Here is a 57,671-nt window from a genome sequence, read left to right on the forward strand (position 1 = left end):
GAGAGTTTTACAGCCAAGTAAGGCGTGGCAAGCCAACGTTAAGCTGTTGAGTCGTTTTAAGTGTAATTCGGGGCAGAATTGGTAAAGAGAGTCGTGTAAAATATCGAGTTCGCACATTTTGTTGTCTGATTATTGATTTTTGGCGAAACCATTTGATCATATGACAAGATGTGTATCTACCTTAACTTAATGATTTTGATAAAAATCATTAGGGGATTCATCAGTACGTCAGCCCAATTTTAATTTCAGAATATGCAACTATTTTATTTGAAGGGCAACCTTATTATGTTCTATCTACCAATAATAATATTTTAATATTATCAAAATCTCTTGAAAGAGATAATAAGCAATTTTTTGTCTTTCCTTGCCAACTAAGCCCTAACCGACTTTGTTCATTAAATATGATTGATACTGAAAAAGCAGGTGTCACCCTTTGTAATAAATAGCCAATGAAAATTGGCTATTTACATTATTAGATCTACACCCACATCAATCAGTACAAAAATAGCAGCATCTCCGCCCCATTCTTTAGTAGCATAATGCAATGCGATGACTTTCGGATGCTGTACCAACCAGCGAGGTATTTGATTTTTTAAAGTATAATTACCATACCCTGTCATAATACAAGCGCAAGGTAAATGTTCTCTTTCACAAGCTAATATTAATGAAGCCAGCTCTTGTTTCGCTTGTTCTTTGGTTAATCCGTGTAAATCTAGAAAAAGATCCGGAATAAAATCACCCCGACGTAAGCGTTTTAAAACATAACTATCTTCACCCTCTCGCAAATAGCGCATTGTTTGCGTATCCAGGAGCGGCTCATACTCATCAGAAAAATAAAATAGCGCATCCTCTTTTTCGCGAATATCTTTAATTTGTTGCTGCTGTTGTTGCATCTGTTTACGACGTGGCGCAAAAGTCACCGTATTCTGTTTTAATGGTTTGATGCCTTTCACAAACTCGCGAAACAACGTTTTGTCTTCACTATCCATAACGACCTCCTTTAGACGGGGCGGCTATTCTAACACACATACACTTTAGCGTGAAAATGTGGTATAAATGCACCATCTTTTTTCAAGCAATACAATGGCTTTTTATGACTGAACAACCTCTTTTTAATCAAGATATTATTGAAGAAATTCAACTTTATTCACCTTTATCCAGTTTGCATACCATTCAGGATTTTTTGCGTTGGACGTATAGTTATTTTAATGCTTCCGATATTTTTTACGGTCACGGTTTTGATAATGCGTGGGATGAAGCATTACAACTTGTGCTTTCTACGCTTCACTTGCCGTTGGATGTGCCGGCGGAACTGTATCAATCACGTTTAACGGATATTGAAAAACAGAAATTATTGTCGCTTGTTATTGAGCGCATCGAAACCAGAAAACCGGTGGCTTATCTCACTCACAGTGCTTGGTTTTGCGGTTTGCAATTTTATGTGGATGAGCGTGTGATTATTCCTCGTTCACCAATCGGTGAATTAATTCAAGACGGTTTTACCGGTGTATTGCGCAGTGAACCGAAACGTATATTAGATATGTGCACCGGCAGCGGTTGTATCGCTATCGCTTGTGCCGATAAATTCCCGAATGCCGAAATTGATGCGGTTGATATTTCATTGGATGCGTTGAATGTTACTGAAATGAACATCGCTAATCATCATCTTGAGCATCAAGTGTTCCCATTACAATCCGATTTATTCAATAATTTGCCGAAAGAGGGCTATGATCTGATTGTCAGCAATCCGCCTTATGTTGATGCTGAAGATCTTGCCGATATGCCGGAAGAGTTTTCACACGAACCGATACTAGCTCTTGAAGCCGGCAATGATGGTTTAATTTTAGCGAAAAGAATTATTGCTGCCGCACCGGAATATTTAAATGATAACGGTGTGTTGGTTTGTGAGGTGGGCAACAGTATGGTGCATTTAATTGAGCAATTTCCAACCGTACCGTTTGAGTGGATTAAATTCAAACACGGTGGTGACGGCGTATTTATGCTGACGAAACAACAGCTACTCAACATCCAAGATCAATTCAAACAGTATCTCTGATCTCTTAATTTCAGTGGGGCATTTGCCCCACTTTTTCGATTAACGATAATCCACTTTTTCTGTGGTTGCTAAGTGAATGTAACTTTGTGCCGGTTGGGTTTCCGCAATGATATTGCCGGCGCGAATAGAATAACGCACCGGAACTTGACGGCGAACGGCATCGAAGCCATTTTCTGCCGGTAAAATCACTAAATTTGCGCTGTTACCTTCACTGATGCCGTAATCCTGAATTGCTAATGTTTTGGCACTATTTTCCGTAATCAGTTTAATACCGTCATTGATTTGATCGTAACCCATTAACTGACAAACGTGTAATCCCATATGCAATACTTGCAGTGTGCTGGCAGTTCCTAATGGATACCAAGGATCAAAGACATCATCGTGCCCAAAACAGACATTAATATTGTTTTCTAACATCTCTTTGACACGTGTAATGCCTCGCCGTTTTGGATAGGTATCAAAGCGGCCTTGAAGATGAATATTCACCAATGGATTTGCAACAAAATTAATGCCTGATAATTTCAATAATCGGAATAGACGTGAAGTATATGCGCCATTGTAGGAGTGCATCGCGGTGGTATGGCTTGCGGTTACTTGATCACCCATTTCATATTTTAATGCCAATGCCGCCACAGTTTCGACAAAACGGGACTGCTCATCATCAATTTCATCGCAATGAATATCTATCTGTTTCCCATAACGTCTGGCGATTTCAAATGCAATATGCATAGATTCCACACCATATTCACGTGTAAATTCAAAATGAGGGATACCGCCAACAACATCAGCCCCCATTTCCATTGCCTGTTCTAACAGCTTTACCCCATTCGGATAAGATAAAATGCCTTCCTGAGGAAAGGCAACAATTTGCAAATCAACCCACGGAGCAACTTCTTGTTTGACTTCCAACATTGCTTTTAATGCGGTTAAAGTCGGATCGGAAACATCTACGTGGGTACGCACAAATTGTACGCCATTAGCAATTTGCCATTTTAGCGTTTTCCAAGCACGCTGTTTAACATCATCGTGGCTTAATAGCGATTTACGCTCTGCCCAACGCTCAATGCCTTCAAAAAGCGTTCCGGATCGATTCCAATTCGGCTGCCCTGCAGTTTGTGTTGCATCCAAATGAATATGTGGTTCAATAAACGGCGGATAAACAATGCCTTGTTCCGCATCTAACATTTTTTTATCGGTTTTAATTTCAACATCATTGGGTAAAATTTTCGCAATTTTGCCGTTCTCGATTAATAGTTGCCACAACCCTTCTCTTTGCGCTAAATGCGTATTTTTAATTAACATTTCGGTTCTCCTTTATGCAAATTTCTTTCGTAATAACGGATTTAAAATTAAGTAGGCGATCGCACCACTAATCACAGCATTGACCGGAATAATACCCGGCAAAAATTTACCGCAAGCGACGCCAATACCAACGGAAACAACAGCTGCCCAGTTGATATTGACAAAATGTGCCTGATCAAAATTTTGGTAAGCGTGGCGACGTGTCAAATAATCAGCAATAATGATACCGCCAATCGGAGGAATAGCTGCGGAAAGGAAGGTTAACCAACCAACAAAATTGTTATATAACCACAATGCACATAATGTACCGACAATACCGTTTATCACTGACAAAATGCGACTGCTGACGCCGGTAATATTAGCAAAGCCTAACCCTGAAGCATAAAGTGCATTATCATTGGTTGTCCAAATATTCAAGCCAAGCACGATAATGGCAGGTAATAATAAGCCTTGTGCTACCATAACGTCAGAAATATCCGCCATTCCTTTTACTGCAGCACCGGCAGCACCGAAAATAAACATTAATGAATTACCTAAGAAAAATGCGATCATCGTAACGAAAACAGTATATTTGGCGTGCTTACCGAAACGTACAAAATCAGCAGTTAATGTCCCGGCACTGATGAATGAACCGACAACAAGTGTGATGGCAACAGAAAGCGATAATGGTTCTTTTGGCATTAATGCTCTTAAAGTATCCAACCCGCCAACATCATTAATTGCCAAGTAAACGGAGTAACCACCTAACAGTGCGATTGACGGCACGGCGATCACAGAAAGTGCGGTTAAGGCAGAAATTCCGAAAAATACGGTAACAGTCATTAATGCTCCGGAAGCCAAAATCAAAATATTAACATCGATACCGGTAAATTTATTAACCGGTATTGCGAACATTGCCACACCGACACCAAACCACCCTACTTGTGTGCCACCTAACAAAGCTGAAGGTAGCCAAGAACCTTTTATCCCAAAAGAGTAACGAGCAAGAATGTGCGTTGTTAATCCGGTTTTTGCCCCAATGTATCCTAAAAAGGAGGTATAAACTCCAAGCATTAAATTACCAATCAATACAGCAAGAAAAAAATCGTCATAAGTCAACGATGTTCCCAATGTACCGCCTGTCCACATACTGGCGGAGAAAAAAGTAAGCCCCAACATTACAAATGTTAGGGCTATTATGCCTTTTCGCTCTGAAACGGGTACAGGTTTTAAGCTAAAATTATCAGCCGACATAGTTACTCCTAAATAAAAAAGAAAACCAAAACAAGCAAACGAAAACGTTTGCGTTGGTTATTATAAGAGTTACTCGATCAGAATCAATGCAATTTATTTATTCAAAAAACAATGGCGGAATTTTAATTCCGCCATACCGCTAAAACTTATCTTTTGCTTCACGTAATGCAATAAATTCTTCGACATTTTTACAACGTAAAAAAGGATTTAATGCTTTTTCTAAAGCTAATGTTGTCGGTAGTGTCGGCTTTTGTTCTCTGCGTAATTTCTCTATCTGTTGTGCATAATCTTGAAGAGCATCGCTATTTTCTACCGTTTGCGCGAAGCGTAAATTACTCAACGTGTATTCGTGGGCGGCACAAATTATCGTATCATCCGGCAGCTGTTTAATTTTCTGTAAGGAAGCAAACATTTGCTGATAATCCCTTGTAAAAACCCTGCCACAACCCAAAGAAAATAAGGTATCACCACAAAAGAGATGATTATCCACCAGATAACTTAAATGACCTGCTGTATGTCCTCCGGTTTCCAAAATACGAATGGAATAATAAGGCGTATGTTGCATACCGGCACTGACGATATGCGTGGCTAAATGACCGACTTCCGCCGGCGCATAAATCGGGACAAACGGATAATATTTGCGCAACTCTGCCACACCGCCGATATGATCACTATGATTATGGGTAATCAAAATGGCTTCGATTTTAAGTTGATGTTGCTGCAAAAAATCCTCAACCACCTCCGCTTCCGACGGATCAACAATTAATGCGTGCTGATTATCTCTGCTGTAACACCAAATATAGTTATCACTCAATGCCGGAATTGCCTTTAATAACATCCTCTGACTCCTTTTCCTTAAAAATCTGTTTGATTTGTTGTGCCAAGCCGCTGTAACGCTGGGTTTGTGTTCGCACTGCCGCTTTCCAAATCGCTTCCCGACTAAATACCGTAAACGTCTGTTTTGCTCGGGTAATGGCGGTATAGATAAGCTCTTTGCTCAACAGTGGATTATACTCCGCCGGCAATACCAGCACGGTGCGGGTAAATTCAGAACCTTGCGATTTATGCACAGTCATCACATAAGCCGGTTCAACACTCGGCACACGGCTTGATAACACTTCACGAAAACCTTGTTCCGCCTCAAACCAAACTTTTAAATCACCGTTTTTATCAGGTAATACTAAACCTATATCACCATTAAACAAGCGGCTGTTGTTATCATTTTGCAAAATAATCACCGGCTTGCCGAGATACCATTCGTGTACGTGTTGAAAACGGATATATTTCTTACGCCGTAACTGTTCTGCAATACGTTGATTTAACTGCTCTACACCGAATTGTCCGTTACGCAATGCGCTTAACAAACGCGCTTGTTTAAATAACATAAACGCTTTTGCAATCGCCGCCGGCTGCCAATTTTTTTCACTTTGTACAAATTTAAAATAATCGGAATAAAGTTCAACCGCAAAATCCACTACCTGTTGATTGTTTGCTTCACCTGGTCGAAATAACGGCAACACACGAATATCGTCATATTCAGCAAAAAGTTGCCAGCTCTCTTCAGCTTGACGTTGATTAACCGCTTTTGCCAACTGCCCAATTCCGGTATTTTGATTAAAACGATAACTGTGTTGCAGATGACAAAGGCTATCACGAATAAAGTTCAGTTCATTACTAAAAGCAACCTGCTGTTCACAAACTGTTGCTAAAAAAGTCGCTTGTTGCCGGCTGTAATCAAACGATAAAAATTGCCCCAATTCCGCCATAATTGCGCCACTTTCCACCGAAGCCAACTGATCTTTATCACCTAAAAAGATCAATTTCGTACTCGGTTTTATGCCACGCAACAGTGTTGCCATCAACGCTAAATTAATCATTGAGGCTTCATCAATCACCAACACATCAATATTGAGCGGCTGTTGCTGATGATAACGTGGTGGGCTGTTGGGACGCATCCCCAATAAACGGTGAATGGTCGCGGCTTCCTGTGGCAACGTTGATGATAAATCAAGCGGTAAATGAATGTTTTGAATGGCTTGATGCAATGACTCCGTCAATCGTGTCGCTGCTTTTCCGGTCGGTGCAGCTAATCGAATATTGAGCAAAGACTGGTTACGTATTTTCTGCAACCATTGCAAGCCAAGCAATAATTTAGCAACCGTTGTCGTTTTCCCTGTACCCGGCCCACCGGAAATAAAGCTGATTGTCGATGAAAATGCTGTCGCTACCGCAATTTTCTGCCAATCCGGTAAGTGCTGAGAATGTGGGAATAATGCCTGTAAAATTCGTTTCAAATCCGTCAGTTCATTCTGCTGATAATGAATTGGGCGACTTTCGCTTAGGCGCGCCGCAATATAATGTTCATCTTGCCAAATTCGATGAAAATAGAGTGCATCAATTTCACCAATTTTTTTGCATACAATCGGTGTATTTTGCTGATCATTCACCGAAAAAGCCGGATGTTGTACTAAATTTGCTAACAATGCTTTCACATCATAAGGCGCAAGCACATTCTCAATTTGTTGCAATAATGCCTGCTGTTCCGGCTGATATTTCAACTCGAACGGATTTTCTAATACGTTTTTTGTCAAAAACAGGCAGCTATGCCCTTGCTGATTGGCAAAACTCAATAATGCGGCAAACAATGCTGCCAGATCGTTAATCGCTTCTGTTTGCGACTGCCCTTGCCGTGCGATGTAATCGGCAAAATAGTAATCAATATTTTCAATCAATTTTTGATCACGTAATTGTTGTAATAATGCCAACATCATTCACCCCACAATTGATCCAATTTTTCAATCAATTCAACAGACGGCTTCGTAAAATAAACCCCTGTTTGCGCATTATTCTGCACCGCCATTCCACGTAAAAACAGATAAAACACGCCACCGAAATGTGTTTCATAGCGATAATTCGGATCACGCCATTTCAGATAACGATGTAATGCCAAACTGTAAATCAAATATTGCAAATCGTAACGTTGCGATGAGATCGCTTTTGCCAATTTATCCGGCTGATAATATTCGATACCATCTCCTAAAAAATTACTTTTATAATCAATTAGATAATATTTTCCATTCTGTCTAACAACCAGATCAACAAACCCTCGAATAACACCTTGAATCTCTTCAATCTGCACCGGATGTTGTTGATCATACAAAGGATGGTATTGTCTTAATATTTGGTTGAACTGTTGTTGATTAAATAAATTACCCAATTTGAGATAGAACTGCATTTCCATTAATTTATCTGTCGAAGCAACATTTGCCAAACAGCCCATTTCCGGCAATGGCTGTTGCAAAATATTGCTAAACCAAAGGTGTAATGGCTCAAGCCACTGTTCATCCAAACCAAGATACTGGCATAAGATTTGCAATGATTGCGTTTTTAGCGGCTGAATAAAATCCAATTTTTCTAAAAAGGTGTGCAGCACTGAACCAACACCTGCTCCTTTCGGGAGATCAAACGGGGTAAAATGTTGAGGATAAATGGAAAGCGGCTTTGCTGAAGGCACTGTTTCTTCATCATCTACTTCAATTGCATTATCGGTATAATCTTGCGCATTATCGCTTAAATGTTCACCATACAATGCTTGCAATTTCGCCTGCAAAGCAGAAAAACTGGTTACTCGCCAATTTTTTTCAATGTTTTGATGAAATTGCCGTGCCGATAACTCTCTTGGTGCTGACGACTGCATTGGGCTGTTGATCTCATCCGTTTCTGTTATCTCTTGCATTTCATAATTATCTGCCAATGCTTGTGTCAATAATGTGGCATAACTCACCTCTTTTTGCTCAACGTTCTGTTGTCCGCCCAACAACAGATAATCCAACGCAGTTAACTTTTTGCTATCCCATTTGCTAAATTTATTATTGATTGCATTAAAGGTTGCTGGTACGCCCACAATTAATTGATATTTCGCCCGTGTCAACGCCACATAAAGCAAACGCATCTCTTCCGCTTTAACTTCTCTTTCCGCTTTTTCCGGTTGCTGATTGTGTAGATCCCAAATTAATTGTTTCTGCTCATCGTGATAAAAACCAAACGCCTCTTTGCGGTTTGAAGCCGGATTTAAAATAAATGGCAAACAAACGAGTGGATATTCCAAGCCTTTCGATTTATGAATAGTAATGATGCTAACAACATTTTGCTCCCGTTCCAAACGCAAGCGATTTTCTTCGCTATCACTATTTCCGCTCAATTGTAATTCAAACCAATTAAGCAATGCCTCTTCATTCTGTTGTTGGTTCATCGCTTGTTGTAATAATTCGCTTAAGTGCAATAAGTCAACCAAATAACGCTCACTGAAATCAAATTGTTGCAATCGTAGCGGAATTTGTTCCGATTGGAAAAGTTGATACAGCATTGGTAACACACCTTGTGCTTGCCACACCGTTTGATAATGCAGTAAACGTTCAATCAACGCTGCCCACTCTGTTTCATTTTGTTTCAACTGATAAATTTGATCTGCTGTCAGCCCCCATAAGGTACAGCCTACAGCTGCCAACACCGCCCCTTCGTTAAACGGCGTTAAACAAGCACGTAAAATACGATAAAGATCTTTTGCCGCCATACTGGTAAACACATTGGAACGCTCCGATAAATAAACCGAAGCAATACCTTTTTGTGTCAAAGCGCGTCTGATAATGTCGCTCTCTTTACCATTACGCACCAAAATCGCAATATCCTTTGCAGTAATTGCCTGTTTCTCTTGTCCATCAGCACCAAAATAGGCGTTTCCTTGTTGTGAAATCGTCAATAACTGTTGCAAATGGGAAGCAAAAGCCTGTGCCATTATCTCCATTGTGAGACCGTTGTTTTCATCCTGTGTTAATTGCAATAGTTGCCACGCTTTTTGCACCTGCCCCTGAACATAAAAAGCACTCGTTTGTTGTGCTGCTTCAACAGGAATAAATTCAATTTCATCCAAATAAAACGGATTTTTTGCATTTAAAAACAAATTGTTAATGCTTTCAATCAATTTAGCACTTGAGCGATAATTACGTTGTAACGTATAAATATTCTCAATAGCTTGGTGTTGATCATTGCTATCTTTTATCGATAAATAGGTGAAAATATCCGCACCTCGAAAGCGATAAATCGCCTGTTTAGGATCGCCGATTACGGTAAATCCGGTGGTGGTTTCATTTGTTACAGCTTGTAGATAAATTTTTGAAAAAATGGCTAACTGCACCGGGTCGGTATCCTGAAACTCATCAATCATCGCAAACGGATATTGTTGACGAATCAAGGCGATTAATTGGTGGGCGGATAGTTTTTGCAGCACATCACGCAACATCCGCAGCAAATCATCAAATTGCTTTTCATTATGGCTATCTTGATAGTCAAAAATGCGTTGCCGTAATTCTGCCACATAAAGATAGTGCATTTTTTGGCAAAAATCATTTTGCGAAAACTGTTGCAAAAAATTTTTAAACTCAATCACAAAAGCTGGCAGTTCAACTTCTTTATTTTTCTTAAAATAGATCGGCAACAATTTTTCCGCTAAGGAAATTCTCTGCTCAATCGTTGTTGTTGCCGAAAGTACTGCATCGAAATAATCAGTAAATTTTTTGGATTTTGAACGTTGCTGATTCAAGTTTTCTTCATACTGTTTGAACCAATCGATAAACTCTGCTAAATATTGTTGTTCAAGCCGTTGAAACTGTTGTAGTTGGTGCTGATAATAATCCAATCCGGCACTGATATCGGTAAACGGCAACGTTTGATTGATTTTAGGCAGTTCCCCCGTTAACAGACGTTCATTCTGTTGAAACAATTTATCCGGAGTAACAAAAACCTGACGCACAATTTGAGCCTGTTCTGCCGAAATGGAATAAAATTTGTCTCGCCACAGCTGATAATTAACTTGCCGTAATTGCTCTCGATTCTGTTCTAACAACTCAAATTTAAAACCTAAACCTGAATCAAAAGCATATTGACGCAAAATACGTTGGCAAAAACCGTGAATCGTAAAAATTGCTGCTTTATCAATATATTCACAAGCAAAAGATAAACGTTGGATTGCAAGTGGTAATTGTGCTTCGATATAAGGTAACAATGCTAGTAGCTCATTATCCTTAATTTCACTTTTATCACGATTTTGTTGATAACTCTCCAATAATTTTAACCACAATTGGGTTCTTTCACGAATGCGTTGACGCAATTCCCGTGTCGCATCCCGAGTGAACGTTACCACTAAAATCTGCTCAATATCCAGCGGCGTAGGGAAATTATTCTCTCCCGCCTGTAACAATAAACGCAAATAGAGCGTAACCATCGTATAAGTTTTGCCCGTACCGGCAGAAGCCTCAATAATATTATTCTGTGCTAAAGGTAATGTAATCACATTCAGTGGCGTATTCATTCTGTTCAAATTTACTTTAATAGAAATTAAAAGATTGGCTTGTTTAAATGAGAAGGTTGCCGAGCAACTGCTACGACAACCTTAATAATATTAGAAAGTTAATACTTTATCCGCCCATAAAGTCCATTCGGCAACATCTGCTAATGTGCCTAATGACACCCCTTCAATCAGCGGCTGTTTAGAGATCGCTCGTGCATTTGTGCAAGTGGTACATAATTTTACCTCTACCCCTAAACCGGTCAAAATGGCTAATACTTCCTGAACATTTGCACCCTCTTTCGGATTTTGTCCTTTTAAACCGGACAATACGGCATCAGAAAAACAGAAAATTTTCATTTCTACATCTTGGTTGTGTTCTTCTTTTAATGCCAATGCAAAACGCAACGCATTGAAAGTTTTTTCACCACCATAAGGTGACTCATTTAAAATATAAAGTAGCTTTTGCATAGTAATCCCTTAATTTACAAAAATAATTTTAAGTAAAAATAATACGGCAATTAACCAGACCGGAATAGAAACCTCTTTGGCTTTTCCGGTAAAGAATTTCATCACACAGTAACTGATAAAACCAAGTGCAATCCCTTCGGTAATTGAGTAGGTAAATGGCATCATCGCCGCAGTAATAAACGCTGGTGTTGCCTCGGTTAAATCATCCCAACGCACTTTGATTAAACTGGAAGACATCAAAATACCAACATAGATCAATGCTCCAGCAGTTGCATATGGCGGCACAATAGATGCCAATGGCGAAATAAACATCACTATTAAGAACAAAATACCGACAACTACTGCAGTTAAACCGGTACGTCCTCCGACTGACACGCCGGCACTGCTTTCAATATAAGCAGTAACAGAAGAAGTCCCCAGATAAGCGCCTGTTACAGAACTAATACTATCGACATAAAGTGCCTGTTTCATTTTCGGGAAAGTCCCTTGCGCATTGCTGATACCAGCTTTATCAGTTACACCTAACAACGTGCCTGAAGAATCAAACAGATTCACCAACATAAAAGAGAAGATAATTCCTAATAAATCTCCTTGTAATGCACCCATAACATCTACTTGCCCAACAACCGAAGTAATACTTGGTGGCATAGAGAAAATACCGTTAAATTCAGTTTTACCCAAAAGCAATGAAAGCACGGTAGTAACAATAATTGAAACCAACACAGAAGCGTGAATATTCTTAGACGAGAGAATAACAATAATGAAAAAACCCAAAATGCCAAGTAAAACAGTCGATGAATGAAGATCACCCAAAGACATTAACGTCGCTTCATTCGGCACGATAATGCCGGCGTTATGAAAGCCCATTAAAGCAATGAATAAGCCGATTCCGGCAGTAATTCCGACACGCAAGCTGAGTGGAATTGAAGCGATGAGCCAATAACGGATTTGAAACAAGGTTAAAGTCAATAACCCAACTGCACCCCAAAAGATCGTTCCCATTCCGACCTGCCAAGATAAACCGATTTTGCTCACGACAACATAAGCAAAAAAGGCATTCAACCCCATTGCTGGTGCCAAAGCAACCGGTAAATTGGCGAATAATCCCATAAAAATACTACCAAACGCTGCAATCAGACAAGTCGTGACAAACACAACTTGTGTATCCATTCCTGCCACGCCGAGAATAGAGGGATTAACGAATACAATATAAACCATTGTTAAAAAGGTGGTAATCCCAGCGATAATTTCAGTTTTGACATCTGTATTATGCTGTTCTAAATGGAAGAATTTTGCTAAAAAGCATTGATTTTGCATAAAAAAATACCTGTATGATAAACAAAAAAAGAAAGGAAAAGCGAGTAACAGGCTTTTCCTTTTAATTCTAACAAAAAATACTTACATTTTTTGAAAAAAAGCTAAATTTTTTATACTCCCTGTTCTTTTGCAAGTAATAATATTTTAGAAAATAAACGACGAAATAGTAATGGAATAAATTGTATTCCATATTTCTCTACCTCACCTACTATTGCCAAAGCCAAATCCGGCTTTGAAGTATTCTGAATAGCACGTTGAATAATCTGCGACTTACTGAGTTTATGTTGTGTCGATAATCTCGCTAACCTCTTAAAGACATTATCAAATCCGTTATCAAAAAAATAGTGTTCAATATCTTTTCTTGGTAACAAGGTTATTTTATCTAAATAATGCTCATTTTCTTGTAATAAATCAGCAGCAATAGCAGCATATCTTTGTCCAGCATCATCACCATCTGCCAACATATGCCATTTAATCCCCATCAAATTAGCGTATTTTATTAGTGGTCTAATTCCGCACTGTGCAAATTCAACTATACGTACTCCTTCATTTTCTAAATTTAGATCTAAAATTCGTGCTAATTCATTTAAAATCCAGACTTCTGTTTCCCCCTCAACAAACATCCAAACCCGTGAAAATAGCGCTAAACAACGGTTATAACGAATATGAAAGGTTAAGCGACGTACATCTACTTTTCCCAAGTCGTATCTATCCAGCTGATAAGCCTGAATACGATCTTCCCCTCTCTCCAAACGGCAAATAGAATGTAATGGTATATGCGCTAACAACGCAACTGAATTTGTCGTAATCAAACGTTGCAATGGAATATAGTTGACTAACTCCCACATAATTGACATTAAGCGCGGATGCAAGCGTGATTCCGGATCTTCAAACAGAATGATCGGATTGCTCATTTGCGAAAACAGACTTTTGTCATCCGGCAAAAAATGTTTCACCAGATAGACAAAAAAATAACGTTTTAAGTTCTCATCGCCGACTCGCAACTGTTCCGCCAATTTTTTTGCCTTTTGCCATAAAATGCTGGTATCTCCGACCACTGCCAGCCGTTCATTTTCGGGAATAAAGTAATAACGCAACAAAGACATCACTGCTGCGAATTGATCCAGAATGTCCGGATCTAATTTTTTGCTTGCCTTCACTGCTTGTAATTGTAATGGGCGTTGTTTTAACCTAGCATCTCTAAAACGATAAATCGTATGACGTTGAATTAAACGACAAACCAATTTTTGTTGTTGTGCTGCTTCCAACGGCAAAATATTCCCCTGTCCGTCAATAAAGGTATAACTAGTAACAATCTCACCACTTTCTTGCGCTTCCGCAAAAACACGCAAGTAAATTCTGTAATAGCCATCTTCGTGAGACACTGCTACCGGATGCAAAAAATGGTGCATTTGTTGGTTTAATTCTTGCTGTTGCGATTCGCTAAAAGTAAATAACAAATTAATGGAAGTAGCGGATTTAATTTCAGCTTGATTTGATTGAAAAAAATCTTGCGGCTGAAATTGATAAAGTTGAGCCTCTTTATTAAAAACTAGACTTAATAGATCCAATAAACTCGATTTTCCCCACGCATTCTCACCAATTAACACCATATTAGAACGTAATTGGAAAGAGAGGCGATGAATACCGCGAAAGCCGACAATTTCAATCTGTTTAAGATACATAACGGATCCTACATCCTGATAAATATGCAATGTATCTTAGCACATTCCATCGCCTTTTATTTGACATTCCCCATTAATCTCCGATAATTATCGACTTTTACTTAATATCAAGACTGAATTATCATTTTTATGTTAGAAAGCTTATCCATTGTATTAGTGCCTCTTTTCTTAGGTTATTTAATTAAAAGTCACAACGTCACATTTATTCATTGGGTGAATAAATCAATAATGTGGTTGCTGTTTTTAATTCTGTTTGTGATGGGGTGCTCGTTAGGTCAATTAGATGATTTAGCGAGAACCTTGCCTAATATAGCGTTCAAAGCCGCCGTATTCAGCCTTGTTATCCACGGTTTAAATATTCTCTGTTTAATGCTGTACGATAAACGCTATCCTGTATCAACTTTAAACTCACAAAAGCAAATGCCTTCCCGTTTGAAGATGATTTTAGACTCAGCAAAAATGTGCAGTATGGTCGTTTTAGGATTTATTATTGGTTTCTTAGGAAAAAACTATTTTAGTATTCCACACGGTTCAAGCACCTATGTGTTAATTGTTTTAATTTTTTTGGTTGGCATTCAACTTAGGAACAGTGGCATCAATCTACGCCAGGTTTTCTTTAATAAACACGGCATTGCTGTTTCAATTTTGTTGACTATTAGTTCTCTATGCGGTGGTATTTTAGCGGCATTGACATTACAACTATCTATTGTTCAAGGATTAGCGATTGCTTCCGGTATGGGATGGTATTCATTATCAAGCGTTTTATTAAATGATGCTTGGGGACCGATTTGGGGAAGCATCGCTTTCTTCAACGACTTATCACGAGAAATTGCAAGTCTGTTTTTAATTCCGTTATTTATGCATCATTTTAGAGCGACCGCTATCGGAATTGCAGGTGCAACCGCACTGGACTGCACGCTGCCGATTATTCAACGCAGTGGTGGTATTGAAGCCGTACCATTGGCAATCAGTTTCGGCTTTATTATTAATCTTGTCGTTCCGGTGCTATTGGTCTTTTTTATTAGTATTCCGCTTTAATATTTTTCTGCTATAACGTATGAATAACGAGGAAAAAATAGTATTTCCTCGTTTCATTATTTAATGATTAAGTTACTGTTTGTTTATTCAATCCCTAACATTTCATAGCCAACATAAAAAGCCAATAGCGCAAGAATCACGCCCATTATTCGATTAAAATAATGAGATTTTAATAAAAATGCCTGTCGTATTGCTGGTTTAGTAAAAAATAATGCCACAAATGTAAACCATAAAGCATTCACACTGCACATCCATAAACCATAGCCAATTTTTAAAAACAAAGGTGTATTCGGAGAAATCAAAGAAGTAAAGATTGCCACAAAGAATAATACCGCTTTAGGATTGAGGACATTGGTTAAAAAACCGTTCAAAAACGCGCTATAAGAAGTTATTTCTTCGGCTTCAGCAGAAAAACTTTTATCACTTTCTTTACCTCTACCAATTAATAAATAGGCTAAATAGAGCAAATATAATGCACCTAAAAGGCGTATAACATTAAATAATGTACTCTGTTCGTGTAAAAATGATAAACCAATCAGAGAATAAATAACGTGAATAGAAATACCAAAACCTATCCCTATTGCAGTCATTATTCCTATTTTTCTTCCGTAGCGAACACTATTTGCGGTGGTAACGGCAAGATCCGGTCCTGGCGACACTACAGCAAGAAAATGCACCAACGCAAGCGTTAAAAATTCAGATAAATAACCATTCATTACTTAATTCCACATAATTTCTACCGTTAGTGGCAGATTTTTTCTAAATTTAAAGCACGTTTACTCTCGCCCATCACCTAATAAATAGGCATATTTTTTTGTATTTTCACTTGATTCTAATGCAATTTTTACCGCCATTGTCAACGGGACAGAAAGTAGCATTCCTACCGATCCCAACAACCAACCCCAAAAAATCAATGAGATAAAAACAACCAAAGTGGACAAGCCTAATGTTCTTCCCATCAAACGTGGTTCAATAATATTACCTATAATCATATTAATAACCAAAAAAGCTATCGCCACTAGCAAACTGTCACTATAACCATTTAGAATTAATGCTTGTACAACAACCGGAATAGCAGCTAAAACTGAACCGATATTAGGAATATAGTTAAGCAAAAAAGCAACCGTTCCCCAAAGCACCGCATACTGTATCCCTAATATTGCCAACGCTGCCCACACCAACACACCGGTTAACAAACTCACAAAAGTTTTAATTGCCAAATAACTAATGACACTATTTAACACTCGTTGAATATTCTCCAGCTCTTTTTTCTCCTGTTTATTTTGGAAAAAAATTGCCAATTTTTGTTTCATACTCGGTGCTTCAAACAGCATAAACACCACAATTAACAACAACACAAAACCATTGGTAATCACACCAGATATTCCAGTCAAAAGACGGCGGATCAGTCCCATAATAATATTCGGATCAAGATGTTCTTCAACAATAGTTTTTGGTAAAAAACGATATAAATCAAAACGATCCATAATTGCTGCCAAACCGGAAATACGTTGTGCTAATAACTGTTTGTAAGTTGGAATGGATGCGGAAAACTCATTCACAGCAGTACCAACCAAGCCGGCGAAAAAAGTCAATGCAATCACAATTAAGCTCAATAATGCGATAACCGCCAACCATAACGGCACTTTTAATTTAACTAAGAAATTAATAAGTGGCGTACAAACAATAGCCAAGAAAAGTGCTAGCAAAAACGGTACAATAATTTCAACAGCAGATTTAATTCCCGCTAAAATAATCACAAGACAGGCCAATATAATAATGACATTTTTAATATTGCTCTTAGCAACATTTGTTTCCATAGGATTTCCTGTTCAATCTTAATTTTAAACTAGGCTATAATAGCAAAAAAGCGATGCTATAAGGAGGTATAATGCCAATTATTAATTCAGCCGTGATTACAATCAGCGATCTACGTTTACGCACTTTTATTGGAATTAAAGAGGAAGAAATTAACAATAAACAGGATGTTGTTCTGCAAATTCAACTCGGTTATAACTGCGAAAAAGCCAGTTTAAGTGACAATGTAGAAGATGCATTGAATTATCGAACTATTACCAAAAAAGTGATTCATTATGTTGAAACACATAAATTCGCATTGTTAGAACGAATGGTGCGAGAAGTGTTAGAAATTATTGCTGAACCAGAAGCGGTAGAATGGGCGGAAGTAGAAATTGCCAAACCGTTTGCATTACGCTATGCCGATTCAGTGTCATTACGTTTACGTTATGAACGAAATTAATCATTAACACAGATAAAAATCCTCCAATATTGCAGATTGGAGGACTTCTCATCACAACTACCGCAAAATTAAAATTGGTTTTTCACTGAAACGTGCGACTTTCACGGTATTGGAACTTAATCCCGGCTTTCCCGGTTTTGTTGCCATCATAATGATTAAATCAACATCCTTTTCTTGTGCAATAGTATTTATTTCTTCATAAACCGTACCGTGTGCCACGATATGTTGCACTTTACGATCTGCCGGAAAGTTTTCCTGAGTAAAGTCGTGCAAACGTTTATTGGCTTCCGCCAACACATCCTTATCAAAGTTTCGAGGTAACAATGAAGAAACAAAGCTGTTTCCCAACGGTGGCACAATGCTGACAATCCGCAACACGGCATCAGGATTGCCTTCCGTCATTGCTAAGGCGGTTCTCACCGCCTTTTTTGCTCCCTCTAAATGCCCCAAATCCACTGCGATTAAAATTTTATTAAATAACTGCATCTATTTTCCCCTTGTAAATTTACGACGACGTTGATTCCACGCTAAAACAGCCAAAATCGATAATGCCGGAATAAACATCCATTCCTTATTAAACGCACCTTTCAACGGCAAAGATACATCTAAAATCACCTGATCCCAATTAAGGTTAGCTTTTGCTGCCGGCGAGTCAATTTCAACGTTATCAATTAAGATTTTCTTAATCTGCTCACCATTCACTTCAACCTGTTCATCTGTTGACAATAAAGTCAAGCCCATATTTTGTATACGTTCTTCACCGCTATCCCCTGCCGGTACTTTTAATTCAGCAAAGAATTCTATCTGTTTGCCATAAGGATTCACGCCAGAAACTTTCAGTGTCAATGGCTCACCAACCGGTGCGTGTGCCACTTCTTCAATTAAATGTTCCGGTTGAATATGACGCTGGCTTGGCGATACATATTCCATAAAGAAGCCCGGTCTGAACAACATAAAGGCAATCAACAGCAGTGCAATGGTTTCCCACCATTTATTTTTGGTCATAAACCAGCCCATTGTTGCCGCAGTAAACACCATCATTGCAATCGTTGCCACAAAGAAAATCAGCACGCCGTGGAAAAGGTCGACATTCAATAATAACAAATCAGTATTGAAAATGAATAGAAACGGCAATAACGCAGTACGCATACTATAGAAGAATGCCACCATACCAGTTTTGATTGGATTTCCACCGGAAACAGCAGCAGCGGCAAATGATGCCAACCCAACTGGTGGTGTCACATCCGCCATAATACCAAAGTAAAATACGAATAAATGGATAGCAATCAACGGCACAATTAATCCATTTTGGCGACCTACTTCCAAAATAACACCTGCCATTAAGGAAGAAACCACGATATAATTTGCTGTGGTCGGCAATCCCATACCAAGAATCAAACTAAACCCAGCAACTAAAATCAACATCAATAAGATATTACCCATTGATAATACCTCAATAATGCCAGATAACTGTACGCCGAAACCGGTCAGTGCCACTACGCCTACGATAATACCGGCTGTTGCTGTTGCAATACCGATACCAATCATATTTCTTGCGCCGGTTTCTAAACCGTTAATTAATTCTTGCCAGCCCTGTTTGAAACTTTTTACTAAATCGCCCTGTTTACGGAAATAAGCCAATAATGGACGTTGTGTTAATAAAATCACAGTTAACGCCATTGTACCCCAGAAAGCAGATAAGCCTGGTGACAAACGTTCCACCATCAAACACCAAATTAAAATCACAACAGGTAGTAAGAAATGCATCCCAGAATTAACGGTAGGTTTAACCCTTGGTAACACCACAACTTCCTGATTCGGCTCATCAATTTCTAGATCTGGAAAAGTAGAAACACGGTATAGCAATAACATATAGATAATTGCCAACAATAAGCAAACAATGACAAAAGCAAAATCAGGCGTTACCACTTTTAACCAACCCAAACCGAAATCTACAGCAAAATAGAGCAGGCAGATAATAATGAAAGTAGATAATGCTCTTAAAACGGTAACTACCCACGGTTTTGCTACATCTTGACGTGGTAAGCCCTGCAAATTCAATTTACACGCTTCCAAATGTACGATATAAACTAATGCAATGTAAGAGATTACAGCCGGCAAGAAAGCGTGGGTAATTAACTCGTTATATGGCATATTGATATATTCAATCATCAAAAATGCTGCTGCACCCATTACCGGCGGCATAATCTGTCCATTTACTGAAGAAGCCACTTCAACCGCACCAGCTTTCTCTGCTGAAAACCCAACACGTTTCATCATCGGAATTGTAAAAGTGCCGGTCGTAACCACATTGGCAATTGATGAACCAGAAATCAACCCAGTTAAACCGGAAGCCACAACCGCTGCTTTAGCCGGGCCACCACGTAAATGCCCTAAATAAGCAAAGGCAGTTTTAATAAAATAGTTACCTGCTCCGGCTTTATCTAACAATGCACCGAATAAAACAAATAGGAACACATATTTAGTCGATACGCCAAGTGCCACCCCAAACACACCCTCAGTAGTTACCCATTGTTGATTAATAATGTGAGATAGCGTTCCAGTTCTATGGCTTATTAGCCAACTGCTCGGAAAGAATTGACCGAAATAGTTATAAAGCAGAAATACAACAGCAATCACCACTAGTGGTAATCCTAAACTACGCCGTGTGCCTTCCAGCAATAACAAAATACCGACAATACCTACAACAATATCTTGTAGGTTAGGCGCACCAAAACGAGTAACCAATTCATTGTAAAAAATTATCGGGTAAAGGCATAAAACAGCTCCTACAACAGCAAAGATCCAGTCAATCACGGGAATATGCTGCTTTGGAGAGCGTTTAAATGCCGGATAAGATAAATAAGCCAAGAAAATAGCAAATGCCAAATGGATTGAACGTGCTTTGGTGTCATCTACCACTACATTCAAATTCCAACCTAAACTTTTAATTCCCTCTTGTAACAAAAACGGCAACGGCGAAGCATAATAAATTTGAAATAATGACCAAGCAATTGCCGTCCAAATAATCACATATTTAGAGATACCATATGGATTGCGACCACCGCTATCATTTGAGGCGACCATATCCTGTAGATCTTCAATATCTACAGCTTGTTTTTTTATTGTTGAGGTCATTCAAGCTCTCCTAAAATCAAAACTCAAAACCGAAAAAAGGCAGGAAAACTTCCTGCCTTCAATAATCCAATAAATGATAAGAGGCGCTTACATCCAGCCACGCTCTTTATAATATTTCACTGCACCTTCGTGCAACGGTGCTGATAATGCATTTTTGATCATATCCTGTTCTTTCAAGTTAGCAAATGCAGGATGTAAACGTTTGAAACGATCAAAATTATCAAACACCGCTTTCACGACATCATAAACCACTTCAGGTGAAACATCGGTTGATGAAACCAAAGTTGCATAAACCCCGAAAGTATCTACCGGCTGATCAGAACCTTTATAAAGCCCACCCGGAATAACCGCTTTCGCATAATATGGATTATCTGCAACCAACTTATCAATCGCAGGACCTGTTACCGGCACTAAATGTGCATCACAAGACGCAGCAGCTTCTTTTAATGCACCGTTCGGATGACCAACATTATAGGTGATAGCATCTAAGTTATTATCACACATTACAGAAGCCATTTCTGCTGGTTTTAACTCAGATGCAACTTTAAACACCGAATCATCCCAACCTTTTGCTTTAAGAATAACATTCATTGTAGCACGAGTACCTGAACCCGGATCGCCAACATTGACACGTTTACCTTTCAAATCATCAAAACTTTTGATACCTGAATCATCACGAGCCATTACAGTAAACGGTTCTGGATGAATTGAGAATACGGCTCTTAGTTTTTCATTCTTCTTGCCTTCAAATGAACTTGTGCCGTTATAAGCGTGATATTGCCAGTCAGACTGCGCAATTCCCATATCCAATTGTTTATTGGCAATACCATTGAGGTTTGCAACAGAAGCACCGGTTGATGGTGCATTACATTTTAAACCGGTTTTTGCAGTATCACGGTTCACTAATTGACAAATAGATTGACCGACAACGTAATAAACACCGGTTTGCCCACCAGTACCGATAGTAACGAACTTATCTTCCGCCATCACGGATGCGGAAGTCATCATTAAACCGGCAACCATCCCTAATTTAAATAATTTTTTCATTGTTGTTCCTCTTTAGTAAAAAGGCGAGATATTATGTTTGCTCATTCAGGTCTTAACTGAAGACCCATAAGATATACAAGACATCTCAAAGATTTGCAATAATCAATATTAACTTTTTGTGAAAAATTGAAGAAATATCACAAATTTTTCACGATTTATTTGCTCAAAAAGCGTTATTACGTATCAAAAAGTTTTCTAATTTTTGAAAAAGATTCATCTAGTGGTGCAGAAATCCGTAACAACTGCTGTGTTTTAGGATGTAATAACTCCAAGTTTTCTGCGTGCAGCATTAGTCGATTTACTGAAAAATAGCCGCTAAATGCTCGATTTTGATGCAAATCGCCATATTGTGTATCGCCGATAATTGGATGAAAAATATGCTTTAAATGTCGACGCAACTGGTGTTTGCGTCCAGTTTGTGGCGTTAAACGTACCAAACTATAACGTGATGTGGCATAACGTCCAACCGCAACAGGAATTTCAAGCGTTGCCAAACCTTGATAATCAGTAACTGCTTCTTGTGGCGTTTTATCTTTCTGCGAAAATTTATCAGCAATTTTATCCCATTTCGGTTTCAACGGATAATCTATCCTTTCCTGCCCGGTAAGATAGCCTCGTACAACTGCAAGATACTGTTTTTTCACCTGTTTTTGTTCAAACTGGCGACAAACCGCATTGGCGATTTCACTGCTTAACGCAAACAGCAGCACACCGGAAGTCGGGCGATCTAAACGGTGAATTGGGAATACATATTGCCCGATTTGATCGCGCAACTTCTGCATCACAAACTCCGTTTCGTGTTTATCCAACCAGCTGCGATGTACCAACATTCCTGCCGGCTTATTAACCGCAATTAACGCTTGATCTTGGTATAAAATTGGTAATGCTTGCTGATCAGACATTGGTCAACAACACCTCAATTTTTTGAATCGGCACTAGCAAATGAGGCAAATGCGGATGTTCTTTTAATGCCTCTTCCAGATAAGGCGAAATCGCAATAGCTGTCGGCAAAGGTGCTTCTGCTTCAATTAACGCTGACATACGTGGGATAAAAATCCATTGTAACCATTCTGTCGCCTCCATCGTATCCAGCGCAAACGGCTGTTGACTTTCAAACGCTGAAGCCGGTGGTGGTTGTAGTTGCCACAATTGATGTTGCTGCATAATTTGTTGTAATTCAGATAAGTATTCCGCTAATAAATTTTCTTTTTTCATCACTGCTCTCTTTTTTTGATTACAATAGCGTTTTTTAAAACGCCATAGTATATCCATTTTGTTATTTTGTATAAGAGTGAATTTATGTTTTTAACCAAAATTAACCTTGTCGCGAAAAATCATACCGCCTACCACATCAACGAAAGCGTGATGCTCTGCAATCAACTGATTGATGCTTGGCGTTATAACGGACAAATTATTGGCCGCGAAATTCCGCTTACCTATTACTTCTCTGACGAAAACTTGCTCACCTTTGAAATTGATGCCAATTGTCCGGAGCAAGATGCGCTGCACGCTCGTCATAACAGTGAGTTTGTTACAATGGCGTTAGATAAATTAGCACAAGCCGGCATTTTCCCGGCAAATGAAGAATTACAGGCGATTGATCTCAATTCAGATGAAACCTGTACGCAGTTAACAGACGATGATCAACTGGTGCTTTACACCAATTATCTGAAAAGCAGTTCACCGATTTGTACGCTGCAACAATTATTGCCTGTTCCGCTTTATCATTTTTGTTACAATAATGCGCAACTCGGTATGAATTGTATTCGTTGGCAAGAGGATTGGCAGGCTTGCGACCAATTGCAAATGAATGGCAATGTTCTGGTCAATGAGGCAACTTATCAAATCAGTGATTTTACCAGTCTGCTCTCACGCCAAGGCTATGCTTTACGGCAGCAGTTGGAGAGCCACTTACAACGCCCGGTTTATTACTATCTTTATCGTGTAGGTGAAAAGGATAAGCAACGAGAATTAGCAAGGTGTTGCCCTTGTTGTGGCAAAGAATGGCTGCTAGCTGAGGCAATAAACCTTTTCCAATTCAAATGCGATCATTGCCGTTTAGTCTCTAATTTATCTTGGGACATACAATAATAACAAAATCAAAGGATTACATATGATAGATTATCAGGACGAAAGCCTTATAAAACTCACTTTAGGAAAAAAAACAACATACGCTACAGATTACCGCCCCTCATTACTGCAAGCTGTGCCTCGCAAACTCAACCGTGAACAGCTCGGTATCTTATCACAACAACCTTTTACACAAGGTGCTGATATTTGGACACTTTATGAAATTTCGTGGCTTAATAAAAATGGCGTGCCACAAGTAGCGATTGCTGATGTGGTGTTGGATTGCAACAGTGAAAATTTGATTGAGTCAAAAAGTTTTAAACTCTATCTCAACAGTTTCAATCAGACACATTTTGCCGACAAACAGCAGGTCGAAACCACAATTCAGCAAGATTTACAGCAATGTGCCAACGGTAAAGTTAAAGTGACACTGCACGATTTGCAATATTACCAACAACAAAAGATTGCATATCTTGAAGGAATTTGCATCGATCAGCTGGATATTGTGATCGATAATTACCAATTTAATGCCGATTTATTGCAAAACTGCGTTGATAATAACAGTGAAAAAGTAGAACAAACTTTAGTCAGCCATTTACTGAAATCCAACTGTTTAATCACACAACAGCCCGATTGGGGTAGCATTCAAATTCACTATGTCGGGCGTGAGATTAATCAAGAAAAACTTTTACGCTATTTGATCTCTTTCCGCCAACATAACGAGTTTCACGAACAGTGTGTGGAGCGTATTTTTTGCGATTTAATGTATTATGCAAAACCAGAAAAATTAACGGTATACGCTCGTTATACCCGCCGTGGCGGTTTGGATATCAATCCATTTCGTTCTAATTTTGAACAAATTCCTGCCAATCTTCGTTTGGCTCGCCAATAACAACAATAAGGAGAAATATGAGTATTTATTACATTAATCCGCGTGGCAGTATGGATCAACTCTCTCATTTGGAAGTTGCTCGGTTAAAACAAGGTGCTGAAGGAGATCTTTATCCGCTTTATCGAAACTGTTCTTTGGCAGTATTGAATTCCGGTGCAATAACAGACGACAGCCGAGCTTTACTTGGTAAATATCCCGATTTTGCGATCAACCTATTGACGCGTGAACGAGGAATCGCTTTAGAATTACTCAATCCACCAGAAAGTGCATTTGTCGATGATAAAATTATTCGTAATATTCAATATCATCTATTTGCTGTGCTACGTGACATTATTTTTGTTCAAATTAACCAAGATCGTTTTCTTGGCAATCATTTAAGCCAAGCAGATATAAGTGCTAAAATTACCAATCAAGTCTTTTCTATTTTAAGGAATGCAAAAGCATTACGCACTGGAGAAGATCCTAATTTAGTCGTTTGTTGGGGTGGGCATTCTATTAATGAAACAGAATATCAATACTGTCGTGCTGTTGGTTTAGAATTAGGATATCGTGAATTAAATATTGTAACCGGTTGTGGGCCTGGTGTAATGGAAGCACCAATGAAAGGTGCTGCTATTGGGCATTTCAATCAACGCTATAAAGACAGTCGCTTTATTGGTATTACCGAACCTTCAATTATTGCCTCTGAGCCACCAAATCCAATTGTAAATGAGTTAATCATTATGCCGGATATTGAAAAACGTTTGGAAGCATTTACTCGATTGGGACATACTTTCCTTATTTTCCCTGGTGGCCCAGGAACATTTGAAGAATTTTTATTCTTGCTCGGTATTAAATTACATCCTGACAATCGCAATCAAACAATCCCGTTGATTTTAACTGGCCCATCTTCCTGTGCAGATTATTTTGCAACTATCGACCGTTTTGTCAGCAAAGTATTAGGTGAAGAAGCACGTAAACAATATGAAATTATCATTGATGATCCAGTTGCAGTCGCACGTTATGCAAAACAGGCAATGGATAACATTAAACAACAACGTTTTGAAAAAGGCGATGCTTACAGTTTTAATTGGATGCTAAAAATTGATCCGATACTACAAGCGCCATTTGAACCAAATCATCAATCAATGGCAGCATTAAATCTCCATTTAGATCAACCATTAATGGATTTGGTTTCTAATTTAAGACGCGCATTCTCAGGGATTGTTGCCGGCAATATTAAACCTAATACTAAAGACGCAATTGCAAAATATGGTGCTTTTAAGCTACACGGTGATGCGATGGTATTGGAAAATATGGAAAATCTATTAAAAGATTTTATTGCGCAACATAGAATGAAATTGCCAAGTACGGAAGCCTATGTGCCTTGCTATGAAATTGTAAAATAGGATAAAAAATCTGCACCTCTGTATGTTGGGTAATAAGTCCAACTTTTGGGGTGCAGATCATAATGTAGCCGCTTTTTTATTTGCAAAGTTCAGTTTGTAAACAAGTTAGGCGATCAAGATTAGTAATAAAATGCCCTAATTGCTGCTGTTCTGGGCGATGAATATAAGGAATTTCTCCCAACAATGGTGCATCAATCACTTCGTGTAATAATTTGATGATTTCAGCATAATGGCGCAAACAAGGGTTAATACGATTTGCCACCCAGCCTAATAGCGGCACACCAGAAGTAATTATAGATTGTGCTGTTAATAATGCGTGATTGACGCAGCCCTCTTTAATACCAACAACTAATACCACCGGCATTTTATGCTCTTTAACCCAACGATCAAAGGTCATCTCTTTATTAATCGGAGTAAGCCATCCATAAGTCCCTTCAACCAATACTGATTGATAACGTGAAGTTAACTTGGCAAGATCCTGATCTATTTTTTTCACGTCGATGTTATCAATTTCATTCAGTGCAGCTAATACCGGTAAACTACTTTCTGTAAAAGTATAGCTATTTATATCTTTATATGTTACCGCTTCATTTGTACTATCCAATAATGTCTTAACATCTTTATTATCTTCTGTTTGTTGTTTAAGATCATCAATACGATTTTCAGTATAAATGCTATCTTCTTCCCCACAGGCAATAGGCTTAAAACCGACAATATGAATTCCCTGTGATTGCAACGCTTGAATAATAGCGCGACTCACTACCGTTTTACCAACATTTGTATCCGTACCCGTTACAAAAAAACAACTCATTATTTATTCCTTTTATCAAAAAACCGCAGAAAATTATAATAAAGTTATTTTTTCGAAAAATTGAGCTAACACAATATTTTGTAGATTTATTTTAAGAGCTAAAAAATTTTTGAACTCTTACTATCAAATGGAGTAGAAAAATGAGAGAGTAATTCTCTGACAAAGAGATAAAAAAGAAAATCCCGGTAATCCGGGATTTTCAGCTAAGTTAATAAACAATAAATAAATTATTGTTCAATAGTTTGTTGGTGTTGACCACTTACAGAAACTTCAACACGACGGTCTGGTGCTAAGCAAGCGATTAATGCTTTACGACCTTTAACTGCATCACAAGTGTTACCAGTTACTGGGTTAGCTTCACCGTAACCAACTGCTTTAATCACATCTGGAGAGATTGATTTAGAAACTAAGTAGTTAGCAACTGTGTTAGCACGTTCTTGTGAAAGTTTTTGGTTATATTTGTCAGAACCGATACGGTCTGTGTAACCTGCAACTTCAACAGAAGATAAAGTACCAACTTTAGAGATTTCTTGTTGTAAATTATCTAATGATTGTGCTGCTTCAGGTTTTAAGTTTGCTTTACCGAATGCGAACAATACATCAGAGCTTAATGCGAATTTTTTGTTGATTACTTCAACAACTGGTGCAGGAGCTGCTGACTGACCGAAACGGTAAGAAAGACCTAAAGATACAGAACCAATACTTGGGCTGTAAGATATATCATCGAACTGATCAACTTTACCTACTTTAGCAACCCATTGGTATTCTAAACGTGCTGCCAATTCAGGAAGAATTGCATATTCAACACCAGCTGCGAACACTGGAGATACTTTTAATTTGTGTTCAGACAATACTTTTTCACCGTCTTCGTGAGCAGTGTAATCAGAACGGATTAATGCTGCACCTAAACGACCGTAAACGTCTAAACCGTCAACATAAGCTACCGGATAGCTTGCTTTTAAGCTAAGATTTAAACCGTGGGCAGTGTGACGTGCACGAACACTGTCACCTTGGTGACCTTTTAATTGACCATAGAAGTCATAACCTGCTTCAACAGCGAAGTTATCAGTGATTTGGTAACCACCGAATACACCGTAAGTTACAGAGTTACGATGAACTCCAAATTTATCATCTTGGTCAAAAGTACTATAAGCATCTTGACCATAGATATTATCAAATTGTTTAACATCATTGTGGAATGATGCCCAACCAGCTTTCGCACCAGCGTAGAAAGTGTTTGCTTGAGGAGCTGCTTGTGCTACTGATACGAATGCTAATCCTGAAATTGCTAATGCGATTGCAGTCTTTTTCATTATAAAATCCTCTTGAATTTATCATCTATATTTGGATTATTTGGATCGTCATTTACTTCCAATAACAGTAAATTCAATCCAGCCCCTAAATAAATGAAATTTTCTCATTTATTTGGTGCTGTTTATTATCGCTATTGCAAAACATAAAAGCAAACTTTTCTTTAATTTTTGCATAAAAAATAAACAAATTAAGACTAATTAATCGACAATTAAACATTGTTTTTTGATTTTTTAAAAATTTTTGAGACGATCCGATGTCTAATTGCGGATAAACCTCTTCTTTATAAGATTTTGTGCTAGTATAGTTGTCTTTCAAATGCACTCACAACAATTATAGTACAAGGTTTTAATTATGGTTATCCCTTATTTAGCAAGTCATCAGCAAATTGATCCTCTAGTTAAGCAGTACTTAGAACAACTTCAATATCAAGGTTTTAGTGGCGATATCGCTTATCACTATGCTGATCGGCTCTCTCTGGCGACAGATAATAGCGTTTATCAGCAACTACCTCAAGCACTGCTCTTTCCTAAAGATATTTCAGACATTGTTCGCTTGACTAAACTTGCACAACGCGATCAATTTAAAACCTTAAAATTCACACCACGAGGTGGAGGTACCGGCACTAACGGACAATCATTAAACAGCACCATCATCGTTGATCTTTCTCGTCATATGACTCAGATTCTAGAACTCAATGTGAAAGAACGTTGGGTGCGTGTACAAGCAGGCGTAATTAAGGATCAACTGAATCGTTTTTTAAAACCACACGGACTTTTCTTTTCACCAGAACTTTCAACCAGTAATCGAGCCACTCTTGGTGGAATGATTAATACCGATGCTTCAGGGCAGGGTTCATTACAATACGGCAAAACATCAGATCACGTTTTAAGTTTGCGTTCAGTGCTAATTAATGGGGATATTTTAGATACGGAAAGCATTGATTGCGACCAATTTGAAGATAACATTGCGGCTGCAAATCTTTCTGCCACTGGAAAGCAAATTCACCAACAGGTTGCACAACTATGTCGCCAATATCGTCCACAAATTCTTTCTGATTTACCACAACTTAACCGTTTTATCACCGGTTATGATTTAAAACACGTCTTTAATGATGACCTATCTAAATTTAATTTAAGCCGAATTCTGACCGGCTCAGAGGGCTCACTCGCTTTTGTTTGTGAAGCCAAACTCAATTTACTGCCGATTCCTCAATATCGCACTTTGATCAATATTAAATATCGCTCCTTTGATGCAGCATTAAGGCACGCTCCGGCAATGGTTGCGGCAAAAGCGCTTTCGGTGGAAACAGTTGACTCAAAAGTCTTGAACTTAGCAAAACAGGATATTATTTGGCATTCCGTTTCTGAATTATTAAAAGAAGAAGACAATGCGCCGATCCTAGGCTTAAATATTGTTGAATATGCCGGCAACAATGAGCATTACCAGCAACAACAAGTACAACAATTATGTCAACGCTTGGATCAGGCTATCGCTACGCAACAAAATGATGTTATCGGCTATCAAGTTTGCAGTGATTTAGCCTCGATTGAAAAAATTTATGCGATGCGTAAAAAAGCAGTTGGATTATTAGGCAATGCTAAAGGGCGTGCCAAACCAATCCCATTTGTTGAAGATACTTGCGTGCCACCGGAAAATCTTGCCGATTACATCACTGAATTCAGAGCCCTTTTAGATAAACATCATCTTGAATACGGTATGTTCGGTCACGTCGATGCCGGCGTTTTACACGTTCGCCCTGCGCTCGATCTCTGTGACAGCGAACAGGTCAAATTATTTAAATCCATTTCTGACCAAGTTGCCGATCTTACTCAAAAATATGGTGGTTTAATTTGGGGGGAACACGGCAAAGGCGTGCGTGGAGAATATAGCCGTAAATTCTTCGGTGAACAACTTTGGCAGGTGTTACAACAGGTAAAAACATTATTTGATCCAGACAACCGCTTGAACCCAGGAAAAATTTGTAAACCGTTAAATTCAGATACTAAAATGTTTGAGGTTCTCTCTCCAATGCGTGCCGATTATGATCGCCAAATTCCGGTTGAAGTTAAAGATCAATTCCGAGGCGCAGTGAATTGTAACGGTAATGGACTTTGCTTTAATTTTGATGTTGACAGCGTAATGTGTCCATCAATGAAGATTAGCCAAAATCGTGTTTTCTCACCAAAAGGTCGTGCCGCATTAGTGAGAGAATGGTTGCGATTGCTAGCTCAAGCCGGGGTTTCCGCCGATCAACTCAATTTTGAGAAGAGTGAAATTAAATTAGCCGATTTTATTGCGAAAATTCGTCATCGTTTCAGTAAAGATCATCAGGATGATTTTTCTCACGAAGTCAAAGCGGCAATGGACACTTGTTTGTCCTGCAAAGCTTGTGCCAGCCAATGTCCGATTAAAATTGATGTGCCGGAATTTAAAGCGAAATTTCTACATCTCTATCATCAACGTTATATGCGTCCGCTTAAAGATTATGTGGTCGCAAATGTTGAAACTATCGCACCATTAATGGCGAAAGCACCGACCTTTTTTAATGCTGTTACAGCGCATCCGTTCAGTCAACGTATCGCACGTAAAATGATTGGAATGGTTGATTTGCCGCAGCTTTCTGTGCCGTCATTACAACAACAGTTGGTTGAAATCCATTACACCGATCGCTCATTGGAGCAACTAGAACAGCTATCACAAAAACAACGTGAAAAAATGGTATTTATCGTTCAAGATCCGTTTACCTCTTTTTATGATGCCAAAGTAGTGGCGGATTTTGTGCGTTTAAGTAAAAAATTAGGTTTTGAAGCGGTCGTCTTGCCGTTCCGCCCTAACGGTAAAGCACAACACGTTAAAGGTTTTTTAACACGATTCAGTAAAACTGCACGTAAACAGTCGGAAATGCTTAATCGCGTGGCAAAATTAGGTGTGCCGTTGGTCGGGGTTGATGCTGCTGTTGTACTTTCTTATCGTGATGAATATAAGCAAATCTTAGGGGAAAAACGCGGCAATTTTGCGGTGTTGACTTCTCAAGAATGGCTTTCACAAATTATTGATCAATTAGAAATTCATTCAGATGATCGCGCCGAAAAACCAACGTGGTACCTTTTCCCACATTGCACCGAGAGCAGTTTATCGCCGAACAGTAGCAAACAGTGGCAGACAATTTTTGCTAAATTTGGTGAAAAACTGGAAATTGTACAAGTGGGCTGTTGCGGTATGGCAGGAACTTACGGGCACGAAACCGTTCACGAACAGACCTCCAAAGAGATTTATCAGCTATCGTGGGCGAAAAAAATTCAGGATAAAGCGTGGCAATATTGTCTGGTTCCAGGCTATTCTTGCCGCAGCCAAGTGAAACGTATTGAACATCAAATAACAAAACACCCATTACAAGGATTGTTGGAGATTTTAAATTAATGGCTATTTGGAAAAAATCCTTTTCATTGCACGATTTAAATCGGATTAATCAGAATACTGCTGTCAGTCAGCTTGGTATTGAGTTTACGGCTCAAGGCGATAATTGGTTGGAAGCCTCATTAACAGTGGATCAACGCCATTGTCAACCGATGGGTTTACTGCATGGCGGTATTTCCGCCGTGTTAGCGGAAACTGTCGGTTCTTTAGCCGGATTTTGTGCTTGTGATGAAGATAAAGCAGTAGTCGGTGTAGAGATTAATGCCAGCCATTTAAGAGCAACGCGGATGGGCGAGCGTATTACTGCGCGAGCTGTACCATTACGCATTGGAAGAACATTACAAGTTTGGCAAATTGATATTGCCAATTCACAGAAAACTCTTTGTTGTCAAAGTCGTTTAACTCTTTCTGTGATAAATCGTGACAAGAGGTAATATGCAAGCAGATAAGAGAAAAACAGGTGTACTGTTGGTCAATTTAGGTACGCCTGATGCGCCGACTATACCGGCAGTAAAACGCTACTTACGCCAGTTTTTAACTGATCCTCGTGTTATTGACCTGCCTCGTTGGCAATGGCTGCCGCTATTGAATCTCATCATTCTGCCAAAACGTGCACCTCGAGTTGCCAAACTTTATCAACAAATTTGGCAAACAGCAGGTTCACCGCTGTTGGCAATCAGCCGTCGCCAACAGTCAGCCTTACAACAGCGCTTTCAGAACGAAAATCAAAATGTTGTAGTGGAATTGGCAATGACTTATGGCAATCCTTCCATCAGTGCCGCATTGCAACGGCTCTATCAACAACAGGTGGAACATATTATTTTGTTGCCGCTCTATCCACAATACAGCAGCACCACAACGGCTTCGGTTTTAGATGCGTTTCATCAAGCATTGCGAAAACAACGGCATATTCTGCCATTTGAGATAATTTTTTCTTATCACGATCATCCAAATTACATTGCTGCGCTAAGTCAGTCGATTCAACCTTATTTGCAACCTGATGTTCACTTATTGTTCTCATTTCACGGCATTCCGCAACGTTATCAGCAGTTAGGTGATTATTATGCCGAGCATTGCCAACAAACTGTCGATAAAGTGGTAGCTAATTTGGCTTTAAATGCAAATCAGTGGACGATGAGTTACCAATCACGTTTCGGCAAAGAACCTTGGTTACAACCCTATACCGATGAAACCCTAACCAAATTGGCTCGGCAAGGTGTTGAAAAAATTGCGGTTATTTGTCCCGGTTTTGCTGTTGATTGCTTGGAAACATTAGAAGAAATTGCAGTGGAAAATCGCGATATTTTTCTAGCTGCCGGCGGTAAACAATACCAATATATTCCGGCATTAAATGACAGTGAACAGCAGATTGAGTTGTTCTATCAACTGATCAAAGCAAAATTACAGTAATTTTCTACAAATTCTCGACAAAAAAAGAGTTGGCAAAAAACCAACTCTTTTTATCTTTTATGCAAATTAGGCAATTATTTTAAGCTGCCGACCATATCTTCCGGACGTACCCACTCATCAAACTGTTCTGCGGTAAGGAAGCCGAGATTAATCGCTTCTTCACGCAATGTTGTACCGTTTTTATGTGCAGTTTTAGCAATTTTCGCGGCTTTTTCATAACCGATATGTGTATTTAACGCAGTCACCAACATCAATGAATTTTCTAACTGCATCTTAATGCGTGGATAGTTTGGCTCAATGCCTACCGCACAGTGTTCATCAAATGAAATACAAGCGTCTGCTAATAATTGCGCAGATTGCAAGAAATTAAACGCCATAACCGGTTTAAATACGTTTAATTGGAAATGACCTTGTGAACCTGCAAATGAAATAGTAGTGTCGTTGCCCAATACTTGTGTACAAACCATTGTCATTGCTTCGCATTGTGTTGGATTAACTTTACCCGGCATAATAGAAGAACCAGGCTCGTTTTCCGGAATCAAAATTTCCCCAATACCCGAACGTGGGCCAGAAGCTAATAGACGAATATCATTAGCAATTTTGAAAAGTGACATTGCTAACTGTTTTAACGCACCGTGAGTTTCAACAATCGCATCGTGAGTTGCCAACGCTTCAAATTTATTTTCTGCGGTTACAAATGGTAAGCCGGTAAATTTCGCAATATATTCTGCTACTTTAACATCATAACCTTTCGGTGTATTTAAGCCGGTACCAACCGCTGTACCACCTAATGCTAATTGGCTAAGGTGAGGCAATGTATTTTTTAATGCTTTTAAGCCGAAACTAAGTTGAGCCGCATAAGCAGAGAACTCTTGACCTAATGTTAATGGTGTCGCATCCATTAAGTGCGTACGACCGATTTTAACAACATTCGCAAATTTAGCTGATTTTTCAGCAAAGGTTTTTTGTAGGCGTTCAACTGCCGGAATAGTGGTTTCAACAACTTTTTTGTAAGCCGCAATGTGCATTGCTGTTGGATAAGTATCATTTGAAGATTGTGATTTATTCACATCATCATTCGGGTGAATAATGCTCTTTTCACCTAATTTGCCACCGTTTAGCACGTGTGCACGATTAGCAACCACTTCGTTCACATTCATATTAGATTGTGTACCGGAACCGGTTTGCCAAATAACAAGTGGGAACTGATCATCTAATTTGTTGGCAAGAATTTCATCACACGCTTGGGCAATTAAATCTCTTTTTTCTAATGGCAATACACCTAAATCATAGTTGGCATATGCAGCCGCTTTTTTCAAATAACCGAAAGCTTCTATAATTTCGTGAGGCATTGAAGCAGCCGGCCCGATTTTGAAGTTGTTGCGTGAACGTTCGGTTTGTGCCGCCCAATATTTATCCGCCGGTACTTTTACTTCGCCCATCGTATCGTGTTCAATTCTAAATTCCATAATGTTTACCTCTAAATGATAAATAATAAATGTTAAAAAATTGGTCTAATTTTAACACCCAAGAGGTATAAATTGAATTTATCTATTAATCAAAATTTTCGTTTTATGACACAGATCATAAAATTTAATGCATCACCTACTCCAAATGAGTGTTTTTTCTACATTTATCAGTATGATAAAAACTATCTCAACAATAGACGTTTAGACTTTTTACTTTCTAGATGTTTAGACGGCTAAAATTTCTTGACAACCACTCTCTCGATCGCTAATTTATTCACACTCTTATAATAATAATTCGCTGTTTTAGGAATTGATATGTCGGCACAACAACTTACTTTATTCACTGATGCTCCCCTTGCGCTTACTTTAGGCGGATCACTACAGAATATTACAGTTTGTTATCAAACTTACGGTAAGTTAAACGCTCAAAAAAATAATGCGGTTTTGATCTGCCACGCCTTGACGGGTGATGCGGAACCCTATTTTGAAGATGAAAAACGAAAAGGCTGGTGGCAAGAATTTATTGGTTCCGGTCGTGCTTTAGATACTGACAAATATTTCTTTATTTGTTCCAACGTTTTAGGCGGCTGTAAAGGGACTACCGGCCCGATGAGCATCAATCCGGCAACACATTTGCCCTATGGCGGTGATTTCCCACAAATTACGGTACAAGATATTGTTCAACTACAAAAAGCATTGCTCGATCAACTGCAGATTACTCACTTGCACGCCGTGATTGGTGGTTCCTTTGGCGGAATGCAAGCCACACAATGGGCAATTAATTATCCTGACTTTATGGATTATGTGATCAACCTCTGTTCTTCCCTTTATATGAGTGCCGAAGCCATCGGTTTTAATCACGTAATGCGCCAAGCAATTATTCAAGATCCGAATTACAATCAGGGTCATTATTATCAGGGCAAACACCCTGATCAAGGTTTATCCACTGCAAGAATGTTGGGAATGCTCACCTATCGCACCCATACACAATTGACGAAAGCGTTCGGCAGAGCCATAAAACAGAAAAATGATCTGCTCGGCGATTATTTCCAAGTGGAATCCTATCTAAGTTATCAGGGGAAAAAATTTCTCGGACGTTTCGATGCTAATAGTTATATCCAATTAACACGTGCTTTGGATCTCTATGATCCCTCTATCGGTTATGAGAATATCTCCGTCGCATTATCGCGGATTAAAGCGCAATATACACTGATCGCCGTAACGACCGACCAACTCTTCAAGCTGTTTGATTTACAGAAAAGTCGGCAATTATTACAAAACGCCGGTGTTAATCTGCATTATGATGAAATTGGGTCTGATTTTGGACACGATGCTTTTTTGGTGGACTATGAATTTTTTGCACCAAGAATTCGTCGCGGATTAGGAGAAATCGTGGAATAACACGATCTTCCCCTAAATTTGGCAAATGCTATCTCTTTGTTACTCTTCCAAGACCACTTTAGCAATATAGCCCAACTGACGATATTGTTGAGCATAATCAATACCATAACCAACAACAAATTCATCAGGAATACTAAAGCCAATCCAATCGACAGGCACTTCCACTTCACGGCGTGACGGTTTATCCAGCAAGGTGCAAATATGCAATGATTTAGGTTCTCTTAAGGATAAAATCTGTCTTACTTTATCTAAGGTATAACCGGTATCAATGATATCTTCGACAATCAAAACATCTTTTCCTCTAATTTCCCCTTCCAAATCTTTCACGATTTTGACATCGTGATTAGTGGTCATACCACTGCCATAACTGGATGCGACCATAAAATCCACTTCTAACGATACATCAATTGTGCGAACAAGGTCCGCCATAAACATAAATGAACCCCGTAACAAACCTACTACATAAATGCCTTGACTCCTATTATGCTGATAATAACGGCTTATTTCTTTGCCGAGTTCTTCTATTCTTGATGTCACATTTTGCTTTGTAATTAATGTTTCTAAGTGGTGTTTTTTCATTCGACTATAACTCCCTAGTAGATACTTTTGTGGTGATAATATACTCAATTTACAAAAATTAAAAAATCTTCCTAGAAAATTTTCCAATTTATGTAGCATACATATTGCATAAATACGATTATTACAATAATATTACTCGCGCTTATTAATAACCTTACACACTGAAATAAAAGTGATGAAACACTTAATCATCTATACACATCCTAACGAAAACAGCTTCAATCACGCTATTTTAGAGGAAGTGATCCAAACTTCCAAAGAAATGGGAATGGATGTTGTTGTTCGCGATCTCTATCAACTTAAATTTAATCCTATTCTAACATGGAACGAGTTTGAACAGATTAATAAAGGAAATATTCCTGTTGATATAAAATTGGAACAACAATTTATTGATGAAGCGGATCTTATTACCCTCATTTATCCACTTTGGTGGATGGGCTTCCCGGCTATGTTAAAAGGGTATCTTGATCGTGTTTTTAGTCACGGATTTGCATATAAAACAGATGACAACGGCAGTGAAGGGTTATTAAATGATAAAAAAATGTTACAATTTGTAACATTTGGGAATAACATATACAAATATCAGCAAAAGGGATTTATGCAGGCATTTGATCACACACTGGTGAACGGTCTTTTCAATTATTGTGGTATTACGGATATTCATTCTCATTTTTTCGGCGACATTCATATTATTGATGATAAATTACGCAAACAAATCTTAGAAAATGTAAAAAAAGTGTTGTACAAACAAAAATAGACATATATTTTAATACAACATCTTTATAACTTTTGTTACAAATACTTATTGCTAGGTATTTATATTGCTTTACATAATTTATTATCATTAATTGTAAATTATTTGGCAACTTTAAATAAACTTGATCAAAATATAGTTTGACAAGTTATTATTGCAAGGTTTATTGTTTTACTCTATATTATTGCCCGAGGTAACTTATGATGAATAAATTGTTATCTGATACTGATAGTGTATTAAAAATGTACGCGGAAGATTTTCCTAATATGCCATTAGATCAAGTCGTTCTTGTACGTTTATTATTCAATGTGAATAGTAATTATCTTGAACATCGCAACCATTTCCTTAAAGAAGTGGGACTAAATCATACGCTTTTTGAAGCGTTGATCGTAACTTATTTGCAACCTAACCACGAAATTCAACCTTCACATCTTAGTGAAATCTTAGGTTCATCACGCACTAATGCAACTCGCATTTCCGATGAACTTGTCGATAAAGGGTTAATTGATCGTATTAGCGTGCCGGAAGATAGACGCTGTTTCAGTTTACGTATTAATGAGAAAGGCTTGAAATTCTTGCAAGATATTTTACCTCATCAATGGGAATTAATGGGTTCTATCTTCAGTGTACTCACTGACAAAGAGAATCAAACTCTGCGTAAATTATTGCTTAAACTATCAAAACGTTTAGATGAATATCATCCTCATAGAACGTAGTTTTTACTTTAAGGTTTTTATATGTCAGAGATGTCCGAACAAGAAAAAAAGAATACTGTTCGTAATAACATTAGAAGGAAACGTCTAGTTTCCTTCTTTATTTTATTACTTATAATTTCCGTTGCCTGTTTTCTCTACTGGTTATTTTTTGTTAAAGATTTTACTGAAACTGATGATGCCTATGTGGCGGGTAATATCATTCAAGTTTCATCTCAAGTTTCCGGCAGTGTTGCCAAAGTAAATTTTGAAAGCACTGATTTAGTCAATAAAGGTGATGTTTTAGTTGAGCTTGATAATAGTGATGCTAAATTAGCACTTTCTCAAGCTAAACATACTTTAGCTGATACCGTCCGTAAAACAACCCAACTCACTTTTACTGAGAAACAATTGACCTCTCTACTTGCCGCCAAACAGATTGCATTAAAACAAGCCGAGCAAGATCTTTCTCGTCGTCAAGGTTTGAATAAAACCGGTGCAGTATCCAAAGAAGATTATCAACACGCAGTTGATGCGGTAACAATAGCGAAAAGCGATTTGAATGCGACATATGAACAGTTAAATGCCACTAAAGCCTTATTGCTAAATACACCTATTGCCGAACAACCTGCCGTGATTCAAGCAGCTGACAATGTTCGTCAAGCGTGGTTAAATTTACAGCGCACTAAAGTAATCAGCCCGGCTACTGGTTATATTGCTAAACGCAGTGTACAGGTGGGTGAAAGTATTAAAGCAGGTTCGCCATTGCTTGCCGTAGTGCCACTTAATCAGATCTGGTTAGATGCCAACTTTAAAGAAACCCAATTAAAAAATATCCGAATAGGTCAGCCGGTTAATATCATTTTTGATTTATATGGTGATGACATTGAATTTGACGGTACAGTAACTGGTATTGATGCTGGAACAGGTAGTGCTTTTTCACTTTTGCCGGCACAAAATGCAACCGGAAACTGGATTAAAGTAGTTCAACGTCTGCCAGTCAGAATCACCCTTAATCCGGAACAGATCCAGAAATATCCATTACGCATAGGACTCTCAGCAACAGCAGAAGTCAATACTTCAAATCAAGATGGAGAGGTGCTACCGAGTAAGGTTCGTAATCAACCTCTTTATCAAACTGATACTGTACATTATGATTTAGCGCCGATTGATCAAGAAATTATGGAAATTATCCAACAGAATAGTCATTAATTGGGAGTGTCAGAATGAATCAAACACCAATTAAAGGCGGTGCATTAGTTATGATGACATTAGGGCTTGCGTTGGCTACTTTTATGCAAGTCCTTGATTCAACTATCGCTAATGTTGCTATTCCTACTATCGCTGGCGATCTGGGAGCTTCAAGTACACAGGGAACTTGGGTAATCACCTCTTTTGGTGTTGCAAATGCAATTGCAATTCCTATTACCGGTTGGCTAGCTCGGCGTTTCGGTGAAGTAAAACTATTTTTGGTTTCAGTGCTGATCTTTGTTATTGCCTCTTGGTTATGCGGTATTTCACATTCACTGAATATGTTGATTGCTTGCCGTATTATTCAAGGTTTAGCTGCTGGTCCAATTGTACCATTATCACAAAGTTTATTACTCAATAACTATCCTCCACAGCGTCGTGCAATGGCATTAGCTTTCTGGTCTATGACTGTGGTGGTTGCACCGATTTGCGGTCCGATTTTAGGCGGCTGGCTAAGCGATAACTTCCATTGGGGTTGGATCTTTTTTATCAATATTCCAGTTGGAATTTTAGTTATTTTATTCACACAAATTACATTAAGAGATCGTGAAACTAAAACCTACAAGCAACCGATTGACAGTATCGGTTTAATTCTGCTTATTTTCGGTGTAGGAGCCTTACAATTAATGTTGGATCGTGGACGTGAAGAAGATTGGTTCAATTCAACTGAAATTGTTGTATTAGCAATTATTGCTGCCATTGGTTTAATCACCTTAATCATTTGGGAATTGGGTGAAAAACATCCTATTGTTGATATTGCGCTGTTTCAGAAACGCAATTTCACTGTCGGTTGCCTTTGTACCTCTCTAGCATTCCTAATTTATTTAGGTTCTGTTGTTTTAATTCCGCTGTTATTACAGCAGGTATATGGTTATACAGCAACGTGGGCAGGTCTTGCGACTGCACCAATTGGCTTATTTCCGCTGTTACTCTCCCCCATTATCGGACGTTTCGGACATAAAGTGGATATGCGTTTATTGGTTACTGTCAGTTTCTTCGTTTATGCATTGACATTCCACTGGCGTGCAGTCACTTTTGAACCTGATATGGATTTTGCTGCAGTAGCTCTTCCTCAATTTATACAAGGGATAGCTGTTGCCTGTTTCTTTATGCCTTTAACTACCATTACCCTTTCAGGATTAAAACCTGAAGAAACAGCCTCTGCTTCAAGTTTATTCAACTTTTTACGTACCTTAGCTGGTTCAGTCGGGACATCCTTAACCACGTTTATGTGGTATAATCGCGAGGCTCTACATCATGGTGAAATGGTGGAAAATATTACGCCGTACAATCCAGCATCTCAGCAATATTTCCAAGCAATGGCAGAAAAAGGCTTGAATGAAACACAAACAGCCGCTTCTCTTGCTAATCAAATCACACAACAAGGGCTAATTATTGGTGCAAACGAAATATTCTATGTTTCAGCTATTGCATTTATGTTGCTTTTTGTCATTATTTGGTTAGCAAAACCACCTTTCGGTACAAAACATTAACCATAATAAACGGTGTGTCACCTAATTCCGCCACACCGTTTTTTGATGATAATAAGCAACATACCTATCAACATTTTTAATCAAGCTATTGGCGAAGTTATTGAAAATTTTACCGCCGGAGAAAAAACGAATATTAATAGCTTAGAAGTCCATTATTGCCGCTTAGAGCGTCTTTGCACTGAGCATTATTTGGATAATATTTGTCCTGAAAGTTTAGCATTACAATGGATCTACTTGCCAATGAATGCCTTGCCAGGTAAAGAATATTCGATAATTTTTACAGCAAAATCAGCAATCTGACGATCTCTATTATTTAGCAATCATTGATAAAGGAAGAAATCGCAATACGGCTTGATTTTCAATGCTGCCACAGAAGTAGTTACAAATGAAGCCGAAGTTTGGGCGCTGGATGGCTGAATAAAATTTTGATGATGATGGAAAACAGAAAACCTCTTTGAATGACTAAAAAAGATGGGATTTTCCCATCTTTTTCAACACCTTGTTATTATTTTTCGGCAATAATCACCGCACGTTTCGGTGCCGGATAACCTTCAATTGTTTTACTATGATCAGACGCATCAAGAAAATCAATTAAACTTTCATTTTCCAGCCATTCCGTTTTCCGTTGCTCCTGCAACGAAGTTACCGCTACATCAACACAACGTGCATTTTTAAAACCAGTTTTATTCAACCAATTTAACAGTGCCTCCACCGATGGAATAAAATAGACATTTTTCATTTTTGCATAACGATCCCCCGGAACAAGCACACTATTCTTATCACCATCAACAACTAGGGTTTCCAGCACTAACTCACCTCCTTTCCGCAATTGTGCTTTCAATTGAGAAAGATGATCCAATGGTGATTTACGGTGATAAAGTACCCCCATTGAAAATACGGTATCAAATACATTTAACGGTTGCATCTGCTCGATTCCTAACGGAATCAAATGTGCGCGGCGATCATTATTCAGCAACTTTCTTACTGCTTCAAACTGGCACAGAAATAGCTCCGTTGGATCTATACCAACAACAAGATTAGCACCTTCACCCACCATTCTCCACATATGATAACCACTACCACACCCGACATCCAAAACCAAACGATCTTTTAATGGTGAAATATGCGGTAAAAGACGATTCCATTTAAAATCGGAACGCCATTCACAATCAATATATACTCCATAAAGATGAAAAGGACCTTTGCGCCACGGCATTAACTGTTTTAAATGATAAATCATTCGTTGCCGTTCACCTTCGGATAATGGTATGTCCAATTCCACAGATACACTATGTTGCAACTCAATCCGAGCAGATTTTCGTTCCGGCAAAAATTCAATTACTTTGACCCACTTCTCATACTCGCCGTGAGTATTTGATTGCCATTGTTTTAATTGTGCTGGCAAGGTCTCCAACCAAGCAGACAACTCACTTGTCGCTATCTGCCGGTAAAAAGGACGGAAATCAATCATAAACAGATAAAATATTCCTTAACGAATCACTTCTAAGCCATTCATATAAGGTCGTAGCACTTCCGGCACTATAATAGAGCCGTCAGCTTGTTGATAATTTTCCAAAACAGCAACTAATGTACGTCCAACAGCCAAACCTGAACCATTCAATGTATGAACTAAACGAGGTTTCTTCTCACCCTTAACACGATAACGTGCTGACATACGACGAGCTTGGAAATCCCACATATTTGAACAAGATGAAATTTCACGATAAGTATTTTGTGCTGGCACCCATACTTCCAAATCATAAGTTTTGCAAGAGCCGAAGCCCATATCACCAGTACAAAGCAATACTTTACGATAAGGTAATCCTAGTAACTGCAACACTTTTTCAGCGTGTCCAGTCAATTCTTCCAATGCATCCATTGATTTTTCAGGCTCTACAATCTGAACTAATTCTACTTTATCAAATTGATGCATACGAATTAAACCACGAGTATCACGTCCATAAGAACCAGCTTCGGAACGGAAACAAGGTGTATGGGCTGTCATTTTAAGTGGTAAATCTTCCACATCAATAATTTCTCCACGAACAGTATTGGTAACTGGCACTTCTGCTGTCGGAATTAATGCATAAGGCTGTTCGCCTTCCAATGGTTTGGTATGGAATAGGTCTTCACCGAATTTAGGCAATTGACCTGTACCGTAAAGTGTTTCGTGATTAACTAAATAAGGCACATACATTTCCAAATAACCGTGCTGTTCAGTATGCAAATCCAACATAAATTGTGTCAATGCACGATGCAAACGTGCTATTTTACCTTTTAACACAACAAATCTTGCACCTGTCAATTTTACAGCTGTCGGAAAATCGATACCGCCACTTAATTCACCTAAATCTACGTGATCACGAATTGGGAAATCATACTGCTTAGGCTCTCCCCAACGAGAAACCTCTAGATTTTCACTATCATCTTTGCCTAACGGCACTTCCTCTGCCGGAATATTCGGAATCGACAATGCAATTTGGCGCAACTCTTCCAACACGTGATCCAATGCGATTTTAGCCTGATCTAATTCAGTTCCCATATTATCCATTTCGGCTAATAGCGGTTGAATATCTTCACCTCTAGCTTTAGCCGCACCGACTGCTTTAGAGCGAGAGTTACGTTCAGCTTGTAAAGTTTCAGTTTTCACTTGTAATTGTTTGCGCTGTTCTTCTAACTGCTCAATTTTTTGAACATCTAAAACAAAATTTCGTTTTGTTAATAATTTTTCAGCAGTTGCTGCCAAATCATTACGCAATAAATTCGGATCAATCATTCTCTTTTCCTTTTTGCTTTTAAATCTAATGACTAAGAATATGCTTATTTTAACACGGAAACTCACTGTTCCCGTTTGAAATTTTTAAATAATTTTCCTAATTTTGTGCTGCAATTTTTGCAATGAGTTCCGCTACAAAATCCAAACGTTGTTGACTGTCATCAAAATTTTTCACAAATTTAAATTTGTGAGGACCATCAAAACGATAAACTTTCGGTGCTTGTTGAATTAGTTTTAAGAAAACCATTGGGTCAAGCTGAGTATTAGCACTGAACTCAATAAAACCGCCTGTTGCCATCGTTTCTATTTTTTGAATACCCAACGGTTTTGCCTGTAAGCGCAATGATGCAATTTCAAATAAATTTTTAGTCGCATTCGGTAATAAGCCAAAACGGTCTATCAATTCCACTTTAAGCTCGGAAAGTTCTTCTTCTGTTTTCGCACCGGCAATTCTTTTGTAGAAGGATAAACGCAAATTCACATCACCGAGATAATCTTCGGGTAATAATGCCGGAATGCGTAGATCAATCTCAACCTGAGACTGTGTTAATTCATCTAATGACGGCTCTTTACCCTGTTTTAGAGCTTGCATCGCATTTTCCAGCATCTCCATATACAGTGAAAAACCGATAGTTTCAATCTGTCCACTCTGTTCATCTCCCAATAATTCTCCAGCTCCCCGAATCTCCAGATCGTGAGTTGCCAGAACAAAACCAGCACCTAAATTATCTAAACTACTCAAAGCTTCCAACCGTTTTTGTGCATCTTTCGTCATCAATTTTGCCGGCGGAGCCAATAAATAAGCATACGCTTGATGATGCGAACGCCCAACACGTCCACGTAACTGATGTAGTTGCGCCAATCCGAAATGATCGGCACGTTCAATGATAATGGTATTGGCACTTGGAATATCGATACCCGTTTCAATAATGGTAGTACAAACTAAAACATTAAAGCGTTGATGATAAAAATCTGTCATTACTCGTTCTAGTTCACGCTCTCTCATTTGCCCGTGTCCAATACCTATTCTCGCTTCAGGAACCAATTCTGCCAGTTTTTCCGCACAATTTTGAATGGTAGCAACATCATTATGCAGATAATAAACCTGCCCACCACGTAAAATTTCACGCAAAATTGCTTCACGCACCACGCGCTTATCCTGTTCCCGCACAAAGGTTTTAATCACCAAACGACGTGCCGGCGGTGTTGAAATAATCGATAAATCACGAATACCGTTCATCGCCATATTTAAAGTACGTGGAATCGGTGTTGCCGTCAGCGTCAAAATATCAATATTACTGCGGAGCTGTTTAATTTTTTCTTTTTGTCTGACACCGAATCTATGCTCCTCATCAATAATCAGCAATCCTAAATCGAGGAAATTAACATCACCCTGTAACAATTTATGCGTGCCAATTAAAATATCAATTTTTCCTTCTTCAACAAGAGTTAATACATTTTTTTGCTCTTTTGATGTCTTAAAACGTGATAAAACTTCCACATTTACCGGTAAATTAGCAAAACGATCACGAAAATTATCATAATGTTGTTGCGCCAATAAAGTGGTTGGTACCAACACTGCTACCTGTTTATGATTCATTACTGCTAAAAAAGCAGCACGCATCGCCACTTCCGTTTTTCCAAAACCTACATCACCACAAACCAACCGATCCATCGGCTTCGCCTGACACATATCGCCAATTACTGCATTAATTGCCATCTGCTGATCATAGGTTTCCTCAAAAGGAAACGTATCAGCAAATTGTTGGAATTCCTCACGATCATATTTAAAAGCAAATCCCGGTCGAGATTCACGTTTCGCATACACATCTAACAACTCCGCCGCCACATCACGCACTTTTTCTGCTGCTTTTTGACGAGATCTCGCCCACGTATCACTACCCAATTTATGCAAAGGCGCATTTTCTTCTCCACCGCCAACATAACGACTGATTAAATGCAACGAAGAAACCGGCACATATAATTTTGCTTCATCGGCATAACGCAATACCAGATATTCCGCTACCATTCCACCGGCATCTAATGTTGTTAAACCGTCATAACGACCGACACCGTGCTCCAAATGTACCACTGGCTGTCCGATTTTTAATTCTGCCAAATTACGAATTAAAGCGTCTGGATTGACGTTTTTTTGTTGTTGTCGATGACGAGTCTGAACTTTCTCTCCTAAAAGATCCGTTTCACAAATAAAAGCAAATTTCTGCTCTGCTATAAAACCACGATCCATTGCACCAATCATTAAATTGAATCGCTGCTGTGGTATTTGCGCTAATGATGTAATTGAAATCGGATTGATTTTCAGCGGTTTCAATAAAGAGAGCAACGTTTCCCGCCGTCCTTCACTCTCTACAGAAAAGATGATCGATTGTTCAAATTGCTCAATAAAACTTCTTAGCTGTTTCAACGGTTCCTTTTGCTGCGAATGAACAGTTAATTCAGGCAATGCATTAATTGCCAAATTTTGATTGCTCGCTTTTTCCGGTAAACACTGCTCCGATAAAGTTAAGCGTGGATAATCTTTTAAATACTGATTGATATATTCCATTCTAAGCCACAGTTCATTCGGTGCTAATAACGGACGCATCGGATCAACTTTTTGGCTTTCATAACGTGATTCTGCATCACTAAAGAAGAGTTCACCGTTATTTTGAATTTTTTCATCCGTAATAAACAGTGTATTGATTGGAATATAATCAAAGAAAGTTGCCATCTTCTCAAAAAAGAGTGGCTGCCAATATTCAATTCCAGCAAATAATGTTCCTTTACTGATTTGTTGATAAATATGTTCCGGATCGCGACGAATTTCACCGAATTTTTCACGAAAATTAGTACGGAAAAACTCAATTCCTTTTTCATCAATAGGAAATTCGTGTGCCGGTAACAGATCAATCTGTGGAATTTCAGCTATTGTACGTTGTGTATCAACATCAAAGGTACGAATACTGTCAATTTCATCATCAAAAAAATCCAAACGATACGGTAAAACACTTCCCATTGGATAAAGATCAAGCAGTGTGCCTCGCACTGCAAATTCTCCGTGTTCAAATACTTGATCAACGGCTCGATAACCAGCTTTAATCAATTGAGATTTAAGCTGTTCAAGTTGGCAAGTTTGTCCTTTTTTAATTAAAAAAACATTTTGTGCTAAATAACTTGGTGGACAAACACGCTGCATTAAGGTATTGATCGGCAAAATGACAACACCTTTCTGTTGCTGTTGCAACTGAAATAATGTACTTAATCTGGTTGAGATAATTTCTTGGTGTGGTGAAAAATTATCATAAGGCAAAGTTTCCCAATCAGAAAAAATTTGTGCTGTTAGTGAAAACTGTTGTAGCGCCTGCACTAAATGATTAGCTTGCCGCATATCCGCCGTTACCACTACCACCAATCCTTGATACTGTGTTGCAATCTCTGTAATCGCCAATACTCGACTATCGGCAATCATATTACCTAAAACCTTGTGATCTTTTGCTTTTTTCGGAATATTGATATCAAAAATCTGCATAATTACTCTTGATTAAAAGTGATACGCCAACAATTATGAATTTGCGGATTACGCTGGAAATCCAACGGCAATGTTTTTTCTGAAATATTTTCTGCCTTTAGTCCCAAAATAGCTAAGCCGTCAAAATCCATCTTAAAGCCACGTTTATTATTAGAGAAAATAATCGTACCCTGTTTGCGCAATAATTTACTCAATTTCGCCAACAACATTAGGTGATCCCGTTGCACATCCCAACTGTTTTCCATTCGTTTCGAATTAGAAAATGTCGGCGGATCGACAAAAATTAAATCATACTGCCCTATCGCTTTGTCTAGCCATTGCAAACAATCCGCTTGAATCAATTTGTGTTGTCTACCTTTGATCTCATTCAAAATAAAATTTTGTTCTGCCCAATTGAGATAAGTATTTGACATATCAACAGTTGTACTAGATTTAGCCCCACCTAAAATAGCGTGTACTGAACAAGAACCAGTATAAGCAAATAAATTCAAGAAATCTTTTCCTTTTGCCATCTCACCAACCATCTTGCGTGTTAAACGGTGATCTAAAAACAACCCTGTATCCAGATAGTCAGTTAAATTCACCCACAATTTAGCGCCATATTCCTGCACAAAAAAATAATCGCCTTTATTGGCTAATTTTTCATATTGATTGCTGCCTTTTTGCTTTTGACGCACTTTCAACACCAAGTGGTCAGTTGCCACTCCGGTTACTGTCAGAGTTGCCGTTACCGCATCCAACAACCGCTGGCGAGCTTTTTGCGGATCAATATTCTTCGGTGCTGCATACTCTTGAATCACAATATAATCCGCATAACGATCCACCGCTAAATTGTATTCCGGTAAATCCGCATCATATAAACGATAAGCATCTAAACCCTGTTGTTGCGCCCACTTTTCGATTTTCTTGATGTTTTTACTTAAACGATTACTGAAATCGGGTGCAACATTTGCGGATTGATTCACTTCTAGTGTAGAGCGCTGTTCGTGATCACGATCAAGATGAGAAATCAGATAATTTTTTTGCACACAATCCAATGGACCGTTTTTCGCCTTGAACTGACGAGATGAACGCAAACGTAAACAGTCTAATAAACTGACTTCACCGCTAAAAATAGACGCTTTCCAACCGGAAAAATGCTGTTTTAAACGCTGTCCAAACAAAGAATAGAGGGCAATTAAGGTCGGCGTTGTCCCCAAACGCTCTCCATATGGCGGATTACAAATAACCGTACCGATTTCTGTGGTTGGCGCCACTAAATCTGCAACATCTGCTACTTGAAAATCAATAAATTCCGCAACACCGGCATTTTCAGCATTCTGTTTTGCTTTCAGCAATACTTTTTGATCACAATCACGCCCGAAAAAGCTCAATTTAGATTGCGAACGCCCTTGCTCCGCTTGTGCTAACGCCTGCTCTTTTACTCGTTGCCATACGTGTATCTGATGTTTTTTCCAATGACTAAAGCCCCAATGTAAACGATTGAGCTGTGGTGCAATTTGAGCTGCCATCTGTGCTGCTTCAATTAGCAATGTGCCTGAACCGCACATTGGATCAAGTAACGGCGTACCGATCTGCCAACCAGAACGAATAACAATGGCTGCCGCCAATGTTTCTCTTAACGGCGCAGCACCGCTATCACTACGATAACCTCGCAAATGTAACGCCTCACCGCTTAAATCAAGAGAAACCGTCAACTGTTCACGATTTAAATAAGCGTGAATACGAATATCCGGATAATCTTTATCCACTTGTGGTCGCGGTTCACCTTGACGGGTAAAGTAATCGACAATGCCATCTTTGATACGCATTGCCCCATATTGTGTATGTCGAATCGACTGATTAGTGCCATTAAAATCGACGACAAAACTGTCTTGTGCCGAAAAATGTTGTTGCCACGCAAAACTAACGGTAGCCGCATATAAATCGGCATCATCATAAATTTTTGCGGTAAATAATGGATATAAAATTCGAGAACTTAATCGACTCCACAACAATGTGCAATAAAGCGTTTCATCATCCGCCTGATAATGTACGCCACCTTGTGCAATTTTACACTGCGCTGCACCAAGTTGTTCCAACTCATTTTTTAATAATTCTTCAAAACCACGAGCTGTGGTAGCAAATAGCTGATTCATTATTTTTATTTCTATATTTAATTTCTATTTAATAGGGGAGATCTTTAGTTGAGATTATAACAAACTAATCAATTTTCTTTTGTAGCAATTTTTCAATCACTCTTGAAACGGCAAAAAAACCGAATGTGGCGGTAATCATTGTTGCCGCTCCAAAGCCGTTACTACAATTCATCGTAGCTGACGCACTACATTCCGTACCGACTTGTGGGAAAATAAGTGGTTGAGTAGAAAAAACACAATCAATACCGAATTTTCGCTGAGGATTGTCCGTAAATCCATACTGTTTACGCAATAAATAACGCACTTTTGCGGCTAGCGGATCTTGAATAGTTCGGCTTAAATCCTTAATTTGAATTTGACTCGGATCAGTCTGACCACCCGCACCACCAGTAGTTATCACTTTAATTTTCTGGCGTTTACAATAAGCTAACAACGCCGCTTTAACTTTAACACTGTCAATTGCATCAATCACATAATCATAATTATGATTTAAATATCGGTCGATATTCTCTTCCGTTAAAAAATCATCAATAATTTCTACCTCAATTTGCGGATTAATCGATAATGCACGTAATTTCATCACTTCCGTTTTTAGCTGACCAACCGTTTCAGTCAAAGCGTGAATTTGACGATTAATGTTAGTCACGCAAATATCATCCATATCTATCAACGTCAATTTACCGATTCCAGAACGAGCTAATGCTTCCACAGCCCAAGAACCAACACCACCAATCCCGACTACACAAATATGTGCCTGACGTAATCGCTGTAACGCCTGCTCTCCATATAATCTGCCAATGCCGCCGAATCGCTGTTCAAAATTATCTACTCTTGCCATTATTAATTCAATACCCAAACTCGTCCATAATGTTTTAATAATCCGGCAATATGTCCTGCTCTATCACCTATACCTTGATAAAGGTCAAAATGTTGTCCTTTCACCGCTCCACCGACATCCAATGCCACCATTAATCGCAATTGATGTTTTCCAATCCAATTTCCATCGTTATCAATTTCTGGCATTTCCACTAATAATACGCTGCCTGAAGGAATTAAGCTACGATCAGAAGCAACAGAAGCTAACGGCACTAGTGGAATACCGGCAGAGCCTTTAACTTTGCCATTCGGCACATTCTTGAAAAAAACATAAGAGAGATTTCGCTCTAACAATCCTTGCAAACGATTTGGATTGCGTGCTGCCCAATCTTTAATTGCTTGTACCGACATTTTTTCTTTCGGGATTTCGCCATCTTCAACTAACAGACGACCGACACTGGTATAAGGGAAACCATTTTGCCCAGCATAAGCAAAATAGTTAAGATTATTTTCACCGAAATCAATATAACCACTGCCTTGAACACCTAACAAAAAGTTATCTAGCATAGAATCGCTATAAGCCAGCTCCAAGCCTTTCCCTTTTAACGCACCAGCATAAATTTGCGACCGAGAAAAACGTTTATATTTTGGCATTGCATAAATTGGGTGCTGATATTTACCTTGTGGTGAACGACGAGCGTGAATAACTGGTGAATAATACCCTGTCATCAACACGTTTTGATAGCCATCCTGCCCCGCCATCTTTTGAATACCAATACCAAACTGATTAATTTGCGATACATCCGCACCAGCTAAAACCCAATTTGTTACCTTCTCATAAGTAGATTGATATTTTGCACTCAATCGAGGCGATGTACTGGAGATAATGCTTAATTGCGTTAGGAAATCGCCTTGATTAACCACTGCACTTTGATTTTCCACTATCCCAACTGAAGTTAGTGGCATTCGCATAAAAGTTCGGCCTTTATAAACTGCACCTAACTGCTCATAAGATGTTCTATTATTACTTCCAGAAGCGCTATGTTGTTGTGAAGATGAACAACCAACCAAAATTAAAGATACCATAGCAGTTACAGTCAATTTCTTTATATTTTTTATCATTTTTGTTATAACCTTTCTCAAAAATAGATCAACTATATAGATAGAAAAACTCCTTAGTAGCTAAACCACTGAGGAGTTTGACAAAATGGGAACGCAGAAACTTAATCCACAATCCTATTCATTATAAATTTCTAAATTACTTACTTCACTTTCCTGACGTTTTTTACTGCCATCACTACGCATTTGTGCAATTTTGTCTAAATATTCTTGCGTAATATCACCAGTAATATATTCACCGGTAAACACAGAGTCATCAAAACTTTCGATTGCCGGATTTTCTTGGCGTACAGATTGTTCCAACGCAGAAAGATCTTGATAAATCAATTTATCAACGCCGATCAATTTTGCAATTTCATCAACAGTATGTCCATAAGCTATCAATTCGTGTGATGTTGGCATATCAATACCATAAACATTCGGATAACGAATTTCCGGCGCTGCCGAAGCAAAATAAACTTTATTCGCTCCTGCTGCTCTTGCCATTTCCACAATTTGTTCAGAAGTCGTACCGCGCACGATAGAGTCATCCACCAATAACACATTTTTTCCTTTAAATTCAGAAGAAATAGTATTCAATTTACGTTTTACCGAATTACGGCGCTGTGTTTGTCCCGGCATAATAAAAGTACGACCAACATAACGGTTTTTCACAAAGCCTTGACGATAAGGTTTATTCAACACATTAGCAATTCGCAATGCGATATCATTAGATGTTTCTGGTACAGGAATAATCACATCAATATCCGCCAAAATATCACTCCATTCGGTCGCAATTTTACGTCCGAGATATTCCCCCATATGCACTCGAGCTGCATAAACAGAAACGCCATCAATATAAGAATCAGGACGAGCAAAATAGACGAACTCAAAAATACAAGGTGATAATTTTGCATTGTCTGCACACTGTTTTGAATAAAGTTTGCCATCAAATGTTACATAAATCGCTTCACCCGGATTAACATCACGCACAAATTCAAAACCGACCGCATCCAATGCAACGGTTTCGGATGCAAACATATACTCTGTTTTTCCTTGATCTTCGCGTTTACCTAAAACCAAAGGACGGATACCGAACGGATCACGGAAAGCAATCATTCCGTGACCAATCACCATCGCGACGCAAGCATAACCGCCACGAATATCTTTGTGTGTACGTTGAATGGCATAGAAAATATCATCTTCATCCAAATCGTGTTTATTAATTTGTTCAAGATGATAAGCCAAAATATTGAGTAATAATTCTGAATCGGAATTGGTATTAACGTGTCGGCGAGCAAGACGGAATAATTTTTCTTTCAATTCATCAGAATTGGTTAAATTACCGTTATGCACCAAGGTCAATCCATAAGGTGAATTAACATAAAAAGGTTGCGCTTCTGAAACACTAGAGCTGCCGGCGGTCGGATAACGAACGTGCCCCAAACCGGCACAGCCTTGCAAACGCAACATATGTTTTTGTTGAATTACATCACTGACCAAGCCGTTCGCTTTACGCAAACGAAAACGGTTTTCCTCATCTACGGTTACAATTCCTGCGGCATCCTGTCCACGATGTTGTAATACGATTAACGCATCATAAATTGATTGATTAACGGTTGAATGCCCAAGAATTCCCACGATGCCGCACATTATTTTTTCCTCTATTCTATGATGAAGTAAGTTAGTTATTTTCAATCCACAGAACAACGATAAAACATTGTGCTATGAATTGCTCTGACTTGGAAAAAGCAAAACTTCCCAAGTGAAACCGTTATACCACCGTGAACGGTAGGCTTTCAGTCACGAACGAAATTTTAATGAAACTTGAGTGAAGCTGTAACTGATGGAAAAACCAATCAACCACAAATCCGAAATGTGGAATTAATTTTGAGGCTTTCCACCATTCACTCTGACTGAAATTCGTAAAGGTATCCAAAAAGAACAGCATTGCTGCAATAATCAATACCCCTCGTAATAAGCCGAAACACGCACCCAGAACGCGATCCGTGCCACTTAATCCTGTCTTTTCAACCAGTTTTGAAATAATGTAATTGATTAAACTACAAACAATTAAGGTAACAATAAAAAGAATAACAATTGCCGTACCATTACGTAGATATTCTGATTCTATTTGCTGGAAAAACGCGGCTAAATAAGGATAAAAATGACTGGAGATAAAAAAAGCTATCAACCAACTGGCTAAAGATAAAACTTCTCGAACAAATCCACGAAATAAGCTAATAATTATCGAAAAAGAAATAATACCAATAATAATATAATCGATCATTGTAAACTCTCTGTGGCGCAAAACGGCGTATATTCTACAAAAAAAGAACACGTTTGCGTAGTGCTAATTATGGGAATTCTTCAACTTTCTCCAAATTGATCGCTTTTATCATTTTTACCGCATTAAAAATAGTCGGCAGATGAATTTTTACACTTAGAATCAGCGATCAATTTTTGCTATTTACACTTGTGGTAAGTGATCCGTGCCATTCATTTGCACTAATTGAAACGATTGTTGCTCTGCCGATTGTTGATAATTAAAAATACTGATACTGCAATTTGCCAAACTCACACTCACGCCTTCTTTGCGGTGATCCTGCCAACGATGACCACCTAATAACGACAACAATAACCGTAATGTATGTCCGTGAGAAACAATCAAAATATTACCTTGTTGATGCACTTGAATAATATCCTGAATCGCTTTATATGATCGTTCAGCCAATTTTGCAAAAGGCTCACCTTGATTATACTGCTCAATATTTTGATCATACGCTTTCGGATATTTGACTAAATTTTGGAATGCCTGCGAAGCACGAATTTCATCAATTTGAATACCTTCCCATTTTCCAAAAAACTGCTCATTTAATCCTTGATGTTGAAACAATGGAATTGGTCGCGCTCCTATCACGTAACGCGCGGTGTCAATGGCTCGTTGTAAACAACTAGAATAAGCCGCCACAAAAGGTACCTGTTCTAATGCCTTGCCAGCAGCCAATGCCCCAGCAACACCTGCTTCCGTTAATGCCGAATTGCCCTGCCCTTGAAGTAACCCCTTTTCATTCCATTCTGTACGTCCGTGACGTAAAAAGTAGAAAGTCAGATTTTTTTGCATTGTTTTCCCTATTTAAATTTAAAATAGCAAGCATAACCATTTTTTATGCCTTGCAGATAAAAAATTGCCCTCATCATTTAGAGGGCAAAATAAAATTAAGCTTGTTCACTTTCAGCGTGTTTAGCCGCTGTTTCCTTTAATAGCGATTGTAATTCGCCTTTTTGGAACATTTCCAACATAATATCGCAACCGCCGATTAATTCACCTTCTACCCAAAGTTGTGGGAAAGTTGGCCAATTTGCATATTTTGGTAGCTCAGCACGAATATCAGGATGTTGCAAAATATCAACATAGCCGAAAGGCACTTGGCAATTCATCAACACCTCCACCGCTCTCGCAGAAAATCCGCAAGATGGGAATTTTGGTGAACCTTTCATATAGATAAGAATAGGATTTTCACTAATTTGTTGTTTAATTCTTTCAATAGTTTCCATTATTTGACCTCAATTAAAATGGGATAAAAAGTGACGGGATTGTAACATAAGCATCACTATAAACCAATCTCACTCATATTGGTTACCAACTGCCACCAGCACCGCCACCACCAAAGCCACCGCCACCGAAACCACCGCTGTTTCCGCCGCCAAAACCACCGCCATTGTGATGATCAAACGGATCGCCACCGATATAAATATTACCCGGTCGATAATGACGGGAACGAGGGCTGACATAAGTTTTACGTTTATGGTACTCACTTAAAAATACCACTAAAAAGAAAAATGCCACCATCAACAAAGGAATATAATCGTGACGTTCCGGCTCTTGCAGCTGTTCAGGTTTAAACTCTCCCTGACTCGCTGCCATAATATAATTTAGCCCTTGTGCAATACCAGTAGCATAGTGATTTTCACGAAAAGCCGGCGTAATAACCTGCCTAATCACTTTACCTAAAAAAGCATCTGGCAACGCACCTTCCAAGCCTTGCCCAGTTGCAATAAAAATTTTGCGATCATTTTTAGCAATCAGCATCAATACGCCATTATTAAGCTGTTTTCTGCCAATTCCCCAACGATCACCAAGCGTAAACGCATAATCAGCAATCTCAATACCATTGGTTGACGGAATCATCACCACTGCAATTTGTGAGCTGGTTTTCTGACTATAGTTAATCAGCTGTTGCTCAATTGTTTGTTGCTGTTTTTCGGTCAAAGTATGCGTGTAATCATTCAAATACCGAAATGGTTGCGGCGGTGGCGGATAACTCGCAGCAAAGGCAAATTTAATGAAAAATAGACAAAAGAACAGACAAAAAGCATATTTTTTCATTTAATCACCACTTCATTCGGTAATTCATTTTTATCATCTTCTTGATAAGGGAAATATTGAGCCAAACGCTCGCCAATCATTGCTATCGCATTAACAATTCCTTGGGTATATTGTTTCTGTTTTGCCTGCTCGACAATCAAATCACAAGCACGCTTCCAGAAATCTGCCTCAACATATTGATCTATTCCCTGATCGCCAACAATCGCACACTGTTTAGATTGCAAAGCAAGATAAATCAACACCCCATTACGTAATGCTGTTTTTTCCATTTCCAACTGCTGAAATAGAAATGTTGCCTGCTGCAATGCACTCCGACCTGCATCCGATTTTTTTCGTTCAACATAAACGCGTAATTCTGCCGATGTTTTCTTTTCCAAATCGGCAATCGCCTGTTCGATCACCGATTTTTGAATAGGTTGGCTAAATAATGACATCACTGTTCCTAATTAATTAAAATTGACTACAGGTGCTTTTTCTGCACCGACATCTGCTTTGAAATAAGGTTTTTCATTAAAACCGAATAACATTGCCACCAATTTTGTTGGGAATGTACGAATTTTTTTATTATAACTTTTTGCCGCTTCATTGAAGTTATTACGCGCAACATTAATCCGATTCTCAGTGCCCTCCAATTGGGTTTGCAATGTTAAAAAGCCTTCATTAGCTTTTAATTGCGGATAATTTTCAACTGTTGCCAATAAACGGGATAACGCTGAACCGACTTGATTTTGTTGAGCTTGGAATTGCGTTAACTGTTCTTCTGTCATATTAGCAGGATCAATTTTTACCTGTGTTGCTTTAGCGCGCGCTTCTACCACACCTGTCAACGTTTCTTTCTCAAAATTAGCCTGACCTTTTACCGTATTCACTAAATTCGGGATTAAATCGGCACGACGTTGATATTGTGATTCTACATTCGCCCATACAGAATCAATATCTTCTTCCGCTTGTACCAATCCGTTATAACTTCCCATCACGGTAAAGCCAAGCACGATCGCAACTAAAATAATAATTAAGGTACTTTTTTTCATAATTTCCTCATTAAATAGATAAATAATTCGACTCATCATAACCACATAAGTCACAACAACAGCAACTAATCATAGATTTTGTGAGCCATATCACAAATTCCTTGCTAATTATAAAACAAGATTAGAGTAAAATACTAAACCTCATTATCGTAAAAAACGTCAAGGAGAGAGCAATGAGAACATTAAAATTGGGTATTTTGGCTATTGCTACAACATTGGTATTATCTGCTTGTAGCACCCAACAAAATACGGAACAACAAGCTGCTCAACGTTTAGTTGATCAAACCACTTTTGCAGTTAACTGGGTACAACAATCTGGAGAATATCAAGCATTGGCATATCAAGCCTTTAATATTGCAAAAATCAGCTTTGATAAAGCCAAAGTTCATAAAGGTAAGAAAAAAGCGGTAGTTTCCGATCTAGATGAAACATTAATCGATAACAGTGCTCACGCCGCTTGGCAGGCAAAAAATTTACAGCCTTACAGCAGTAAAGTATGGACAAAATGGGTAAATGCTCGCCAAAGTGCTGCCGTTCCTGGTGCAGTGGAATTCGCTAATTATGTGAACAGTCACGGCGGTACAATGTTCTATGTGTCAAACCGTAAAGACAGTAATGAAAAAGTAGCCACCATTGATGATATGAAACGACTCGGTTTTACTGGGGTTAATGATAAAACGCTATTATTGAAGAAAGATAAATCTGCTAAATCAGAACGTTTTGCTGAAATTGAAAAAATGGGCTATGAAATCGTAATGTATGTTGGCGATAATCTTAATGATTACGGTGATGCAACTTATCACAAACCAAATGCAGAACGTCGTCAATTTGTCACAGAAAATGAAAGCAAATTCGGTAAACAGTATATTGTATTACCTAATCCAAACTATGGTGACTGGGAGGGTGGCTTAGCTCCTGACTATTTCAAAAAATCTGCTTCCGAACAGTTAAAAATTCGTGATGAAGCATTAAAAGCGTGGGATGGTAAATAATTTTTCTAATACGAAAAGGGCATCTTATAAAATGCCCTTTTGTTTATGTTTTTATACTATGTGTTAATTT

The 57,671-nt window shown here is 38.6% G+C and carries 50 protein-coding genes (1 of these 50 running past the window's edge); 16 read left to right on the plus strand and 34 right to left on the minus strand.

Annotated elements, in window-relative coordinates; genetic code table 11:
- Nucleotides 1–464 precede the first annotated feature (464 nt).
- Nucleotides 465–989 (minus strand): endonuclease SmrB, encoded by a 525-nt coding sequence (gene smrB, locus P375_RS09815; protein ID WP_039136560.1) that lies wholly within the window; start codon nt 987–989, stop codon nt 465–467.
- Nucleotides 990–1,093: 104 nt separating this feature from the next.
- On the opposite strand from smrB, the gene prmB reads away from it, so the two are divergent.
- On the plus strand, nt 1,094–2,056 hold the full coding sequence (prmB, locus tag P375_RS09820; RefSeq protein ID WP_039136561.1) for a 50S ribosomal protein L3 N(5)-glutamine methyltransferase: 963 nt from the start codon (nt 1,094–1,096) through the stop codon (nt 2,054–2,056).
- A 39-nt stretch (nt 2,057–2,095) separates the two neighbouring features.
- Here prmB and P375_RS09825 read toward each other — a convergent pair whose 3' ends face one another.
- From P375_RS09825 to P375_RS09860, 8 genes are all read right to left on the minus strand, one after another.
- The gene (locus P375_RS09825) at nt 2,096–3,358 is read right to left on the minus strand and encodes a cytosine deaminase (protein ID WP_039136563.1); all 1,263 of its coding nucleotides are present in this window, start codon (nt 3,356–3,358) and stop codon (nt 2,096–2,098) included.
- Between the two features lie 12 nt (nt 3,359–3,370).
- A complete protein-coding gene (gene codB, locus P375_RS09830; RefSeq protein WP_018346042.1) occupies nt 3,371–4,591 on the minus strand; it encodes a cytosine permease in 1,221 nt (406 codons plus the stop codon).
- Between the two features lie 139 nt (nt 4,592–4,730).
- The gene (gene gloB, locus P375_RS09835; RefSeq protein WP_039136565.1) at nt 4,731–5,429 is read right to left on the minus strand and encodes a hydroxyacylglutathione hydrolase; all 699 of its coding nucleotides are present in this window, start codon (nt 5,427–5,429) and stop codon (nt 4,731–4,733) included.
- Nucleotides 5,398–7,359: an exodeoxyribonuclease V subunit alpha gene (gene recD, locus P375_RS09840; RefSeq protein WP_039136567.1), complete on the minus strand. Its 1,962-nt coding sequence runs from the start codon at nt 7,357–7,359 to the stop codon at nt 5,398–5,400. Before recD ends, gloB begins: the two co-directional genes overlap by 32 nt.
- Complete coding sequence (gene recB, locus P375_RS09845; RefSeq protein WP_039136570.1) at nt 7,359–10,958, minus strand: exodeoxyribonuclease V subunit beta; 3,600 nt, start codon at nt 10,956–10,958, stop codon at nt 7,359–7,361. Before recB ends, recD begins: the two co-directional genes overlap by 1 nt.
- A 90-nt stretch (nt 10,959–11,048) precedes the next feature.
- A complete protein-coding gene (locus tag P375_RS09850) occupies nt 11,049–11,405 on the minus strand; it encodes a DsrE/DsrF/TusD sulfur relay family protein (RefSeq protein ID WP_039085819.1) in 357 nt (118 codons plus the stop codon).
- Between the two features lie 9 nt (nt 11,406–11,414).
- Nucleotides 11,415–12,722 (minus strand): NCS2 family permease, encoded by a 1,308-nt coding sequence (locus tag P375_RS09855; protein ID WP_039136572.1) that lies wholly within the window; start codon nt 12,720–12,722, stop codon nt 11,415–11,417.
- A gap of 110 nt (nt 12,723–12,832) precedes the next feature.
- Nucleotides 12,833–14,407: a DUF2813 domain-containing protein gene (locus P375_RS09860; RefSeq protein WP_039136574.1), complete on the minus strand. Its 1,575-nt coding sequence runs from the start codon at nt 14,405–14,407 to the stop codon at nt 12,833–12,835.
- Nucleotides 14,408–14,536: 129 nt separating this feature from the next.
- Between P375_RS09860 and P375_RS09865 the strand changes: the two genes are divergently transcribed.
- Nucleotides 14,537–15,445, plus strand: coding sequence for a lysine exporter LysO family protein (locus P375_RS09865; protein ID WP_039136576.1), 909 nt, complete (start codon nt 14,537–14,539; stop codon nt 15,443–15,445).
- 83 nt (nt 15,446–15,528) lie between these two features.
- Here P375_RS09865 and P375_RS09870 read toward each other — a convergent pair whose 3' ends face one another.
- The gene (locus P375_RS09870) at nt 15,529–16,161 is read right to left on the minus strand and encodes a LysE family transporter (protein WP_039136577.1); all 633 of its coding nucleotides are present in this window, start codon (nt 16,159–16,161) and stop codon (nt 15,529–15,531) included.
- A gap of 60 nt (nt 16,162–16,221) precedes the next feature.
- Nucleotides 16,222–17,265: an AI-2E family transporter gene (locus tag P375_RS09875; protein WP_039136582.1), complete on the minus strand. Its 1,044-nt coding sequence runs from the start codon at nt 17,263–17,265 to the stop codon at nt 16,222–16,224.
- 71 nt (nt 17,266–17,336) lie between these two features.
- Here P375_RS09875 and folX point away from each other — a divergent pair, with 71 nt between their 5' ends.
- Nucleotides 17,337–17,705 (plus strand): dihydroneopterin triphosphate 2'-epimerase, encoded by a 369-nt coding sequence (gene folX, locus P375_RS09880; RefSeq protein ID WP_039136584.1) that lies wholly within the window; start codon nt 17,337–17,339, stop codon nt 17,703–17,705.
- 57 nt (nt 17,706–17,762) lie between these two features.
- Here folX and P375_RS09885 read toward each other — a convergent pair whose 3' ends face one another.
- The 5 genes from P375_RS09885 to P375_RS09905 all read right to left on the minus strand — a co-directional run bounded on the left by P375_RS09885 (nt 17,763) and on the right by P375_RS09905 (nt 23,105).
- Nucleotides 17,763–18,191 (minus strand): universal stress protein, encoded by a 429-nt coding sequence (locus tag P375_RS09885; RefSeq protein WP_039136586.1) that lies wholly within the window; start codon nt 18,189–18,191, stop codon nt 17,763–17,765.
- Nucleotides 18,192–20,843 carry a TRAP transporter permease gene (locus P375_RS09890; protein ID WP_039136588.1) on the minus strand — a complete coding sequence of 884 codons (2,652 nt, stop codon included), beginning with the start codon at nt 20,841–20,843 and terminating at the stop codon, nt 18,192–18,194.
- Nucleotides 20,844–20,930: 87 nt separating this feature from the next.
- A complete protein-coding gene (locus tag P375_RS09895) occupies nt 20,931–21,890 on the minus strand; it encodes a TAXI family TRAP transporter solute-binding subunit (protein WP_021461702.1) in 960 nt (319 codons plus the stop codon).
- 176 nt (nt 21,891–22,066) lie between these two features.
- On the minus strand, nt 22,067–22,792 hold the full coding sequence (truC, locus tag P375_RS09900) for a tRNA pseudouridine(65) synthase TruC (protein ID WP_039136590.1): 726 nt from the start codon (nt 22,790–22,792) through the stop codon (nt 22,067–22,069).
- Entirely contained in the window at nt 22,785–23,105 is a 321-nt protein-coding gene (locus P375_RS09905) for a YqcC family protein (protein ID WP_013744889.1), read from the minus strand. Before P375_RS09905 ends, truC begins: the two co-directional genes overlap by 8 nt.
- Nucleotides 23,106–23,189: 84 nt before the next feature.
- Between P375_RS09905 and P375_RS09910 the strand changes: the two genes are divergently transcribed.
- From P375_RS09910 to ppnN, 3 genes are read left to right on the plus strand one after another with little or no spacing between them, the layout of a single operon-like run.
- On the plus strand, nt 23,190–23,981 hold the full coding sequence (locus P375_RS09910; RefSeq protein ID WP_039136592.1) for a Zn-ribbon-containing protein: 792 nt from the start codon (nt 23,190–23,192) through the stop codon (nt 23,979–23,981).
- A gap of 25 nt (nt 23,982–24,006) precedes the next feature.
- Nucleotides 24,007–24,852 (plus strand): NADPH-dependent 7-cyano-7-deazaguanine reductase QueF, encoded by an 846-nt coding sequence (gene queF, locus P375_RS09915; protein WP_039136675.1) that lies wholly within the window; start codon nt 24,007–24,009, stop codon nt 24,850–24,852.
- A gap of 17 nt (nt 24,853–24,869) precedes the next feature.
- Nucleotides 24,870–26,240 (plus strand): nucleotide 5'-monophosphate nucleosidase PpnN, encoded by a 1,371-nt coding sequence (ppnN, locus tag P375_RS09920; RefSeq protein ID WP_039136594.1) that lies wholly within the window; start codon nt 24,870–24,872, stop codon nt 26,238–26,240.
- A gap of 76 nt (nt 26,241–26,316) precedes the next feature.
- Here ppnN and bioD read toward each other — a convergent pair whose 3' ends face one another.
- The gene (gene bioD, locus P375_RS09925; RefSeq protein WP_039136596.1) at nt 26,317–27,051 is read right to left on the minus strand and encodes a dethiobiotin synthase; all 735 of its coding nucleotides are present in this window, start codon (nt 27,049–27,051) and stop codon (nt 26,317–26,319) included.
- Between the two features lie 227 nt (nt 27,052–27,278).
- Nucleotides 27,279–28,364, minus strand: coding sequence for a porin OmpA (gene ompA / locus P375_RS09930; protein WP_039136598.1), 1,086 nt, complete (start codon nt 28,362–28,364; stop codon nt 27,279–27,281).
- Between the two features lie 352 nt (nt 28,365–28,716).
- On the opposite strand from ompA, the gene ydiJ reads away from it, so the two are divergent.
- The 3 genes from ydiJ to hemH are packed head-to-tail and all read left to right on the plus strand — an operon-like array spanning nt 28,717 to nt 33,192.
- Nucleotides 28,717–31,785, plus strand: a complete 3,069-nt coding sequence (gene ydiJ / locus P375_RS09940; protein WP_039136600.1) for a D-2-hydroxyglutarate dehydrogenase YdiJ — start codon at nt 28,717–28,719, stop codon at nt 31,783–31,785.
- Complete coding sequence (locus P375_RS09945) at nt 31,785–32,216, plus strand: PaaI family thioesterase (RefSeq protein WP_039136602.1); 432 nt, start codon at nt 31,785–31,787, stop codon at nt 32,214–32,216. The genes ydiJ and P375_RS09945 overlap by 1 nt, the downstream gene beginning before the upstream one ends.
- A 1-nt stretch (nt 32,217) precedes the next feature.
- Nucleotides 32,218–33,192: a ferrochelatase gene (hemH, locus tag P375_RS09950; RefSeq protein WP_039136603.1), complete on the plus strand. Its 975-nt coding sequence runs from the start codon at nt 32,218–32,220 to the stop codon at nt 33,190–33,192.
- A 74-nt stretch (nt 33,193–33,266) separates the two neighbouring features.
- On the opposite strand, the gene fumC is transcribed toward hemH, so the two are convergent.
- The gene (gene fumC / locus P375_RS09955; RefSeq protein WP_039136605.1) at nt 33,267–34,661 is read right to left on the minus strand and encodes a class II fumarate hydratase; all 1,395 of its coding nucleotides are present in this window, start codon (nt 34,659–34,661) and stop codon (nt 33,267–33,269) included.
- Between the two features lie 315 nt (nt 34,662–34,976).
- Between fumC and metX the strand changes: the two genes are divergently transcribed.
- Nucleotides 34,977–36,062 (plus strand): homoserine O-acetyltransferase MetX, encoded by a 1,086-nt coding sequence (metX, locus tag P375_RS09960; RefSeq protein ID WP_039136607.1) that lies wholly within the window; start codon nt 34,977–34,979, stop codon nt 36,060–36,062.
- Nucleotides 36,063–36,101: 39 nt separating this feature from the next.
- On the opposite strand, the gene hpt is transcribed toward metX, so the two are convergent.
- Nucleotides 36,102–36,641 (minus strand): hypoxanthine phosphoribosyltransferase, encoded by a 540-nt coding sequence (gene hpt, locus P375_RS09965; protein WP_039136611.1) that lies wholly within the window; start codon nt 36,639–36,641, stop codon nt 36,102–36,104.
- A gap of 175 nt (nt 36,642–36,816) precedes the next feature.
- Between hpt and P375_RS09970 the strand changes: the two genes are divergently transcribed.
- From P375_RS09970 to P375_RS09990, 5 genes are all read left to right on the plus strand, one after another.
- On the plus strand, nt 36,817–37,398 hold the full coding sequence (locus P375_RS09970) for an NAD(P)H-dependent oxidoreductase (protein ID WP_039136613.1): 582 nt from the start codon (nt 36,817–36,819) through the stop codon (nt 37,396–37,398).
- 197 nt (nt 37,399–37,595) lie between these two features.
- Entirely contained in the window at nt 37,596–38,111 is a 516-nt protein-coding gene (gene mprA, locus P375_RS09975; RefSeq protein ID WP_230589110.1) for a transcriptional repressor MprA, read from the plus strand.
- 21 nt (nt 38,112–38,132) lie between these two features.
- Nucleotides 38,133–39,299 (plus strand): EmrA/EmrK family multidrug efflux transporter periplasmic adaptor subunit, encoded by a 1,167-nt coding sequence (locus tag P375_RS09980; protein ID WP_039136617.1) that lies wholly within the window; start codon nt 38,133–38,135, stop codon nt 39,297–39,299.
- 14 nt (nt 39,300–39,313) lie between these two features.
- A complete protein-coding gene (locus P375_RS09985; protein ID WP_039136619.1) occupies nt 39,314–40,831 on the plus strand; it encodes a DHA2 family efflux MFS transporter permease subunit in 1,518 nt (505 codons plus the stop codon).
- Nucleotides 40,832–40,876: 45 nt separating this feature from the next.
- The gene (locus P375_RS09990) at nt 40,877–41,131 is read left to right on the plus strand and encodes a hypothetical protein (RefSeq protein WP_234702127.1); all 255 of its coding nucleotides are present in this window, start codon (nt 40,877–40,879) and stop codon (nt 41,129–41,131) included.
- Nucleotides 41,132–41,336: 205 nt separating this feature from the next.
- Here P375_RS09990 and cmoB read toward each other — a convergent pair whose 3' ends face one another.
- The 13 genes from cmoB to P375_RS10055 form a co-directional block, all read right to left on the minus strand.
- Complete coding sequence (gene cmoB / locus P375_RS09995; RefSeq protein ID WP_039136621.1) at nt 41,337–42,302, minus strand: tRNA 5-methoxyuridine(34)/uridine 5-oxyacetic acid(34) synthase CmoB; 966 nt, start codon at nt 42,300–42,302, stop codon at nt 41,337–41,339.
- Nucleotides 42,303–42,320: 18 nt separating this feature from the next.
- Nucleotides 42,321–43,607 carry a serine--tRNA ligase gene (serS, locus tag P375_RS10000; RefSeq protein WP_039136624.1) on the minus strand — a complete coding sequence of 429 codons (1,287 nt, stop codon included), beginning with the start codon at nt 43,605–43,607 and terminating at the stop codon, nt 42,321–42,323.
- 97 nt (nt 43,608–43,704) lie between these two features.
- Entirely contained in the window at nt 43,705–47,136 is a 3,432-nt protein-coding gene (gene mfd / locus P375_RS10005) for a transcription-repair coupling factor (protein WP_039136626.1), read from the minus strand.
- A 2-nt stretch (nt 47,137–47,138) separates the two neighbouring features.
- Nucleotides 47,139–49,274 carry a bifunctional 23S rRNA (guanine(2069)-N(7))-methyltransferase RlmK/23S rRNA (guanine(2445)-N(2))-methyltransferase RlmL gene (rlmKL, locus tag P375_RS10010; protein ID WP_039136628.1) on the minus strand — a complete coding sequence of 712 codons (2,136 nt, stop codon included), beginning with the start codon at nt 49,272–49,274 and terminating at the stop codon, nt 47,139–47,141.
- Between the two features lie 64 nt (nt 49,275–49,338).
- Nucleotides 49,339–50,112: a tRNA cyclic N6-threonylcarbamoyladenosine(37) synthase TcdA gene (gene tcdA, locus P375_RS10015; RefSeq protein ID WP_039136630.1), complete on the minus strand. Its 774-nt coding sequence runs from the start codon at nt 50,110–50,112 to the stop codon at nt 49,339–49,341.
- Between the two features lie 2 nt (nt 50,113–50,114).
- Nucleotides 50,115–51,212, minus strand: coding sequence for a murein transglycosylase A (gene mltA / locus P375_RS10020; RefSeq protein WP_039136632.1), 1,098 nt, complete (start codon nt 51,210–51,212; stop codon nt 50,115–50,117).
- A gap of 114 nt (nt 51,213–51,326) precedes the next feature.
- Nucleotides 51,327–52,841 carry an amidophosphoribosyltransferase gene (purF, locus tag P375_RS10025; RefSeq protein ID WP_039136635.1) on the minus strand — a complete coding sequence of 505 codons (1,515 nt, stop codon included), beginning with the start codon at nt 52,839–52,841 and terminating at the stop codon, nt 51,327–51,329.
- A 121-nt stretch (nt 52,842–52,962) separates the two neighbouring features.
- A complete protein-coding gene (locus tag P375_RS10030; protein ID WP_021461723.1) occupies nt 52,963–53,478 on the minus strand; it encodes a CvpA family protein in 516 nt (171 codons plus the stop codon).
- Between the two features lie 180 nt (nt 53,479–53,658).
- Nucleotides 53,659–54,312, minus strand: a complete 654-nt coding sequence (locus P375_RS10035; RefSeq protein WP_039136639.1) for a histidine phosphatase family protein — start codon at nt 54,310–54,312, stop codon at nt 53,659–53,661.
- A gap of 95 nt (nt 54,313–54,407) precedes the next feature.
- Nucleotides 54,408–54,746, minus strand: a complete 339-nt coding sequence (gene grxD / locus P375_RS10040) for a Grx4 family monothiol glutaredoxin (RefSeq protein ID WP_039136641.1) — start codon at nt 54,744–54,746, stop codon at nt 54,408–54,410.
- Between the two features lie 82 nt (nt 54,747–54,828).
- Nucleotides 54,829–55,578 carry a TPM domain-containing protein gene (locus P375_RS10045; protein ID WP_039136643.1) on the minus strand — a complete coding sequence of 250 codons (750 nt, stop codon included), beginning with the start codon at nt 55,576–55,578 and terminating at the stop codon, nt 54,829–54,831.
- Nucleotides 55,575–56,012: a TPM domain-containing protein gene (locus P375_RS10050; RefSeq protein ID WP_039136645.1), complete on the minus strand. Its 438-nt coding sequence runs from the start codon at nt 56,010–56,012 to the stop codon at nt 55,575–55,577. Before P375_RS10050 ends, P375_RS10045 begins: the two co-directional genes overlap by 4 nt.
- Before the next feature lie 12 nt (nt 56,013–56,024).
- Nucleotides 56,025–56,609 (minus strand): LemA family protein, encoded by a 585-nt coding sequence (locus P375_RS10055; RefSeq protein ID WP_039136646.1) that lies wholly within the window; start codon nt 56,607–56,609, stop codon nt 56,025–56,027.
- Nucleotides 56,610–56,782: 173 nt separating this feature from the next.
- Between P375_RS10055 and P375_RS10060 the strand changes: the two genes are divergently transcribed.
- Nucleotides 56,783–57,601, plus strand: coding sequence for a 5'-nucleotidase, lipoprotein e(P4) family (locus P375_RS10060; protein ID WP_039136648.1), 819 nt, complete (start codon nt 56,783–56,785; stop codon nt 57,599–57,601).
- 63 nt (nt 57,602–57,664) lie between these two features.
- On the opposite strand, the gene dolP is transcribed toward P375_RS10060, so the two are convergent.
- Nucleotides 57,665–57,671 carry the end of a division/outer membrane stress-associated lipid-binding lipoprotein gene (gene dolP / locus P375_RS10065; RefSeq protein ID WP_039136650.1) on the minus strand. It continues 587 nt past the right edge of the window, so 7 of the gene's 594 nt are visible here — the last part of the coding sequence; its start codon lies beyond the right edge, outside the window; it ends in the stop codon at nt 57,665–57,667.

The sequence above is a fragment of the Gallibacterium genomosp. 2 genome, from assembly GCF_000771895.1.
Classification (GTDB): domain Bacteria; phylum Pseudomonadota; class Gammaproteobacteria; order Enterobacterales; family Pasteurellaceae; genus Gallibacterium.

Excerpts from the sequence above, each read along its gene's own strand:
- P375_RS09870 (WP_039136577.1), bottom strand. The coding sequence starts at position 16,161 with ATGAATGGTTATTTATCTGAATTTTTAACGCTTGCGTTGGTGCATTTT.
- recD (WP_039136567.1), bottom strand. The coding sequence starts at position 7,359 with ATGTTGGCATTATTACAACAATTACGTGATCAAAAATTGATTGAAAAT.
- P375_RS09980 (WP_039136617.1), top strand. The coding sequence starts at position 38,133 with ATGTCAGAGATGTCCGAACAAGAAAAAAAGAATACTGTTCGTAATAAC.
- P375_RS09910 (WP_039136592.1), top strand. The coding sequence starts at position 23,190 with ATGTTTTTAACCAAAATTAACCTTGTCGCGAAAAATCATACCGCCTAC.
- serS (WP_039136624.1), bottom strand. The coding sequence starts at position 43,607 with ATGATTGATCCGAATTTATTGCGTAATGATTTGGCAGCAACTGCTGAA.
- recB (WP_039136570.1), bottom strand. The coding sequence starts at position 10,958 with ATGAATACGCCACTGAATGTGATTACATTACCTTTAGCACAGAATAAT.
- purF (WP_039136635.1), bottom strand. The coding sequence starts at position 52,841 with ATGTGCGGCATCGTGGGAATTCTTGGGCATTCAACCGTTAATCAATCA.
- bioD (WP_039136596.1), bottom strand. The coding sequence starts at position 27,051 with ATGAGTTGTTTTTTTGTAACGGGTACGGATACAAATGTTGGTAAAACG.
- P375_RS10055 (WP_039136646.1), bottom strand. The coding sequence starts at position 56,609 with ATGAAAAAAAGTACCTTAATTATTATTTTAGTTGCGATCGTGCTTGGC.
- P375_RS09875 (WP_039136582.1), bottom strand. The coding sequence starts at position 17,265 with ATGGAAACAAATGTTGCTAAGAGCAATATTAAAAATGTCATTATTATA.
- P375_RS09865 (WP_039136576.1), top strand. The coding sequence starts at position 14,537 with ATGTTAGAAAGCTTATCCATTGTATTAGTGCCTCTTTTCTTAGGTTAT.
- rlmKL (WP_039136628.1), bottom strand. The coding sequence starts at position 49,274 with ATGAATCAGCTATTTGCTACCACAGCTCGTGGTTTTGAAGAATTATTA.
- P375_RS10050 (WP_039136645.1), bottom strand. The coding sequence starts at position 56,012 with ATGTCATTATTTAGCCAACCTATTCAAAAATCGGTGATCGAACAGGCG.
- P375_RS09885 (WP_039136586.1), bottom strand. The coding sequence starts at position 18,191 with ATGCAGTTATTTAATAAAATTTTAATCGCAGTGGATTTGGGGCATTTA.
- truC (WP_039136590.1), bottom strand. The coding sequence starts at position 22,792 with ATGTCTGATCAGCAAGCATTACCAATTTTATACCAAGATCAAGCGTTA.
- hemH (WP_039136603.1), top strand. The coding sequence starts at position 32,218 with ATGCAAGCAGATAAGAGAAAAACAGGTGTACTGTTGGTCAATTTAGGT.
- ydiJ (WP_039136600.1), top strand. The coding sequence starts at position 28,717 with ATGGTTATCCCTTATTTAGCAAGTCATCAGCAAATTGATCCTCTAGTT.
- mfd (WP_039136626.1), bottom strand. The coding sequence starts at position 47,136 with ATGCAGATTTTTGATATCAATATTCCGAAAAAAGCAAAAGATCACAAG.
- P375_RS10060 (WP_039136648.1), top strand. The coding sequence starts at position 56,783 with ATGAGAACATTAAAATTGGGTATTTTGGCTATTGCTACAACATTGGTA.
- hpt (WP_039136611.1), bottom strand. The coding sequence starts at position 36,641 with ATGAAAAAACACCACTTAGAAACATTAATTACAAAGCAAAATGTGACA.
- mltA (WP_039136632.1), bottom strand. The coding sequence starts at position 51,212 with ATGATAAAAAATATAAAGAAATTGACTGTAACTGCTATGGTATCTTTA.
- P375_RS09990 (WP_234702127.1), top strand. The coding sequence starts at position 40,877 with ATGATAATAAGCAACATACCTATCAACATTTTTAATCAAGCTATTGGC.
- ppnN (WP_039136594.1), top strand. The coding sequence starts at position 24,870 with ATGAGTATTTATTACATTAATCCGCGTGGCAGTATGGATCAACTCTCT.
- codB (WP_018346042.1), bottom strand. The coding sequence starts at position 4,591 with ATGTCGGCTGATAATTTTAGCTTAAAACCTGTACCCGTTTCAGAGCGA.
- P375_RS10030 (WP_021461723.1), bottom strand. The coding sequence starts at position 53,478 with ATGATCGATTATATTATTATTGGTATTATTTCTTTTTCGATAATTATT.
- folX (WP_039136584.1), top strand. The coding sequence starts at position 17,337 with ATGCCAATTATTAATTCAGCCGTGATTACAATCAGCGATCTACGTTTA.
- P375_RS09970 (WP_039136613.1), top strand. The coding sequence starts at position 36,817 with ATGAAACACTTAATCATCTATACACATCCTAACGAAAACAGCTTCAAT.
- P375_RS09825 (WP_039136563.1), bottom strand. The coding sequence starts at position 3,358 with ATGTTAATTAAAAATACGCATTTAGCGCAAAGAGAAGGGTTGTGGCAA.
- ompA (WP_039136598.1), bottom strand. The coding sequence starts at position 28,364 with ATGAAAAAGACTGCAATCGCATTAGCAATTTCAGGATTAGCATTCGTA.
- P375_RS09855 (WP_039136572.1), bottom strand. The coding sequence starts at position 12,722 with ATGCAAAATCAATGCTTTTTAGCAAAATTCTTCCATTTAGAACAGCAT.
- P375_RS10045 (WP_039136643.1), bottom strand. The coding sequence starts at position 55,578 with ATGAAAAAATATGCTTTTTGTCTGTTCTTTTGTCTATTTTTCATTAAA.
- fumC (WP_039136605.1), bottom strand. The coding sequence starts at position 34,661 with ATGGAATTTAGAATTGAACACGATACGATGGGCGAAGTAAAAGTACCG.
- mprA (WP_230589110.1), top strand. The coding sequence starts at position 37,596 with ATGATGAATAAATTGTTATCTGATACTGATAGTGTATTAAAAATGTAC.
- P375_RS09850 (WP_039085819.1), bottom strand. The coding sequence starts at position 11,405 with ATGCAAAAGCTACTTTATATTTTAAATGAGTCACCTTATGGTGGTGAA.
- P375_RS09860 (WP_039136574.1), bottom strand. The coding sequence starts at position 14,407 with ATGTATCTTAAACAGATTGAAATTGTCGGCTTTCGCGGTATTCATCGC.
- cmoB (WP_039136621.1), bottom strand. The coding sequence starts at position 42,302 with ATGATTGATTTCCGTCCTTTTTACCGGCAGATAGCGACAAGTGAGTTG.
- prmB (WP_039136561.1), top strand. The coding sequence starts at position 1,094 with ATGACTGAACAACCTCTTTTTAATCAAGATATTATTGAAGAAATTCAA.
- metX (WP_039136607.1), top strand. The coding sequence starts at position 34,977 with ATGTCGGCACAACAACTTACTTTATTCACTGATGCTCCCCTTGCGCTT.
- grxD (WP_039136641.1), bottom strand. The coding sequence starts at position 54,746 with ATGGAAACTATTGAAAGAATTAAACAACAAATTAGTGAAAATCCTATT.
- P375_RS09895 (WP_021461702.1), bottom strand. The coding sequence starts at position 21,890 with ATGAAAAAATTATTTAAATTAGGGATGGTTGCCGGTTTAATGATGACT.
- P375_RS10035 (WP_039136639.1), bottom strand. The coding sequence starts at position 54,312 with ATGCAAAAAAATCTGACTTTCTACTTTTTACGTCACGGACGTACAGAA.
- gloB (WP_039136565.1), bottom strand. The coding sequence starts at position 5,429 with ATGTTATTAAAGGCAATTCCGGCATTGAGTGATAACTATATTTGGTGT.
- smrB (WP_039136560.1), bottom strand. The coding sequence starts at position 989 with ATGGATAGTGAAGACAAAACGTTGTTTCGCGAGTTTGTGAAAGGCATC.
- tcdA (WP_039136630.1), bottom strand. The coding sequence starts at position 50,112 with ATGGCAAGAGTAGATAATTTTGAACAGCGATTCGGCGGCATTGGCAGA.
- P375_RS09905 (WP_013744889.1), bottom strand. The coding sequence starts at position 23,105 with ATGAAAAAAGAAAATTTATTAGCGGAATACTTATCTGAATTACAACAA.
- P375_RS09890 (WP_039136588.1), bottom strand. The coding sequence starts at position 20,843 with ATGACCTCAACAATAAAAAAACAAGCTGTAGATATTGAAGATCTACAG.
- P375_RS09945 (WP_039136602.1), top strand. The coding sequence starts at position 31,785 with ATGGCTATTTGGAAAAAATCCTTTTCATTGCACGATTTAAATCGGATT.
- P375_RS09985 (WP_039136619.1), top strand. The coding sequence starts at position 39,314 with ATGAATCAAACACCAATTAAAGGCGGTGCATTAGTTATGATGACATTA.